Source organism: Cyclobacterium lianum (assembly GCF_900143075.1).
GTDB classification, from domain to species: Bacteria; Bacteroidota; Bacteroidia; order Cytophagales; family Cyclobacteriaceae; genus Cyclobacterium; species Cyclobacterium lianum.
Genome location: NZ_FRCY01000008.1, coordinates 146,824 through 204,494 on the forward strand (window position 1 = coordinate 146,824; position 57,671 = coordinate 204,494).

Genomic DNA, 57,671 nt, shown 5'->3' on the forward strand with positions numbered 1-57,671 from the left:
GTCACCGACGAATTGGGTGAGACCAGTACGGCCACAATAGACATTACTGTAGTAGCCAATGCGGCACCGGTAGCAGTGGCCGAAGCAGATGTGACTGAAGGTTTTGCGCCATTGACGGTGAACTTTACCGGGGACAACAGCAGCGATGCGGAAGGAGCAGTAAGCTACGAATGGGATTTTGGAACGGGTATTACTTCTACAGATGCGAACCCGAGCTATACCTTCTCAGCCTCAGGAAGCTATGAGGTGACCCTGACCGTCACCGACGAATTGGGTGAGACCAATACGGCCTCGATCAATATCACGGTGATTGATAATGCGCCACCAGTAGCTGTTGCTAATGCTAACGTTACCACTGGCAGTACACCGTTGACAGTCAACTTCTCAGGAGACGGTAGCAGTGATCCGGAAGGTACTATCAGTTACCTTTGGAACTTTGGCAATGGATTTACATCGACTCAGCCAAACCCAACCTTTACCTTTAACCAGGAAGGAACTTATATGGTAAGCCTCACAGTTACAGATGATTTGGGTCTGGAAGATACAGACGAGATACAGATTACGGTCGGTTCTGTAGTAGTGATTCCGGATGATCCTGAATTTGAACTGCGAGTGAACGCCGGAGGACCTGCGCTGAGCCATGAGGGCAAGGATTTTGTGGCCGATACATACTTTGTGGGTGGCAAGTCTTATACCAACAGTAGTGCCCAGGTGCCTGCACTTTACCAGACAGAGCGAAGTTCCTCACCGAAGGTGTTTGACTACGTCGTTCCGGTACCGAACGGTACCTATCAGGTGACGCTGCACTTTGCAGAGATCTACTGGGGTGCTAACGGCGGTGCGGCTCAGGCGGCAGGTAGCCGGGTATTTGATGTGGCCATAGAAGGCGACCTGGTGTTGAATAATTTGAACATCAACAGTGAAGTTGGGCCACAGACACCGCTATTGGAGACTTTCGAGGTGGAAGTTACCGATGGAGAGCTGAACATGAACTTCTCATCCCTTGCGTCTGTAGGGGGCTCGGATCAGCCTAAGTTGTCTGCATTTGAGATCATCAGGGAGAAGGTAAATTTGGCACCGGTGGCGGTTGCGTCTGCATCAGCCAGCTCTGGCACTGCTCCGCTGACAGTGAACTTCACGGGAGATACCAGCAGTGATGCCGAGGGTGCAGTAAGTTATCTGTGGAACTTTGGAACAGGAGATACGTCTACCTCGGCCAATCCGAGCTATACCTTTACCAGCGCGGGTAACTATACGGTAAGCCTGACGGTGACAGACGAAGGAGGTCTTTCCGACACGGCATTGCTTGAAATAGAAATTGAAGAGCCGGTGGTAGTGATTCCGGATGATCCTGAATTCGAATTGCGGGTGAATGCCGGAGGCCCTGCGCTGAGCCATGAGGGCAAGGATTTCGTGGCCGATACGTACTTCATCGGTGGACAGGCCTATTCCAACAGCAGCGCAGATGTGCCAGTACTATTCCAGACCGAACGCAGTGCTCCTTCAAAGGTATTCGATTATGCGATTCCATTGCCAAATGGCAGCTATCAGGTGATACTGCACTTTGCAGAAATCTACTGGGGAGCCAATGCAGGTGGTGCAGGAGGTACCGGAAAGCGTACATTTGATGTGAGCATAGAGAATGATTTGCTAATAAACGATCTGGACCTGAATGCTGAAGTGGGATCTCAGACCGTGCTCACTGAGAGCTTTACGGTGACGGTCGCTGATGGGGAGCTAAACATGAACTTCTCTTCTCTTGACGGGGTTAATCAACCCAAACTGTCAGCCTTTGAGATTGTGGGACAACAAACCGAACCTGATTTCAGCTTGTACCTGAATACGGGTAGTGCGCAGGATGTAAGTTTTGAAGGTAAAACCTTTATTGGAGATGTTAATCTGCCGGTTTATTATGACTCGGACCACACCTACGTCAATACAGCAGCAAGCGATGAACCTCTTTATCAGACTGAAAGAGGTCCGGACGACGGATTAAAACCATTGAGCATGTCAATTGAGGTGCCGAATGGCGTGTACACCGTAAGTACCTACCACAACGAATTGTTCTTTACAGGTGGGGCCGGAAACAGGGTGTTTGATATCCTGATCGAAGGAGAGTTGGTGAAAGATGACCTGGATCTATTCCTTGAGACTGGAAACCAACCACTCAAGCTCACTTTTGAAAACATCATCGTGAATGACGGACAGTTGAATATCGATTTTCCTGTCAGTGCGAACAGGCCGACCATTTCCGGATTAGCTATAGAAGGATTTAATGCCGCAGGATCCAGGGTAAAAGCAAGCGGAAAACCGATGCTGGTGGCCAGTCCGATGGAAGGAGAGGGGCCATTGATGGTGAGCTTCTCCGGAGATCTGCTGGGAACTGCCGATCCTGAATTAAGCTACTTCTGGGACTTCGGAGATGGCAATGCATCCAAGGTGAAAAACCCTGTGCATACCTATGAAACACCGGGAGAATATGATGTTAAAGTACGCGTCAGCAAATACGGTATTCCATTGCACACTGAAACCATCCCGATTTCAGTATGGGATGGACTGGCAAATAAAGAAACCGAAGAAGTAGATGAAAGCAACTTCGATATCAGGATGTATCCGAATCCTGCCGCAACCTATGTCAACCTGAGTATTGATCATGAAACGGAAAGAATCGCCGAAGTAAGGATCTTTGACCTCAGGGGCAGGCTGGTAAATATTTTCCAGCCTGCGGATGAGGCCAGCGGAAGGCATTTTGAAGTACCTGTAAAAAATCTGGCTGCCGGAGTATACTTCGTAAGTACCATCACGGAGACAGGAGCCAGAAACCTTCAGCGACTGATTGTAGTGCATTAGTGCTTAATTACTCAAGCTGGATTGAAAAGAGGGACGCCCAGGCGTTCCTCTTTCTTTTTCGGGTAATTGGGGGGTGCAAGGATCTGTATGCTTTGCCAGATGGTATTTTTCGTGGAGCATGCCTTTTTATCCGCTGCTTAGCTGATATTTATCGGTAGTGCCAATCAAAATAATGGCTTTATTTTTGATAGTCGTGTGAATACTCTATTTTTGGAATCTGAATTTAAAACGTGCTGGCTGGTACGCTTAAATAATATTTTTATTCTTTTAAGTTTTGTCGAGAAATCAAGAAATCTATAGTTTTTAAACCATTTAAAATGAAAATTCAAAAAATATGTTGTATCGGTGCAGGATACGTAGGAGGGCCTACCATGGCTGTGATTGCCAAGCAATGTCCGGACATTACTGTGACGGTCGTTGATATCAATGAAGCCCGCATCGCTGCCTGGAATGATGAAAATGTCGATAATATTCCGGTTTACGAACCCGGCCTGTCTGCGGTAGTAGCAGAAGCGAGGGGAAGGAATCTGTTTTTTTCTACCGATGTGGATAAGGCCATCGATGAAGCGGAAATGATTTTTATTTCAGTAAACACCCCTACCAAGACCTATGGGGAGGGGAAAGGTCAGGCAGCAGATTTGAAATGGATAGAACTCTGTGCGCGGCAGATTGCCCGGGTAGCTCAGGGTGATAAGATTGTGGTTGAAAAATCCACGCTACCGGTACGGACAGCCAGTACACTTAAGGATATACTTACCCATACCGGAAATGGCCTGAATTTCCAAATTTTATCTAATCCTGAGTTTTTGGCAGAAGGTACAGCTGTTGATGATTTGATGAATCCGGACCGCGTACTTATTGGGGGAGATCAGACTGAGGAGGGCAAAAACGCGATTGAGGCGCTGGTAAACGTTTATGCCAGGTGGGTACCGAAAGATCGCATACTGACAACCAATGTTTGGTCTTCTGAATTGTCAAAGTTAACTGCCAATGCTTATCTGGCACAGCGAGTATCCTCCATCAACTCCCTGTCCGAACTATGCGAGCATACAGAAGCAGATGTGAACGAAGTGGCCAGAGCCATCGGAACCGATTCCCGGATCGGACCGAAATTTTTGAAAGCTTCAGTAGGATTTGGCGGGTCTTGTTTTCAAAAGGATATATTAAATCTGGTCTATATTTCCCGTACTTACGGGCTGCACGAGGTGGCAGATTACTGGGAGCAGGTAATCATCATGAATGATCACCAGAAGCGAAGGTTTGCCAAGAAAATCATCCGTAACCTTTACAACACGGTAAGCGGAAAAAAAATCGCCTTTTTAGGCTGGGCATTCAAGAAAGATACCAATGATACCAGAGAATCTGCGGCCATCTACGTTGCAGATCACCTGTTAAATGAGCAATCTAAAATAGCTGTGTATGATCCCAAGGTAACGGAAAAGCAAATATTTTCTGACCTCGATTACCTGGGCAGCAGAAGTCCGGAGGAGAACAGAAAACAACTTCAGGCAGAAAAAGATCCTTATAAAGTTTGCAAGGGATCACACGCTGTTGCAGTGCTTACCGAGTGGGACGAATTCAAATCCTATGACTGGCAGAAAATATACGACAGTATGCTGAAACCAGCTCATATATTTGATGGAAGGAATTTGCTGGACAAGGAGGCGCTCAAAGCGATCGGCTTTCAGGTCCATGCGATAGGAAGTACAAACTAACAATCAGCAATAGCAAAAAAAAGGGTGATCATCCGATCACCCTTTTTGCATTACTTGTCTTTTACGTCGTCCTTGACTTCGTTCATGATTTTTTCGACCTCTTTGATATCTAGTTTTTCATCTTTTGCGAAGAACGAAGCGAGTTTGGCAAAAGAACCACTAAAATATCCTGAAAGCAGGTTCTTGATCGTGAAGCTCCTGTACTCATCTTTGGAGACTATCGGGTAATATTCGTGAGACTTGCCATACGCATTGTGCTTGACAAAACCCTTTCTTTCAAGGATCCGGATAATCGTCGATACAGTGTTGTAGGCCGGTTTTGGCGTCTTCATTTTTTCGAGGACATCTTTGACGAAACCTTTCTCAATGTCCCACAGGATCTGCATGATCTGTTCTTCTGCTCTTGTTAACTCTCTCATATTTTTAATTAAGTAGGTGATTTTTCATGAACTTAACCATTTAGTTTTTTAATTGCAAAACATTTATTGAAAAAAATATATTTTAAATGGAATTATTCAAAAAAAAGTATTTATAATTAAAATTGTCTCGGAGGCTGAGCATAAGTACTGCTACTGCTGAGGAATAATTTTAGTTTTATGAGATAGTTTTCATTTTGATAATTCCCGAAGCATGCAATAATTTAATGAGGGGGTAGGTAGGATCAAACTCAAACCATTTGACTGCAAAATTTACCCGCTTCGGCAGCCGGTGGTGGTTGTTCTGAAACAGTTCGCCCAGCATGAGAAAGTCCAGAAACAGGGAATTCTTTGATTGGTCATTGTTATCAAAGTTAGCATAGCCGTATTTATGGCCACTCCAGTTTACAATGGCTCCATGTACAGGTCCCATCATAAAATGGATCGGCAACAGAAAATACATCCACCAATGTGTACCTGCCAATTCGAAAACACTGATTGAAAGTACATATATCAACACATAAACCAATCCCCAGCCTATCCGTATCGCCATGGTATCGGCAAAGCGATCAAAACGATTCCAGTCCGGAACATCTTTTGAAAATCTTTCCTCCGGTTTTACCTTGAAAGTAAAATGCTCATTGTAGATTTTTTTCGTTTTCCACATCATGGTAAACAGGTTTTCGGTATGATGGGGACTATGGGGATCGTTAGGAGTATCGCTGTAGGCATGGTGCATGCGGTGAAGTATGGCATAGGCCCGGGGAGACAAGTATGAACTGCCTTGTGCGACCCAGGTAAAAACGTAGAAAAACTTTTCCCAAAATTTGTTCATGATAAACATTTGGTGCGCCGCATAGCGGTGTAAAAAAAAGCTTTGGCAGAACAAAGAGAAGTACCAATGGATCAGAAATAGAAATATTAGAATCACTAGTTATCGATTTTTATGATTATATCTGGCAAAAATAAATCCATTTTTATTCTTATAGGGTATATGATACTGTTTTTTTTACGAAAGGTGACAGGAGTCATTTTTTAATCATGGACGCTGCCCGCCAGTGGAACCTATTTTTTTATTTTTTAACATAAAGGTTTACATTTAAGTCCTCAATGAGTAAACCCAATAAATATACTGACCTTCAAAAAGGAGGGGATTTTAAACTGTCAGGTTCAGAGAGGCCTTTGGCGGAGGCAGAAAGCAGCCTTTGGTTGCAATTCAGGCAGGGCAGTGAGACCGCATTTATTAAAATTTACGAGAGGTATTTCGACCAGCTTTTTGATTATGGCCTCAGGTTTTCCGGACAGCCTCAACTCGTTGAAGATTGTATTCAGGATATTTTTATCCAGATAAGACTAAGGAGAGAGGGGCTGGGAGACACGGACAGCATTAAATTTTACCTGATGAAATGCCTGAAAAGAAAACTGATCAGGGAAGCGGGAAAAATCGGGAAGAATGTGGATTTCAAAGACAATGAATCCTTTTCCCTGGAGTATTCCCCTGAGCAGGTGTTGATCGACCAACAGATCCATGAAGAACAGGGAATAAAATTAAATCAGGCGCTGAAAAAATTATCGGGACGAAAAAAAGAAGCCCTTTACTATTTTTATTTTGAAGGGCTTTCCTATCAGCAAATCAGCGAACTAATGGGCTTATCCCAGGTAAAATCAGCCAGAAATTTGATTTATCAGGCCATTTCCACATTGAGATCATCGATTAACTAGGCTATTCTTTTGCTGGAAACAGTCCGGCGTTTCTTTCATCGTTTTCCTACCTTTTGCAGAAAAAAAGTAAATTTTTTTCAAAATATTGATGTCGTTTTCCTGTGCTTTGCCTTATACCCGTAGAAAGCATCTGCAAAATGAGTAAGCACGAGGAAACCATTCTTTCGTTATTAACCGATCCGGAATTTGTTCGTTGGGTCAGAAGCCCTGATCCTGCGCTGGATATTTATTGGGAAAACTGGATACTTGCGCATCCCGATAAGATCAAATGCCTGAGAGAGGCGAGAGAAATGATTGAAGGTCTGAAGGCGGGCCAGGGCGATTTCTCCGCAGCTCGAAAATACAGGGTTTTGCAGCAAATTCTTGCAAAGGAAACATCCCATACCATGTCTCTGAAAGGCAAAAGTGCTTCAGTACCCATGACTCCTTTCCTTTGGCTCATTATGGGACAATGGACCAAAGTGGCCGCCATACTACTGCTGACGCTGATGTCCACTTTTCTGTGGAGCAAAATGGTTTTTAATCCACCACCTTTAGTGCCCATTGAAGATGCCAGGGCGTCCGTAATCACCAAGAAAACGCAATTTGGCGAAAAGCTAAATTTCAAGCTTCCGGATGGTTCGTCGGTCTGGTTAAATTCGGGGAGTTCTTTGGTCTTTCCGGAAAAATTTGACTCCCTGGAAAGAAGGGTAAAGCTCCTGGGAGAGGGATTTTTTGAAATTCAGAAGGACAGCAGCAGGACATTTATAGTCGAGTCGGGCAATTTGCTTACCGAAGCTCTGGGGACTTCCTTTAACGTCCGGTACCTGGACCCGGAGCCTCCTACCGTTTCACTCGTTAGCGGAAAAGTCAGGATAAATCACAACAATCTCGAAAATAGATTTTTTCTGGAGCCGGGGCAACAACTTCACTTTCGGAAATCGAACCAAAGTTTTGAAGTAATTCCTTTCTCACTATCAGATATCCTCGGATGGAAGGACGGTTTGCTGCAATTCAAGGACGCCTCTTTCGATGAGGTAGTTGATCAACTGGAACGCTGGTACGGAGTGGAGATCAATGTTGCCGGGCGGCCGTCCGGCAAATGGAAACTTAGCGGTAAATATCAGGATCAGCACCTGGATCTGGTTCTGGACCGGATGGCGTTTATAGAAAATTTCGAATATTACATAAAAGGCAAAAACGTAAACCTAAAATTCTAAATATATGACAAAGTACCAATAGAAAAATGGGATAATATCCCTGAAAAGGTCCGGGATGGAACGTCATTGGGGAATGCACCATCGCCGAACCAGGCTTAATGAATGTTTCAATAAACCTTTTAAAATTATGAAATTTAAATTACAAAAGACAATTTATATGTTGTCCCGCTACTTCCTTTATGGATTTTCCCTGCAGCTGCTGGTATTGAACCTGGTATTGGCAGGAAGTGTCAATGCCCAATTGGAGACGATTGACAAGGTTAGGATCAATTTGAGTCAAAATGAGCTGTCTCTGCGCCAGTTTTTCAGACAGGTTGAAGCCAAAACACCTTTTACCTTTTCCTATGACAGAAGGGATCTGGATGAGCAGATGAGTGTGGTTTTGTCCTCCAGCTCTGCTACCGTGGAAGAAATGTTAAAAGAGGTTTCGGAGCAAAGCTCACTGGGTTTCCGGCAGGTCAACGATCAGATCGATGTCCGGAAAATCGACCGGACTGGAGATCTGGTGAAAGCTGCTGTTGAGATCACTGTAAGTGGAGTGGTTACAGACGAGCAGGGGCAGCCTTTACCAGGCGCCACCGTTTCGGTACAGGGAACTACTACTGGTACGGTGACAGACCTGGATGGGACGTATTCCCTGACTGTACCGGACGATGCGGTATTGGTTTTTTCCTATATCGGATACGATACACAGCGGGTCACTGTAGGTAACCAGACCACAATCAATATCAGCATGAGCATGGATGAGTCCTCGCTTGAAGAGGTTTTGGTAATCGGTTATGGCACGCAGAAGAGGAGTGACCTCACCGGTGCCGTATCGTCGGTTAAAGCAGAAGAGTTGACGGCTTATCCAGCCATAGATGCAGTACAAGCCCTACAAGGACGGGCTGCCGGTGTGCAGATCCAGGCCAATAACGGAGCACCCGGGGCCAGTCTGAAAGTCAGGATCAGAGGCGGTACTTCTATCAATGCCAGCAGTGATCCGATATTTGTGGTGGATGGCTTTATTGGTGCTGCCATGCCTCCTCCGGAGGATATCGCTTCCATTGAGGTGCTCAAGGATGCATCGGCTACCGCCATCTACGGTTCACGGGGTGCCAATGGTGTCATCATGGTGACTACCAAAAGGGGAAAAAGCGGGGCCGCCCGGATAGAGTTTAATTCCTCCTATTCCATGCAAAACGAAATCAACAGGCTGGATTTGCTGAATGCCGAGCAATTCAACGACTATATATCAGATGCCAGACCGAATATAGAACCTGCCGGAGGCGACACCGATTGGCAGGACCAGATCTTCAGAACGGGCGGGATTCAAAATTACCAGCTTTCTATAAGCGGAGGCACCGATAATGTCAATTACTATGTATCTGGTGCCTATTTTGACCAAAAAGGTGTAATCATCAATTCTGATTTTAACCGTTTCAGCATCACCAGTAACCTGGACGTTCAGGCTTCAGATAAACTTAAAATCGGCTTGAACCTGTTTGCGAGAAGAAGCAGCAGCGACGGTGTTCGTACTCAGGAGGGTTCGGGTGGACTTACTCCTGGAGTAGTGGCCTCGGCATTCAAGTTTGAACCCGACCAACCGATTTACAGGGAAGACGGGACATTTACCGTGGCACGGCTGAATGACCCCCATGACAACCCTTATGCAGTCGCTACCCAATTGGTCAATGAAAATGTAAATGACAGATTTCAGGGTAATTTTTTCGCGGAATATGATTTTACAGAGGACTTAAAATTCAGAACCACCCTGGGAGCAACCGCCAATGCAAGCCGTACCGGGTTGTACTCGCCAACCACGGTAACGGAAGGCAGGAATGTAGGAGGAGATGCACGGATAAATGCTTCCCGAAACACCCTGTTTCTGAATGAAAATTACCTGACGTATACCAAATCATTTGCCGGCAACCAAACACTTACGGCTATGGGAGGATATTCCTTTCAGTCTTCTGAAAATGAAAACTGGGGTGCCAGGGGTACCTCCTTTATCACAGACGCCTTTTCTTTCTGGAACCTGGGTTCGGCTGCAGTATGGCAAACCCCAAGTTCGGGACTGTCAGATTGGAGGATATCCTCTTTTTACGGTCGTTTGAATTATTCGCTTGGAGACAAGTACCTGCTGACCTTCAATGCCAGATATGATGGATCTTCTACATTTTCCAGAAACAACAAATGGGCCTTTTTCCCCTCAGGAGCCATTGCCTGGAATATGAAAAATGAGCCTTTTCTGGAAACGTCCGACCTGATCAGTTTCTGGAAATGGAGAGCCAGCTATGGTATTACCGGAAACCAGGCCATTGCACCCTATCAGACCCTGGCGAGATTTTCTCCGGTATTTTCAGTGATCGACGGCGCTCCGGTCAACGCGGTACGACCTACCACGGTGGCAAACGATAACCTTACCTGGGAGACCACGGCCCAATTCAATATCGGGGCGGATATTGGTTTCTGGGAGGACAGGGTAACATTATCTGCAGAATACTACCGCATGGTGACTTCTGACCTTCTCTTTGCTGTGCAGTTGCCGCAGTACTCAGATTATACAAACCAGCTGAGAAATATAGGTGAAGTAGAAAACAAAGGGGTAGAGTTGACCCTGGGTTCTAGAAACCTGGTAGGCGCATTCCAATGGGATATGGACATTAATTTCTCACGCAACAGAAATACCGTGCTCTCCCTTCCCGATGGAAATGATATCCAATATGGCTCCGGTCCGGGACACATGGTAGGCCTGGGTACGACCCAGTTGCTCAAGGAAGGATATCCTGTAGGCAGCTTCTTCGGATGGGTGTATGATGGCGTATATCAGGAAGGTGATGATTTTATTCCCGGTGGAGGATTTGAACAAACTGCCGGTGGAGAAAGATTCCGTGACCTGAATGAGGATGGCACCTTGAATAGCGACGACCGGGAAATCATCGGCAATCCACATCCGGATTTTTTCTGGGGATGGAACCATGACTTCCGGTACCGTAACTTTGACCTGAATATCTTCTTTCAGGGTTCCTTCGGCAACGATATCCTAAGCTATACCCTTATGGAGCTGGATCTGATGTCAGGAATCAACAATGCCACCACTGCCGCCCTGGACCGGTGGACTCCCACCAATACGCAAACGGATATTCCCAGAGCTTTCAACGGACGCACCAGACGGGTGTCTACCCGTTGGATTTACGACGGTACCTTTACCAGGTTGAAAAACCTTTCTTTAGGTTATAACTTCCCCCAGGCCATTGTAGACAGGCTGAACCTTTCCAGGTTGAGGTTGTATGTGAGTGCACAGAATGTGCTGACATTCACCCAATACGAGGGTTATGATCCGGAAGTAAACTACAGGTCCGGAGGAGCAACGGATGGCAACAGAAACCTGGGACTGGATTACGGAAGCTACCCCAATGCGAAAAATTACACATTGGGCATAAACGTAGGATTTTAATTTAGCCAACGAAACAGAAATAACCATGAAAACGAGAATATATAAATCTTTGGTTTTGGCCATGGCCTGCTGGTTTGCGGGATGTACTGATCTGGAAGAAAAGCCAGTAGGATTGCTGGCTCCTGAAAGCCTGTTTAACAGTGCCAGCGATGTAGAGACGGCCATTTTCGGTGCCTATGGATGGATAGCATCCGAGAGATTGTACGGACGTCAGTTTGTGACCGCGATCATGTTGCGCGGAGATATGGTGGACATTGGAGACCGCGGTACCCCTGCCGAGCGGCAGCAGGTAAACGACTTCAATATGGATGACAACAACGGCATGGTCCGCTCATTCTGGCCATACTGGTATCAGGTGATAGGTGCAGCCAATGCAGCCATATCAGGCGCAGAGAGCCTGGATCTTCAGGAAGAGGTAAACAACCGCCTGGTAGCTGAGGCCAGGTTTGTCAGGGCTTTCAGCTATTACCATCTGGTACGGGTGTTTGGAGACATACCATACATTGATTACTTTATCAACGATCCGGAGGCGGTCAAAGATATCTCCAAAACCAGCTCTTCTGAGGTTTATCAGGGCATATTGGCTGACCTGGAATTTGCCAAACAGTGGCTTCCTGATAACCAGCCCAATAATGTACGCTCCAGACCTACCAAAGGCACTGCAGCATCTTACCTGGCTTCCGTACACCTTACCCTCGCCGATTACCCCAAGGCCTATGAAGAGGCCAAATGGGTGATTGAGAATAAAGGCAGGTTTGGTTACGAGCTGGAGGCGGATTACCAGGATCTCTTTCGCGCCGAAATCGCGGATAATCTGAATGAACCGATATTTACGCTCGACTTCCTCGGTCAGCAGAATGGCGGTGGTGGTGCCAATGATGACATCATGCCGCCCATGACCGGAATCCGGGGAGCAGATCAACTGGGATGGAGCGTTTGTGTACCTTCGATGGCTGTCTACAACACCTGGGATGACCGCGATTACCGCAAGTCCGTAAGTTTTCAGCCTGAAGCGCTAATCAATGGAGTAATGGAACCGTATACAGAATTTGCCAATACGCAGCGGCCACATATCGCCAAATACAGGATGTTTCCCGGAAACAGCAACTCTGATGGCAGATACTCCGACCATAACTATGCGGCCATGCGCTATGCAGAGGTGTTGCTCATCGCAGCAGAGGCTGCAGCAGAAGTGAATGGAGGCCCCACTGCAGAGGCCATTGGCTATGTCAATGATATTCGCGAAAGGGCCCGAAATGCCGGCGGTATCCAGAATAGTTTCCCTGAAGACCTGCCTGACGGCTTGAGCAAAGAGGGCTTCATAGATGCGGTATTGGATGAGCGGAGATTGGAATTGTCTTTTGAATACAAAAGATGGTACGATATCAAGAGAAGACAATTGGGACAAGAGGTATTCAATGGTCCTGAAAGTCTGGAACCCCATCCAAATTTCGACCCCTCCAGAGATTATCTGATGCCTTTACCGAGAATAGAACTGGATGTCAATCCAAACCTGGCACCTCAAAATCCAGGCTATTGATAATGAAGGAATAAAGATCTGGAAAAACATAAGAAAAGGCGATGGTAAAGTACCATCGCCTTTTCTTATGTTTATACCGTCCACCAACCGGACCGAATTGCTGTGTCGCAAAAGCCTGCACTTACCTTGATTCAATTAAAACCGGCGAAGTTATTGTCCATTCAAACTTGTTTAAATGGGACCTGCATCCCACGCGAGAGGTTCATCGTCAATAAACCGGAAACTCCTGTTGAAGCCCGCGAAAATTATCTATCATCTGCCAGTTGTCTTCAGGTATTTTGAGCCTCGCAGTAGGTTCTGTTCCATATTGCACATAGGTGAGCGCACTGGCCAGTCTGAATTCCCGGATATCGCCCCAATTGACAGAAGGGTCATCTGCTGCAGGTACGTCCACCGGAAAACCATCGTAGTATTCGGCATTGCCCTCGGCATTTGCTATAGCAAACGTAATGGGTACCAGTTCTACATCATTTTGAGCAAGTACGCCATTGAATTGGGAAAGCGGAAACGAGCCTACCGGTTTGCCATAAGTCCTTTGACCAACAAGTATCACATCCAAATAAGGTTTCAGACAGTTAATTATCAATTCGCTGGCTGAGGCAGACCCCCTGGAGGTAATTACAACCAACCGCTCAAGAGCAATTTCGCCACTTTTTTCAAACCTGTATTCCTCATTAAGGTTAGATTTTTCCTCATTCAGCGCATTGGTGTACATCAGAGCGCCGTCTGCAGCGGCCGGCACCAGCCCATTCATGATTTGCTCGGCCACATCCACAGAACCACCTCCATTATACCTCAGGTCTAGAATAAGCTCATCGATTCCAGCAGTTTCAAAAAATTCGAGCGTTTCCTCCACCTCCAGGCTCCGGTTTGGACTCAGACCTGCGGTAGCTTTGAAACTATTATATACCCAGTAACCCGTTTTTTTATTACCGGTTTCTAACACATCTCTGAATAAAACTGAATTGGCCTGGTATTCTTCTTTGGTGTTGGTACGCGTCGTGGTGGTCCCATCGGGCAGCCGGAATCTGAAGGTATTGGAAACGCCGGGACGGTTTTCACCCAATTCAAAATTATAGCCGCCGGCTCTACGGTATTCTTCGATCGTTTTTCCATTGATTTCGATGATTTCCCAGCCCCTCTGCCATCCGTCCTTGCCTGCTGGAGAATCGTCATATACAAAAGAAATGTACAGCCTGTCATCATCTCCAAGCGCAAAACCGAAGCCATGGCCAGCATTTTGTCCGGTAAAGGCCCTATTGAAAGCATCTCTGGTGGTAAGGTATGACCAGCGATCCAACTGGAGGTACATCAGATCATATAGCAGGTCTTCGTTATTTCGGTATCGCCCTACATCCAGGGAAGCTGGCAGTCGGTCGTTCCAGTAATACCATTCCTGCATGCTCTCATAAATGGCCTCTTTCACCAGATCGGGGTTTTGTGGCAATTCGTCCAATTCTTCCCGGCACGAACTGAAGCAGAAAGACAGGCCACAAAAAATGACGAAAATTGATTTTTTAATCTCTACCAACATGTAATCTCTTCTTAAACTTTTGATTAATAACGCAATCCGGCCGCAATTTGATGCACAATCTGGAAATAATTGTCTGCGTGTACCGCATCAATCAGGATCGCAAGACCCAGTCGACAAATTAATTGTTATTTTTCACAAACCACTTGCCTTCAGTAATTGTTATCTGGTTGCAAAATATAAAGAGAATCAGGAGATGACAGAAAAAGCAAAGCACCAAAAGTCAGATAGGGATAAGATCATAGAAGGATATATCCATTATATCCTGGAAAATGGTAAAGAACCGGCATCCATATACAAATTTGCAAAAGACCTGAAAATGCAGGAAGCTGCATTCTATGATCACTTCAGCACTTTTGCTGCCATAAAGAAAACTGTTTGGGAAATGATTTTTGATCAGACAGTAAATAACCTGGAAGGACAGGAGGTCTATAAGACCTACAGTGCAAGGGAGAAGCTTCTGGGATTTTTTTTCACATGGATTGAAGAGCTGAAAAAGCGAAGGTCGTACTTGCTTGCGGTCTACGGAAAGGACATTTTGAAAGACCCGCATTTCCCCACTGAGCTAAAAGGGTTTAAATCAAATTTCAAACATTTTGCCAGGGAGATCATTTTGGAAGGGAAGGAAACGGAGGAGATTGCCGAAAGACCCTACATTGCGGATAGGTATGATGAGGCATTATGGCTTCAGGTGATGTTTGTTTTCAGGTTTTGGTTAAAGGACGATTCGCCTTCATTCGAAAAAACAGATGCCGCGATAGAGAAATCCGTAAATCTGGCTTTCGATCTGATGGGAAAATCCGCAGTAGACAGTTTCGTAGACTTCGCTAAATTTTTATTTCAATCCAGATAAGGCAATGACGCAAAAAATAAAAGAGCAGCAGAGCATCCCGGTATCTAAGGTACAGCGGGCAGCCAAATTTATCAGCACCGGAGCAAGAGTAGGTGGCAATTACATGAAACACTATGCAAAGAAGGCAGTCAATCCTTCCATGACCAGGGATGACCTGGACAGGAGCAATGCTTCGGACATTTACGATTCACTGAGTGAATTAAAGGGAAGTGCCCTTAAGGTGGCACAGATGATGGCCATGGACAAGAATCTGCTGCCGCGGGCTTATCAGGATAAATTTACGATGGCCCAATACAGCGCACCTCCTTTGTCGTATCCATTGGTGGTCAAGACTTTTCAGCAACATTTTGGCAAAGGTCCGGAAACGATCTTCGATACCTTCACCAGCTCTGCCGTCAATGCTGCATCCATTGGGCAGGTACACCGGGCTACGAAAGGAGGAAAGGTATACGCGGTTAAAATCCAATATCCGGGTGTAGCCTCTAGTGTTCGGTCTGATTTGAAGTTGGTGAAACCCTTCGCCCTCCGACTGTTAAATATGAATGAAAAAGAGCTGGATCACTACATGGAGGAGGTTGAGGAAAAGCTGCTCGAGGAGACGGATTATGAATTGGAGGTAAGACGGAGCAAGGAGATTTCCCAGGCATGTGGGCATATCACTGACCTGCAGTTTCCCAATTACTACGAAGAACTGAGTGGTCCAAGGGTGATCACGATGGACTGGATGGAGGGTTTGCATCTCAGAGAGTGGTTGACGACCGACCCGAACCAGGAGGCAAAAAACAGGGTTGGCCAGGCATTATGGGATTTTTATCATTATCAGGTACATGAACTGAAGCAGGTGCATGCCGATCCCCATCCGGGAAATTTTATTATCCAGAAAGACAATCAGTTGGCAGTAATTGATTTTGGCTGCGTTAAGGTAATACCTGAGAATTTTTATACCGGGTATTTTTCCTTGATCAAGAAGGACCTGCTTATCAATGAGGAAGAGCTCAATCAAATTTTTTACGGACTGGAATTTATCTCCGATAAAGACTCTCCGGAGGAAAAAGTTTATTTTAAGAATATTTTCAAGGAGATGATCTCGCTATTGGGCAAGCCTTTTCATGCAGACCGGTTTGATTTTTCCTCAGACAGCTATTTCCAACAGATTTTTGCACTGGGAGACAAAATTTCCAATGATAAGATGTTTAGAAAATCCAAGCAAGCCAGAGGTTCGAGGCATGGATTATACATCAACCGTACCTATTTTGGTTTGTATAACCTGTTGAACCAGTTACAGGCGACTGTAAACACGACAAAGCCGGATTGGCTCAAATGACCAGAGTCTAAGTCGATTGTTTTATCAGAAGGTCAGTAAACTTTCTTGCCAGTTTGAAAGGGAGCAGCGTATCCGTAGACTGATTGGTCGTTCCAGTCAAAAAGACTCCCAAATCCGGTACAAAAAAAGCAAAGGCCCCTGAAAGACCCGTATGACCGATGATTTCCGGGTAATCTCGCCAGGGCACGCTGATCCGGGGTTTCTCATATCGGGAAATGCCCAATCCGTAGGAAAGGGAGGCCTTTACCGGGATCCATTCCTGAATCAGCTGCAATTCTGACAAGGGAAAAAGGTTGCCATGGAAAAAGGCTTTTATAAAAGTCATGCTGTCCCGGCAAGTACTCACCATCCCCCCAACAGGCCCAAGTGAGCACATGGCCCGAGGTATTTCGAGTTCCAGTTCATGGTGATAAAATGTGGCTGGTGTACGGTCATGTATATCCTTATAGACATAGGTTTCATGCATTCCCAGCGGCTTGAAGTGAAAATTTATGAGTGTATCCTCCAGACTTTGGCAGGTGATTTCTTCAATTATTTTCCCTAAAAGTTGAAAATTGCTGTCTGCGTAGACTATTTTCTTCCTGGCTCCCGGAGCATATTGAGGGCCCAATCTTTTCACTGCCACAAGCCAATCACCCTGTGTCCAGGATTGGTCTTTTCCGGCCAAAAGTTCTTCGCCTAAGGATTTGTCCCCACTAAAAGAAAATTGAAAATAATCCGGGAGCCCCGACAGGTGGGAAAGTAAGTGTCGGACTGTAATTTTATAGGTATAATCCTGCCCCTTTATCTTGCTTAGTTCACGGTACGGTTCACCTGTAAGAAATCGGGTGATGGGAGCATCCAAATCCACCAATCCCCTTACCTTTAGTTTCAATAGCAAAGCCAGTATATGCAGTTTACCTACGCCGGTAATAAAGTAGGGCTGTTTCTCCGAAAGGTTACCGGTGGCTCCTGTCCAGGCGATGGGTTCCTGCTTTTCCCTGAAGACAGACAGGATGCTACCCGGCAATTTTTCCTGCCTGGTAAAGTCATTCAAACGGTTTTGCCAGGCGGTAAAAACCCTCTTGTTGTTTTGGCCAAAAGTATTCATTTGAAACTGTAATTAGGTACTAAAGTTACTAAAAAATACGATAGTAAATTTATCTACAAACACCTAAATCCCTACTAAAATAGAAGTGAAAAATACTGTTTTTATCCTCAATTTTCACTTAATTTGAATAGTCCCAGGATAGCCTTAACACTTGCCTCAAGTTTTTATTCAGATCAATTTATTCATGTTTATGACCAACCGCTTTAATTCCAGGGTTTTAATTGTCCTCAGTCTTATTTTTGCAATAAGCTGTAGTGGCAAGGAAGAAGAAAATTCAAAAGAACTACCAAACATCGCCATTGCCGGGCTGGCAATCGAATCCAGCACATTTTCGCCTGCAGTCACAGAGAAAGAGGCATTTCATGCCAGGCGGGGGGAAGAGGTGTTTTCTTATTACCCTTTCATGCACGGGGATTCGCTGAATAGGCAGCGAGCCAACTGGTTTCCTACATTGCGGGGCCATGCCATTCCCGGAGGAATTGTTTCCCGGGATGCATACGAGTCTTTGGTAGGGGAAACTTTAGACCGTCTTCGGGAAAATCTGCCTTATGACGGTCTGTTTTTTGACATCCACGGTGCAATGAGTGTTATCGGGCTTGACGATCCGGAGGGAGATTTTATCGAAAGGGTAAGGGAGGTAGTCGGAACGGAAACCATCATTTCCACCAGTATGGACCTGCATGGCAATGTGTCCCGCCGGCTGGCGGCCCATTCAGACCTGATCACCTGTTACCGGATGGCGCCTCATGAGGACGCCCTGGAATCTAAGAAACGTGCGGTAGATAATTTGCTTGAACGCCTTGAATCCGGAAAGGGCAAGCCTGCTTACAAGGCCTGGATCCCCGTGCCCATTTTGCTTCCCGGAGAAAAGACCAGTACCAGAGTGGATCCAGGAAAAAGTTTGTATGCAGAAGTGTATCCTGCGGCCGAACAGGAGGGCATCGTTGATGCGGCGATCTGGGTAGGCTATGCCTGGGCCGACGAACCCAGAAACCATGCCGTGGTAATGGTCACGGGTGATAATAAAGAGACGGTAACCCAAACAGCCGAGAAATTGGCGCAAAGCTTTTGGGCAAAGCGGAACGATTTTGAGTTCATTGCTCCAACCGCCAGCCTGAAAGAGAGTTTGGATATGGCCATCGCCAGTGATGAAAAGCCTTTTATGATCAGCGATATGGGAGACAACCCTACCGCCGGAGGAGCCGGGGATGTAACCTGGACCTTAAGGGAGATTCTTGAACGGCCGGAATTTAAAAGTGAAAATGGTCCTTCTCTGATCTATGCTTCCATACCCGGGCCCGAAATGGTGGAAGCAGCCATAACGGCAGGCGTGGGTGCGCAGGTGGAAGCTGCTGTAGGAGCGGAAGTGGACGACCGCTTTTCTCCGCCCCTGCTACTTTCCGGTAAGGTAGAGGCCATAACCCATGGTGACAGAAACGCAGAGACAGAAGTAGTGATCGCCACCGGCAGTGTAAAGGTCATTGTCACCAGGAAGCGTAAGCCCTACCACCGCGAAAGTGATTTTACCGATTTGGGTTTGAGCCCAAGGGACACAGATATTGTGGTCGTAAAAATCGGATATCTGGTGCCTGAGCTTTACGACATGCGGGCTGATTGGGTCATGGCACTTACTCCTGGAGGGGTAGACCAGGACCTGGAGCGTCTGGAGTTTTCCAGGATTAACCGCCCCATGTTTCCATTTGACAAGGACATGGATATGCCGGACCTTTCAGCCAGGCTGATTCCGCTATCTCACGAGTATTAGTGCAGAGAGACCGTCAGTGCCTTAGTACTGGAAGAATGACAAAAATAATAGAGTTGGGGGAGTTTGCCTCCTCTCGGCTTGGCTGACCGATAGCTGCAAGTATTCTTTGCATTTTCAGCCTGGGGCCGGTTATTGCCAGGCTGGGAAAAGGCCATGTTTATTAATGGAAATGTATCCTGGTCCGGCGGGACACATTGACATCAGACCGGTGCTTCTGGCTCCGTATTTACCCGATTTTGCAATAGCTTAAAGTATAGATACAATACAAAACAATGGATTGGCGGATAGTAAATGTTTTATTGTTCTTTGCTTCCCTGGTTGCCTATGGGCAGGAAAAGGTGGAGCGGGAATACCGCGTAAAGGTGCGGGAAGTACCTGCTGAAGCCAGGGAATGGCTGGATGATGCTTTTGAGGGTCACAAAAGGGTAAAATGGTTTATGGAGGAAACTTCAGGAAAGAAAAGCTTTGAAGCCAAGTTTCCCTGGAAAAAAGAGGATTACAGTGTGGAATTTGACCTTAGCGGAAAAATTGAAGATATAGAAATTCAAAAAAACTGGCAGGACCTTTCCGAAGCGATCAGAAACAACCTGGAAGTATATTTTGAAGCAAATTACAGCAAATGGAGGATAGAAAAGATACAGATGCAATTTACCGGTGAGCCGGATGACCTTGAGGACATGATCGACGAAGAAGAGCAGGAGCAGATAGTGATTAGGTTCGAAATAGAATACTATGCCGAGAAGGGAGAGGGCAAAGGGCTTTGGGAAGGCCTCTTTGACAAAGATGGTAATTTTATGAACAAAAGAGAGGTAATGATTCCACCTGTAGATAATTTGTTTTTTTAATGAAAAAAGTTGTTTGTATTCTTATTTTTATTCTGCCTGCCCTGGTTATGGGACAGGGACGAGTTACTAATTTTGGACTCTTTCCCGAATTTCAGATCGGATTCAGCGCTGCTGAAAATCTAAAGGTAACCGGGAAAATAGAAAGTCAGCATGGGATGCTGGATAAGACGGAAAGCAATGAGGCTGATTGGGGATATTATCATAACCAGACCGATTTTCAGGGATTTCTGGGCACATCACTGAATCCTTTTGTAGCAATAACGGCGGGCTATCAGTACCGGGTGGAGCCGGGAAGAGACAACAGCCACCGTTCCATACAGCAGGTTTCTTTCCTGCAGCGCGCAAGCCAGTACAAAGTAGGACATAGGGTTCGTACAGACCAAACGTTTGCACCTGGTGAACCCATTGAATATCGGTTAAGGTACAGGATATCATTTGAAATTCCCATAGAGGGACAGAGCCTTGACCCCGGCGAATTTTTCCTTGTATTCAGTGATGAACCTATTTACAGCCTCCAATCCGGAGAAAGCGGACTGGAAAACAGACTGGTGGCGGCTTTGGGCCACTATTCCAAAGGCAAACAAAAGTTCCAGGCAGGCATCGACTACCGTACAGACCGGTTTTTTGAGGATGATTTTCGACAGAGAACCTGGTTTAAATTTGGCTGGTACCTCAGTTTATAGCCGCCTGCAGCTGCTGCAAGTGGGGCTGCAAGCGCAGAGGGTACCGGGCTAAAATACATCAAGAATTCTATAGGTCCTGCCGTTCAGGGTGAAAGATTCCCCTTTCTTTTTCCCCTTCATTTCTTTGTAGATTGGCGCTTTTTGGGAAATGCCGAAAAGTTCTTTTCCCTCTACTTCAAACTTTTCTATACTTACACTCGGAAAAAATGTCATTTGATCTGTTTTGACCACTGCGCCAAGTGTGACCTCGTCAAAAAGATTGTCAGCGGTTTGCATCTGTTTTAAAAAATCCAGTTCTTCCACGACAAAATTTAGTTCATCTGCTATCCGATTGATGACAATCGCACTTTCATCCTCCTGTCCCTGCTGATCGTATTCGTATTTGTCGTCCTGCGACTGCTGCTCGCCCTCTCTCAATTCCCTGATACGGGTTCTAAAATCAGAAACAATGGCTTCCTGGTATTTGATGGCTTGCTCCATCACTTTCTTTTTAAAGGCTTTCTTATCCATTTTGTAAAGTTGTGGTGAAAAATAATAGATGATACAATCGAATCAATTGTACTTATAAACTTTAAAGTACGCACAATTAGTTCACTGTCCAAATAAATGGGAAAAGGATGAGCGTAAACATGCCATCTATCGAAATGGTGAAATTCAAAACAATTGTATATTTCCTTTCTCGGTCATTATGAGTACCGATCTGTCATTGAGCACCGGAGCCGCTGTCCTTCCAGTAGTTGTGAAAAGGTAAATACGATCAAATCGGCAACAATCAGGGTAAACCTGATTGTTAACGGGAGAAATATTTGTTTTTTTGGCAAAATTGTTACCTTTAAGCTTACGTAAAAACCAAAACGAGAGAAATTTATGAAAGGCTTAAAGAGTTTTAAAACCGCGGCATTGCTGATGGTGCTGATGGCGTTTTTCTTTTCTGCTACGGTGAGTTCCTGCGGAAACAAAAAGACGGACGACACCGGGCAATCCAGCGAACATCCGGAAGCAGCCGGTGATGAAGAACATCCCAGTGATGGAGGTGAACATCCTGAATAAAAGAGAGAAAACCAATAAAAAAAGAAGCATTTAGACGATGCTTCTTTTTTTATTGGTTAGTTTTTTCTGGTAAACGAAAAAGTAGTCTGTGCAACAGCAGACTGCCCCCCAACTTCAAGTAAGGGATAAGCCAGAAAATTCACAGGGCCGGAGGCAGGTCCCGGGTCCAGCACCAGGTCCCTTCCCCTGCTAAATTCGATACGATTTGCTGGATGCCGGCCAAAGTAATAGGTGGCAAGGGCGGTATATTTGTTGCCTTCACTGATGTCTACCGGCCACCATTTGCCTTCAGCAAAAAACTCCGCCCAGCAATGGTAACCATCTATGCCACCCTCGTCTCTATCCGACGGTATCGCGGCGCCTATCGAAAACCTTGCCGGGATACCCACCGACCTGGCAAGAGAGATAAAAAGAGAATGAAATTCTGTACAGTTCCCTGTCTTGGTATCACAGGCATAGACAGCATCACCTTTGCCATATTCTCCTGATTTGGCATAGCGCATGTTATCAATGATATAATCATAAATGGCCCTGGCCTGCATGAGTTGGCTGTCTTTGTTTTTATCACCAATCGCCTCAAGTGCTATTTCACGAAACCGGCGGTCCACCGGCATCAGCCTGTTGGACGCCAGGTACCGGTCGGCTATCTTCTCGCGGGCTTCATATGGTCCTTTTTCCTTTCTGGTGACATCATAGACCAGTTTGATCTTTTTTCCGCTGTGCGCCGGAGAGAGTTCCATGTACAAAATCCGGTTGTGGTTCGCTTCGTCTTCTATCATCCGATGGTCACCCGGTACATCCATGGATACCAACTCCACCTCCTGAAAGGCATCTGTCAGGGCCATGGGTATCCACATTTCAGCAGTTTTGTCTAAATCAGGGAGGGTAGCTTCGTAGTTAAAAACAAATTCGTCTTCGCCCTCGATCACTCCTAATAATTCATTGGTAGCTTCCTCAATAGGCAATTTGTACCAGGTTTTGTCTTCTTTCTGCTTCCAGCTATAAAAAGGCTTTCCATTCAGTTTATGCACGGAAGTGGCCGTTACATCCATAGCTCCGGGGTCCCCCTCCAAAAAGAAATCGACATCATACACATCACCATTCACATCGGCAAGATCCACGCAGGCAAAATGGCGCTGTGGACCAAGATTGGAAAGGTATTCGGTATGGACGCGTACAAGCTGCAGCCGCAGCAGTTTGTCCCCGTCTTTTACCAAAAAGTAGCCGTCGTTTTTCTCGGTTTTGGCGTCTATATAGGCTTTGATACCCTTTTCAATATCAGCAATGGCCACCTTTGGCACCGCTTCTACTTCGGCTTGTCCCTTACTGCTGTCCTGCTTTTCCCCAGAATGGCAGGAGGAAAACAGCAGCCATGAAGGAATCAGCAGGTAGCCGGCCAAAGCGGGGAATATGATCCTGTTCCGGATTAGTTGAGTAATGGTTTTCATGTAGGCAGGTGCAGGTACTTGACAACGTTTTCGCCAAAGATAAAATATATCTCCGGAGGAACAATAGATTCCGGGTGAATATCAGCAGGGTATGTATTGTTCTGTACGCCAATGGCAAGCTGGTAATTTACGAACCTGCAAAATCTCTATCGTCGACTTTCTAATTAAATTTATTTTATAAAAACCTTATTTGACTATATTGCACCTTTGTTTTTGATCACAATACCAAGTGAATTGACTTAAGACCGAACCCATTAATCCATACATTCATGAATTTCACCGCCTTAGACCTGATCATCTTTATCGGTTACTGTGTCCTAATCCTCATGATGGGATACCTGGTTTCCAGGGAAAAAAAGGGACACATCAAGGATTCCAACGATTATTTTCTGGCCAGTAAAGCATTGCCATGGTGGGCGGTAGGTGCATCATTGATTGCGTCCAATATATCCGCAGAACAATTTATTGGCATGTCAGGTTCAGGCTTTGCCCTGGGGCTGGCTATCTCCACCTATGAATGGATGGCTGCGGCCACCCTGATCATCGTGGCGATCTTTTTTCTTCCGGTATATCTGAAGGAAGGTATCAGCACCATGCCTCAGTTTTTATTGAGAAGGTATGATAGCAGGGTGAGGACCGTTATGGCGGTTTTCTGGCTTTTGGTTTATGTTTTCGTAAATCTTACTTCTGTGCTTTATCTGGGGGCATTGAGCCTGGAGACCATACTTGGTGTACCGCTTACCTACGGTATTGCGGGGCTGGCCCTTTTCGCCATGTTGTATTCCATTTATGGTGGCTTAAAAGCGGTCGCCTGGACTGACGTGGTACAGGTATTCTTCCTGGTGCTTGGAGGTCTGGCCACCACTTACCTTGCACTGTCTATAGTGGGTTCGGGAGACGTCATTGCCGGATTCACCTCCTTGCTGAATGAAGCTCCTTCGCATTTTAACATGATCATCCAGAAAGGAGAGATGATGATACCGGATGGGTCTGGCGGCGAACGGGATGCCTACCTCGATTTGCCAGGTATCAGTGTTTTGATCGGCGGGATGTGGGTGATCAACTTAAACTACTGGGGTTTCAACCAATACATTACCCAGCGGGCGCTGGCAGCCAAGTCACTGAATGAAGCTCAGAAGGGGATGGTTTTCGCAGGTTTCCTCAAGTTGGTCATGCCGCTGATTGTAGTGATTCCCGGCATCGCTGCTTTTGTGATCGTGAACCAGGGTATGGATGCCTCCTTTATCTCCTCCATGACGGATCCGGATACCGGTATCATCAAGTCAGACAGGGCTTATCCAACCCTGCTACAGCTATTACCCTCAGGGCTGAAAGGACTTGCTTTTGCGGCCCTTACTGCAGCCATAGTTTCCTCGCTCGCTTCCATGGCCAACAGCACCTCGACCATATTTACGCTCGATATCTACAAAAGTTTTTTTGATCAAAACGCGTCCGAAAACAAACAGGTACGGGTGGGCAGGATTACTGCGATCGTTGCGTTTTTTGTGGCGGCCATCGTGGCGCCCGCGTTGAGCGAATTGGACCAGGCATTTCAGTATATACAGGAATACACAGGATTTGTCTCCCCCGGTGTATTTGCCATCTTTGTGTTTGGCTTCTTCTGGAAAAAAACCACATCCAATGCAGCCCTCACAGCCGCTGCACTGACCATTCCCCTGTCTACGGCCTTTAAGTTCCTGACCCCCAATCTTCCATTTATTGACCGAATGGGGTTGGTTTTCCTGATTATTGCCGCCCTGATCATCGTCATCAGCCTGATAGATGGCAAAGGCAAAGACCATCCCAAAGGTATTGAAGTGACAAAAGATCTTTTTGTCACGAGTACCAAATTCAAAATCGGAGCGATCCTGATTTCTGGCATCATCGCAGCACTCTACATTGTTTTCTGGTAAACCAAAATTGTAAACTAGCATGAGAAGACTACTGATTGGATATGATGTGGGTAGTTCATCTGTAAAGGCCACGCTGCTGGATGCCGATTCCGGTAAGGTGGTCGCCACTGCAGGGTTACCCAAGGAAGAAATGCCCATCGATGCCCCCAGGCCTGACTGGGCCGAACAGGATCCGGAGACCTGGTGGCAGTACATCAAAGACACGAGCCGTGAAGTGCTCCAGGCAGGCCAGGTCAAATCCGGGGAGCTCAAAGCCATCGGTATTTCTTATCAAATGCATGGCCTGGTGATGGTAGATAAAAATAAGTCGGTCATCCGTCCGGCCATCATCTGGTGTGACAGCCGGGCAGTAGGGATTGGTAACCAGGCCTTTGAGGCGTTGGGCAGCGAATATTGCCTGAAGAATCTGCTCAATTCTCCGGGAAACTTTACCGCCTCCAAACTCAAATGGGTGAAGGATAATGAACCGGAAAAGTTTGAAAAAATCCACAAGATCATGCTTCCCGGAGATTTTATTGCCATGAAGCTTACCGGTGAGATTCTTACCTCAGAGACAGGACTCTCAGAGGGCGTTTTCTGGGATTTTCAAAAAAATGGACTGGCAGGTAAACTGCTCGATCATTATGGCATCGACGCTTCACTGCTGCCGGATGCGGTCTCTTCTTTTGGCAGTCAGGGCAGGCTTATGGAGGAAGTAGCCCGGGAACTGGGGCTGGACCCGGGGATACCGGTCACGTACCGGGCTGGCGACCAGCCTAATAATGCGTTTTCACTAAATGTCTTGGAGGAGGGGGAGCTGGCGACTACTGCCGGTACTTCAGGAACTGTCTATGGAGTGAGTACCCTGCCGGTGTATGATCCCAAATCCAGGGTCAATACTTTTGTGCATGTAAACCACCGTGCCGAAGATCCAAGATATGGTGTTTTGCTCTGCGTAAATGGCACGGGCATACTCAATAGCTGGCTCAAGAGAGTGCTGGGATCAGCATCTTTGGATTATGAACAAATGAACCATCTTGCAGCAGAAGTGCCCATAGGCGCTGAAGGACTGAGCTTCATTCCATTCGGGAACGGTGCGGAACGGATTATGGAAAACAAGCAGGTAGGTGCCCATCTTTCCGGCCTGAACCTTTTGAAACATGACAGGAGACATGTACTGCGTGCCGGGCAGGAAGGGATCGTGTCTGCGCTGAGTTTTGGGTTTGAAATCATGAAGCAAATGGGACTAAATCTGAGAACCGTAAAAGCAGGCAAAGCCAATATGTTTCTCAGCCCCTTATTTCGTGAAGCTTTTGTCAATATGAATGATGTAGCCCTGGAATTGTATGATACTGATGGGGCACAGGGAGCAGCAAGAGGTGCTGGTATGGGCGCAGGCATTTATGCCGGTGCCAGCGAGGCTTTCCAGGGTCTGGAGCGGATTCAGGTGCTGGAACCTGATGCGCAAAAGCAGGAAGCTTACCGCTCAGTATTCAAGCAATGGGAGCATCGGCTTCAACAAGTAAAATAAAAGAAACAACAGATCAATATAAATACCTAAATAACAACAAACATGTCAAAATCATATTTCCCGAGGATTGATAAAATCAAATTTGAGGGTAGGGATTCCAAAAATCCGCTGGCCTTCAGGTTTTATGATGAAAACCGAATGATCGGAGGAAAAAGCATGAAAGATCATTTTCGTTTTGCGATTGCCTATTGGCATAGCTTCTGTGGAGGCGGTAATGATCCCTTCGGACCGGGTACGCTGGTAAGGGAATGGGATATAAATCCGGATCCCATTCAGCGGGCAAAAGACAAAATGGATGCAGCCTTTGAGTGTATTGGAAAAATCGGTGCCCCTTTTTACTGTTTCCATGATGTGGACCTGATCGATGAAGGAGAAGATATCGCTACCTACGAGCGGCACATGCAGGCCATCGTGGATTATGCCAAACAGAAGCAGGCGGAAACAGGCATCAAATTGCTCTGGGGCACCGCAAATGTGTTTAGCCATCCCCGGTATATGAATGGTGCAGCTACCAACCCGGATTTCAATGTGGTCAGCAGGGCAGCCACACAGGTCAAAAATGCCATTGATGCCACCATCGCCCTTGGCGGTGAAAATTACGTTTTCTGGGGCGGACGAGAGGGATACATGTCGCTCTTGAATACGGACATGAAAAGGGAAACAGAACATTTGGCCCGATTTCTCAGCATGGCAAGGGATTATGGAAGGAAACAGGGATTCCAGGGCACCTTTCTGATCGAGCCCAAGCCTATGGAGCCCACCAAGCACCAGTACGATTATGATGCGGCTACCGTTATTGGATTTTTGCGGCACTATGGTCTGGACAAGGATTTTAAACTCAATCTTGAAGTCAACCACGCGACCCTCGCAGGCCATACCTTCCAGCACGAATTGCAGGTGGCGCAGGATGCAGGACTTTTGGGAAGCATAGATGCAAACCGTGGTGACTACCAGAACGGTTGGGATACCGATCAGTTTGCCATCAATTTGCAGGAATTGACCGAAGCCATGTTGGTGCTGCTTCAGGGGCAGGGATTTACTACGGGAGGCGTAAATTTCGATGCCAAGCTTAGACGAAATTCCACAGACCTGGAAGACCTGTTTCATGCTCATGTGGGTAGCATGGATGCCTTTGCCAGAAGCCTGATCATTGCCAACGACATCATGGAAAAATCGGATTACCAGCTCCTGAGAAAAAGAAGGTACAGCTCCTTTGATTCAGGCAAAGGGAAGGATTTTGAAACCGGTAAGTTGACCATGGAGGCCCTGAGGGATCATGCCATTGAGACCGGTGAGCCTGAAATGACCAGCGGAAAGCAAGAAATGTACGAAAACATCCTTAACCAATACATTTAAATAAAGAAGAGGCTTTGATATTCAAAGCCTCTTCTTTTCTTTTTTATTTTTTTTCCTTTTCCGAAAGAATGTTTACTTCCTGAATAAGCGCCTGACTGAGGCCGGGTACGAGGTTGAGGTCCTGGTCCCAGAATTCTATTTTTGCCAACACCCCGCTAACCACTTCTTCGGTAGGTTTGATTTTCCAAAGTTGATCGAAAAAATGCAGCACGTCTTCCTTGTCTTTTAATGGAATTTTTTCCCCATTGTAATGGCCGCGATAAAAAACTATCATTGCCGCAAAGGCCTGGCAAAGATGCCGGGGCAGTTCGTTTTCCTTTCTGTAATAATCCAACAATGAGGGCAGTACCCTTACTTTCCATTTCGACACCGAGTTAAGCGCGATGTCACTCAATTTATGGTTGATAAAGGGATTTCTGAACCTGTCCAATACGGCCGCTGCAAACGGATGAAGCAGGTCTTCCGGTAAATCCAGGGAGGGAATGATTTCATTGAAGATGGTCTCCTTAATATAGGCGCTCGTTTCGGTATCAGACATCGCCTCCCGCACCAGACGAATGCCTTTCAGGTAAGCTACCGGAACCAGGCTGGTATGCGCCCCGTTTAAAATACGTACTTTTCGGGTTCGGTATGGGGTAAGGTCAGATACAAAACGTACGTTAAGGCCAAATTTGTCCGCCGGAAACTTTTCTGCAAGTCCCTCAGCTTCTTCAATGGCCCAGAAATGAAAGGGTTCCGCCATCACCATCTGTTCGTCCCTGAATCCAAGTGTTTCTTGTATTTGGTCTGCTTTTTCAAGCGGAAATCCAGGTACAATTCTGTCTACAAGTGTATTGCAGAAGGTATTGTGTTTTACCAACCAATCTTCAAATGTTCCGGGGAGCTTCCACAGGTCAGCGTACCGGATCACATTTTCCCTAAGCTTATCGCCATTGTTCTCTATCAGCTCACATGGCAGGATAAATAAGCCTTTTTCCGGGTCAGCATCAAAGTGTCGGAACCGCTGAAAGAGCAATGCCGTCAATTTGCCCGGGAAAGAGTCTGGAGTAAGGGTCCAGTCTCTGTCTTTTTCGTCAAAATAGATGCCCGCTTCCGTGGTATTGGAGAAGATTAAGGTCAATTCCGGACTGTTTGCCAATTCCAGAAATGCGTTGTATTCTATATAAGGATTGATGGCACCTCGCACGCAATCAATTAGATGATTCTCTTCTACGGTGTCTCCTTCATGAAAGCCGCGGACAATCAAATGGTAAAGGCCTTCCTGTGCGTTGATCCCCCTGGCTGGTTTGCGGCTGTGCACCTGCACCATTTGTATATCTCCGTCAAAATCAGCCTGTTCGTTGAGAATCTGCACCATCCAATCGGCAAATCCTCTTAAAAAATTACCGGTACCAAATTGAACTATCTTCAATGGTCTGGTAGGGGTCTGTGTAATCGTTTGTCTGTTTAATGGTTTCATATTTTCGATTGTACGAATTAGGGTTTAAAATTTACGGTCAAAATCTCTGGGACGAGGCCCTGATAATCAGGTTTGCATCCACGACTTTTTTTACGGTGGGCTTGTTTTTCTGATCGGTGTTGATCATTTCAAAAAACAAGGTTGCGGCACTTTTTCCTATAGAGACGGCTTTCTGGTCTACTGTACTCAGCGTTGGTTCCGTAAATGCAGTAAACGGCTCATTGCTAAACCCGACAAGGCCGACCTCCTGTGGAATTTTTACATTGATGCGTTTTAATTCCTGTAAGGCGCCTACTATTGCATAGTCGCTGGCAGAGAAAATTGCATCAAATCCCTGATTTTTATCCAACAGCTGTCTGGTGCTTTTTTGTCCTCCATCCAGTTGCATATTGCTTTCTACTACTAAAGTAGGATCAAAATTTATACCATTGTCCAGGAGGGCTTGTTTGTACCCCCGGAGCCTTTCCTGATAAATTCTGATCTTCATGTGGCTGGTAAAATGCGCAATATGCCGGTAACCCTGTTCTAACAGGTGGTGGGTAGCCTGATAGGCAGAGAGATAATCGTTTATGGTCACCTGATTAACATTTAGTTCGTCGGTGGTCCTGTCAAAAAATACCAGTGGAATGCCTTTCTGCAAAACGGCGTTAAAATGCTCGAAGGAGTGGGTATTCTTACCCAGCGAGACCATGATTCCATCTACTCTTGCATCCAGCAATGCTTCAATGGTGGCCACTTCTTTCTCGTATTCATCGTAGGATTGGCTGATCATTACCTTATAATCGAGGGCATTGGCCTGCTCCTCTATTCCGCGTACGATAGAAGAGAAAAAATTTCTGTTGATGGTTGGGACGATGATCCCAATCAATTTGCTTTTTCCGTGGCGAAGGGCAGCCGCGATCCGGTTAGGCTTATAGTTGATGGCCTTTGCTGCATCCAGGACCATCTTTTTGGTGGTTTCACTTATTCTCGGATGGTTGTTTAGTGCCCTGGACACGGTGGAAGCGGTAACTCCGATCTCCATAGCGATATCATGAATGGTGATTTTTTCTTTCTTTCTCATCAACTTGTACGGAACGCAGAATATTGGCCGGAATGGCTTTTTGTCCATTCAAAATGAATGATAAGGAAATATTTTAGCAAATGCAATCGATTGCGCTAATATATGTTTTATTCTTTTGCTTTATTCTTTATCTTTAATTTCCCATTTTCCCCAGGGAAAACAGGTGGTATGGATTTAATGTTGCTCTGTCCGGATTTTCGGTATTAAATCTTGAAATTTTAAAAAACTAACTTATTATCATTTAATTTATAAAGATAAACGTATGAAAATCAATAGTAAATTTTGGTCACCCCTTGCTGCATCAATTTTACTTTTAGCTGTATCATGTTCCAACGAAAAAGAAATGGAGGAAGAAGACGTGAAAACAACCTTTACCGGTGAAAAGAATGAAATCAAACTTTTAACATTAGATCCGGGTCATTTTCATGCCCACCTGGTAAAAAAATCCATGTACGAACAGGTAGATCCGAAAGTACATGTGTATGCCCCTGATGGTCCGGAGCTACAGGCCTATTTGCAGGCCATAGAAAATTACAATACCCGCCCGGAAGATCCTACCAGTTGGGAGCTTGAAGTGTATAAGGGCGAGGATTTCCTGCAACGCATGCTTGAGGAAAAAAGAGGTAATGTGATGGTCACAGCAGGGAACAACAGGGAGAAGACTGCCAATATCAAAGCTACTGTCGAGGCAGGGCTTCACGTGCTGGCAGATAAGCCTATGGCAATAGACGTAGCCGGTTTTGAGATGCTCAAGGAAGCTTTTGACCTGGCCAAAAAGAACGATGTGCTGCTATTTGATATCATGACCGAACGGTTTGAAATATCTACTATACTCCAAAGAGAGTTTTCCCGGATCCCTGAGGTTTTTGGTGAGTTGGTGCAAGGCAGCCTGGAGGATCCGGCGATCACCAAGGAAAGCGTGCACCATTTCTACAAGCAGGTATCAGGTAGCCCCCTCATCCGGCCGGCCTGGTTTTATGATGTCACCCAACAAGGCAATGGTATTGTGGATGTGACCACCCATCTGGTAGATTTGGTTCAGTGGGAGAGCTTTCCTGAACAGATTATCGATTACGAAAATGACATTGAATTGATCAATGCCAGACGTTGGACCACCGACCTCACGCTGGAACAATTTACACGTTCTACTGGATTGGCTTCCTATCCGGATTATCTGGGAGGGGTGGTAGATGACGGAATCCTGAAGGTTTACGGCAATGGTGAAATCAACTACACCATCAATGATGTTCACGCCAAAGTATCCGTAATATGGAATTATGTGGCTCCCGAAGGCTCGGCCGATACCCATTACTCCATCATGCGTGGCAGCAAATCCAATTTGGTCATCCGGCAGGATGAAGCAGAAAATTACATTACTGAGCTCTATATCGAGCCTGTAGCGGGTGTAGATCTGGCTGATTTTGAAGAGACCTTGCAGGAGCAGGTAGAAAAATTATCGGTACGGTACAATGGACTGGGGCTGGTTAAGGTATCTGGCGAGAACGCATGGCGCATAGAAATTCCCCAAGCCTATCGTACCAGCCACGAAGATCATTTCAGAGAAGTTACCGAGCGATATATTGAGTACCTCACCGCTGGAAAATTACCGGATTGGGAAGTTCCCAATATGCTCGCCAAATATTACGTGACTACCAAAGCGCTGGAAATGGCCCAATAGGCCAGACTCTTCCTTTTCCGGATATTTAGATATGAAACTACAAAGAAGATCTTTTATCAAGCAGGCAGGAATGGCCGGAATGGGATTGGCGGCTGGCATCCCTATTCCAGCTGCCCATGCAGGCGGTGCAATAGTCGACATGAATAGCAAGGCAGCAGGCGATCAAAGTATTATCGGCCCATATGGACCCTGGATCGATGGATTGAACAAACAGACATTACCAAAATTTTCCTTTAGGAACCCTTCCTTTACCAATTTAGAGCAATGGAAGGCTCTGGCAATGGAACTGACCCGGGACCGTATGGGAATACCGGATACCGGTCCTCTGCCTGTGGTCGAAAAATCCGGTACGCAGAACCATGATGGCTTGCAAATTGAATCACTGTCCTGGCAGCTTCCCTATGGCAGGCCTACACAGGCACTGGTGTTGAAGCCCGCCGGGGAGACCGGAAAATTGCCCGCCATACTTGCCTTCCACGATCATGGCGGTAATAAATATTTTGGTCGGAGGAAAATCACCAAAACCGGAGATGACCAACACCCTCTGATGGAGGAACATCAGCAACATTATTATGAAGGGATGGCCTGGGCCAATGAAATCGCCAAAAGAGGGTATGTGGTCATGGTTTCAGATGCTTTTACCTTCGCCAGCAGGAGGGTTATGATAAAAGATGTGCCGGAAAATCAGCGTGGAGGGCTTACGGATTCAGCACCTGAAAAACCCGAAAATATTGCGGCATACAATGATTGGGCGGCGAAGCATGAACATGTGATGGCCAAATCGCTTTTTTGCGGAGGAACAACATGGCCCGGAGTATTTTACGCCGAAGACAAGGTTGCCCTTGATCTGCTCTCGTCCAGGCCGGATGTAGATCCGTCCAGGATAGGCTGTGGTGGCCTTTCGGGTGGGGGATTGCGCACGGTGATGATGGCAGGACTGGATCACAGGATCAAATGTGCGGTCTGCGTGGGTTTTATGAGTACCTGGACAGACTTTCTGTTGAACAAAGCCTACACCCATACCTGGATGACATACGTTCCCCGCCTTCCTGAAGATCTGGATTTTCCGGAAATATTGGGGCTTCGGGTACCATTACCTACCCTGGTGTTGAATGATGAGGATGACCAGTTGTACACACTGCCGGAAATGAAGAAAGCTGACCATATACTTGCAGAAATTTATAAAAAAGCAGGCTTTAGCGACAATTACCGGGCTTCGTATTATCCGGGGCCTCACAAGTTTGATGTTGCCATGCAGCAGGAAGCTTTTTCCTGGTGGGACAAATGGTTAAAAGCGTAACAAAAAAATGACAAAAATATGAATACATACCGCCGCCAGTTCAGGTACTTTGTCTGTTATATTCTTTTTTTGCCGGTGTTTTATGCGCAAGCCCAGCGTTCTGCTGATGAGGACATGCTATGTGTAGGCGCACACTGGACAGAGGATGAGGGTGCAGGTTTTTTGCAAATGATGCAGGGAGAATACCAAAGCGAAAGGGCCTGGGACAAAAGAGCCAAAGCCATTCGCCAACAGATACTGAAAGGTACAGGTCTGGAAAAAATGCCCGATAAGGGCCCCCTGAATCCTGTCCTGGGTGAAATCAGGGAATACGATGGCTATAGTGTCCGGAATGTAGCTTTTGAAAGTTTGCCAGGAGTATTTGTCACGGGAAGCTTGTATCTGCCTTCGGATAAATCTGGAAAAATTCCCGGTATTCTCAGTCCCCACGGTCACTGGGACAAGGAAGGAGAGGTAGGTCGGTATCGCCCTGATGCGCAAAAGAGATTTGCGTCGATGGCCAGGATGGGGGCTATGGTGTGGGCCTATGATGCCGTGGGCTATGGCCAGCAGAAAGATTTGGGCTGGGAGCACCGGGAAGATGGTGAAATACTGAAATTGCAACTCTGGAACAGTATCAGGGGCGTGGATTTTATCTTGTCAATGGGTGCGGATCCCGAAAGGATGGCTGTGACCGGAGCTTCGGGAGGAGGTACTCAATCTTTTCTGCTAGCTGCAGTAGATGAACGTATCGATGTCGCCGCTCCGGTGGTGATGGTATCGGCTCACTTTTTTGGGGGCTGTGTTTGTGAAAGTGGAATGCCCATCCATAAAAGCAACAATTTTCAAACCAACAACGTGGAAATTGCCGGCCTTTTCGCACCAAAACCCATGTTGCTGGTGTCGGTAGGCGGCGATTGGACCAAAAATACTCCCCAGGTAGAATTTCCACATTTGCAGTATATTTATGGATTGAAGGGAGATAAGGAAATGGTCGAAAACATTCATATTCCGGAGGACAATCATGGATACGACGACAAAAAGCGGCAGGCGGTATATCCGTTTCTGGCAAAGCAACTGGGGTTGGACCTTTCCAAAGCCATGCATCCCGATGGCAGTTTGAATGAGGATAAGGTTGTATTGGAAGATCAGGAAGTTTTGTATCCCTTCGATGACAATCATCCTTTTCCCGAATCCGGAATCACTTCCGTATTCGACATCAAATGGTAGGAGTGATAATTGCAGCGAGCGTCAATAGTGGAAATTGGGGACAGCGTTTAATCGACAGGTATATCCGGCACTTCTAGTTTCAGAAAACAATGTCAGCGATGCTTGCTCAAATTTCAGGTAGCAATTAGAGAATAGGTTCTTTTTCCTTTTATTCAAAATCTGGAAAACCATGTTGAGAAAAATTTTATTGACTGCTATGGTATCGGTCCTCTATCTGCTTGCAGCCTATGGGCAGGAGGATTTGAAAGTAATACAGCCCCATTGGGTAAGCTTCACAGATGGTTCCAATGCTTTGTACAAGCACCAGACCATGCAGGCCTTTGAATTGCTCAGTGCGAGGAAAAAAGCGCTGCAACAGCTTGATTCCAAAGCATCATGGCAGGAATGGCAGGCGCAGATCAGGAAGAAATTGTGGGATGCTGTGGGGCCATTTCCTGAAAAAACGCCACTCGATGCTGAAATTACCCGAAAAGTGCAAAAGGACGGTTTTCGCATGGAACACCTGGTCTATCAATCCCAACCGGGATTTTATGTCAGTGCCACCCTTTTTGTACCGGATGGCTTGTCAGAAAAAGCGCCAGCAATCATTTACTGCTCAGGACATGCGCTGGAATCCTACAGGAGTCATACCTATCAGCATGTTATTTTGAATCTGGTAAAGAAAGGTTTCATTGTTTTCGCATTTGATCCGGTAGGGCAGGGGGAGCGACTGGAATACTTTGACCCGGCAGATAACAAGCCTACGATCGGCGGTCCGACCAAGCAGCATTCCTATCCGGGGGCTCAGGCCTTTATTGCGGGTACATCCCAGGCCAGATACATGATTTGGGATGGCATACGGGCTGTAGATTATCTCACCACCCGCCGGGAAGTTGACGCAAGCCGGATAGGTATCACCGGCAGGTCTGGGGGAGGTACCCAATCTGCCTATATAGCGGCATTTGATGAGCGCATTTATGCTTCCGCTCCGGAAAATTACATCACCAATTTTAAGCGTCTGCTTTTAACGCACGGTCCTCAGGATGCAGAACAGAATTTTTACAGGGGGATCGCTTCCGGTCTGGACCAGCCTGACCTGCTGCTGGTAAGGGCTCCGAAACCAAGCCTGATGATCACTACTACGAGAGACATTTTTAACATTGAAGGAGCCAGGGAGGCTGCCGCTGAGGTACGCCGCATTTATGACGTATTTGACCATTCAGAGCGATTTGGCATGGTCGAGGACGATGCAGGGCATGCCTCAACCTTAAAAAACCGGGAAGCCATGTATGCATTTTTTCAGGAGAATCTGAATTACCCGGGAATTGCACGGGACGAACCCATTGACACACTTAGCCGGGAAGATTTACAGGTGACAAGTACCGGACAGATTCTGAGCAGCTACCCTGCCAAAACCATATTCGAGCTGAATCAGGAGCATATACCTGCCCAATCTCCGGGATCCCTGGCTGAACGCGTAGCGAAGTCCAGAATGCTATCCGGGTACCGGGATCCTGTCGGCGAAGCGACTACCATGATGACCGGCCGCTTTCAAAGAGAGGGGTATACGGTGGAAAAGCATTTAATGCGCGGAGAGGGAGACTATTGGATTCCCTTTCTGCTGATGAAACCCGATGCCCAGACTTCCAGCGCTGTCCTTTTTCTGGACCCCGGGGGGAAAAGTACGGATGCAGCTGCAGGTGCAGATATGGAGGCGCTTGTGAAAGAAGGACACATGGTACTGGCCCCGGACCTGCTGAATACCGGGGAGATGGGCAATGGAGGATTTACCGGCGATTCAAACTTTCAGGGCGAATCCTATAATTTGTGGTTTGGCAGCATATTGATAGGCCGTAGTATTGTAGGTCTTCATGCAGGGGATGTCAATCGGCTGGTCCGGGTATTGCAGGAAAAGCAGGGTGTATCGCAGGTACGAGGTCTCGCAAAAGGTCAGATGGCCTCGGTATTATTGCATGCAGCCAATTATAACCCCGACATACGCTCGATCGCGCTTATAAATCCGATGAATTCTTTCCGATCCCTGGTTACGAGTCAGAAATATGATCCGTCCCAGATAGCGTACACCGTGGCTGGAGCCCTGCCCCACTATGATCTGCCAGACCTGCTGGAAAATCTGGCCGATAGAAATCCGCTGATTCTGGAAGAGCGAAGCATGGATCAGAGGACTTTTCCGGAATGGTCAGAAAGCCTTAAGGACAGTCAGGTGAGAAGTATACCGCAGTCCGATATTGGCGCAAGAGCGGCACATTTACGTAACTGGCTAAACCCCTGAAGCAAAAAAAGCTACCCTGTGGAGGTAGCTTTTTTGTTTTTCTTTCGTGTTGAATCAATTCCTGTTGATGGCATTAAGCATGTCAAAGGCCATTTCCAGTCTTTTTCCGAAGTTCTCCTCTCCTTTTCTCAACCAGACTCTGGGATCGTAGAATTTTTTATTCGGATTGTCAGAGCCTTCCGGATTTCCAAGCTGGGTTTGGAGATAGCCCTCTTTGTCTTTGTAATATTTTAAAACACCCTCCCAGAAAGCCCATTGGAGATCGGTGTCAATGTTCATTTTTACAGATCCGTAACTGTTGGCTTCCCTGATCTCCTCGACAGTAGATCCAGATCCACCGTGAAAAACAAAATTGACAGGTTTGCCTACTGTACCAAACTTTTTGTTGATATAATCTTGCGAATTTTTAAGGATCTCCGGCTTGAGGGACACGTTGCCTGGTTTGTACACACCGTGTACATTTCCAAATGCCGCAGCCACTGTGAATAGGTCATCGACTTTCTTCAACTCCTCATAAGCATAAGCCACTTCCTCTGGTTGGGTGTATAGTTTGGAGCTGTCCACGTCGGTGTTGTCGACTCCATCTTCTTCTCCTCCGGTGACACCAAGTTCGATCTCAATGGCCATATTCAGTTTGGCAAATTCCCTGAAATATTTTACAGAAATTTCAATATTCTCTTCCAATGTCTCTTCCGAAAGATCCAGCATGTGGGAGCTGAATAGCGGCTTCTTAAAAGCAGCATGATAGGCTTTCCCTTCTTCCAGCAGTCCATCTATCCAGGGGAGTAATTTTTTTGCGGCATGGTCGGTGTGCAGAATTACAGGAACCCCATATACCTCCGCCATTTTTTGTACATGCATGGCACCTGAAACGCCACCAGCTATGGAAGCCTGCTGCTTGTCGTTCGGAAGCCCCTTTCCGGCAAAAAACTGAGCTCCGCCATTGGAAAACTGAATCATCACAGGGGAATTCACTTTTTTAGCGGTCTCCAGTACTGCGTTGACAGTATTGCTATTGATGCAATTTACCGCAGGCATCGCAAATTCGCTTTCCTTGGCATATGCGATAAGGTCTTTCAGTTCTTCACCGTATTTTACTCCAGGTTTGAATTTCATATTGAATGATTTACGTTTATATTGAATATTGATTCCTGTCCAATTGATTTGAATGGAAAATTTACGTCAAAGATAGGAATACCCTAGAACAAATGCCTTATTTTTTGGGCGAAAAATACCATTTGGCCGAATATTGCGGCTTTTGCAGCCGTATATCAAGGCTGAGAAACTATAAAATTTCCTTTATATCTTTGTTTATGGAAAAAATTACTATCACAGGAGTTCCGGAACATTTCAATTTTCCCTGGCAATTGCTTGTAGAAGCACAGCCTTTTTTGGAAAGCGATGTACAATTGGTTTGGGAAGATGAATCGAGAGGATCTGGTGCCATGAACAAGGCATTGCGGGAAGGCAATACCGATTTGGCCATCGTACTTACAGAGAGTTTTGTAAAGGACAAAATCGAAGGAAACCCAGGACGGATGATAGGTTTTCATGTGAATTCACCCTTGATTTGGGGGATTCATGTTCCTGCAAGGACTGATCTGTCAGCGGTGGAAGACCTGAAAAATGTCCCTTTTCTTGTAAGCAGAATGGGCTCAGGCTCTCATCTGATGACTTATCTGCTGGCGCAGCGAAAGTCCTGGAACACCTCCGATATCGATTTTGAGATTATTGGTAACCTTGATGGTGCCATCCAATCCTTTAGAAAAAACAGTGCCAAAGCATTTTTGTGGGAAAAATACACCACACAGCCTCTGGTAGACAAGGGTTTATTCAAACGGATAGGGGAGATACCCACGCCCTGGCCCTGTTTTGTCATTGTAGCATCAGAGAAAATGCTTCGGGATAATGCAGTGCTGGCCTTTCAGATCATGGACGCGCTGTACCAGATTAACCGACGGCTTATGAATGATAGATCAGCCGCAGTCAATCAAATTGCAGCTCGGTACCAACTTGACCCCAAGGGGGTTGAGGAGTGGATTGCCCAAACCACCTGGACCACGGAGGAGGAACCGGCTGCACCCCATTTGTTAAAAACAATGGAAATATTGGCAAGTTTGAAGCTTATAGACAAAAAACCGGGTGCAGAAACCTTTATTGCTCCGCGCAGCCGGTAAATATATACGGGACCAGCTATCGGGTCCCGTATTTTCACTAAAAGGAAATTCGGCAATGGTGCCGAATACAACCTTGCAAATTAATCGATCTGCACTCCGCCCGGAATACTTTACATCGGCTTTACAATCGTTCTATTTTACAGTTGCAGTTTCCCCGAAACCTGAGTCCCGACTGCATACCTAACACAAAGTTTGCTGCATCAAAAGTCTGAATAATCAGTGGGACGAAGTAGGCGCGTGACATTTTTAGAGACTGTATTCTGGTATTCTTCCAGGTCTTTCATCGCTACCCAGTCAGGATCTACCCTGAACGCATCCCAGTGCGCATTTCTTTCTTCCATGTTTTCAAAGGTAGTCAGGTACATGAGGTTTGGCATGGTGGCTCCGGCGAGTGTTTCGGCGTAAAAAACCGGATTGAATGCCAACTTGTCGAATATGTCTGTTTCACCGCTGTTAAACATTTTTACTTTCTGGCGATACAACCTTTCTGTGGCGGCTTCATAGCTTCTGAGTTCATAAACACGCTCAGATTTCGGCGCGCTTAACTCCGGGGCCTTCATCCTGGGACTTCCTTTGAAAGCCTGCAGCAAGCGGGTTTCTATCCTTTCGAATGGGGGGTTGTTATGCGAGGCATAGATGTAATCTTTACCGGCGTCCTGGAAGCGCTGGTCTTTGTCCAGCTTGCTTTGAAACTGAAAGTAATCTTTGGAGTTTTTAAAAGGCAGAAAGACAAAAATTCGCTTGCCGGCTTCCTGTTCCGAGGGAAGCGGTTTGAATACACCCACCTGGCTCACTCCTGCCCGGTGGGCAGCAGGAATAAAGGCCGATTCCAGATATTTATCCACCATTTGCTCCTGAGTGCTATTGGCGATGTGATAAATTTTAAGCTCGTAAAGATCTCTTTTGCCGTCCTGTGCCACCGAAAAGAAGCTCAGGGAAAAAGTGAAAAGTAACATCAAAGATGAAACGATAAGTTTATTTTGGTTCATGTTGTTATTGATTTGAATGCTGTAATCAAGAATACTATTTTGATCAAAAGTAATTAAAATCGAATTACTTTAAAAAAATATTATACCAATGGAAAATATATGCTTATTTTTGAATTTTATATTTTAGCAATGTATGAGCTTGTTTTTGAATCAATTATTATAGGAAATGAAAAGAATTTTAGTAACCGGTGGAGCAGGTTTTTTAGGTAGCCACCTTTGTGACAAACTTCTTGCCGAAGGAAACGAGGTCCTTTGTGCAGACAATCTTTTTACGGGCAGAAGGCGGAATATCCACCATTTGCTGGACAACAAAAATTTTGAGTTTTTAAGACATGACGTTACGTTGCCTCTGTATGTAGAAGTGGATGAGATCTACAATCTGGCCTGTCCTGCCAGCCCTGTCCATTATCAGTTTGACCCGGTTCAGACCACCAAAACCAGTGTATTGGGCGCAATCAATATGTTGGGATTGGCCAAACGGCTGAAAGTACGGATTTTACAAGCCAGTACCAGCGAGGTGTATGGAGATCCGGAAATACATCCCCAGCCCGAATCCTACAAGGGGAGTGTAAGTGTGACCGGCCCCAGAGCCTGCTACGACGAGGGTAAGCGTTGTGCCGAAACCTTGTTTTTTGATTACCATCGGCAACAGAAACTGAGCATCAAAGTCATGCGCATCTTCAATACCTATGGTCCCAGAATGCACCCCTCTGATGGCCGGGTAGTAAGTAATTTCATAGTCCAGGCCTTGAAAGGTGAAGACATCACTATTTTCGGCGATGGCAAGCAGACCAGAAGTTTTGGTTATGTGAGTGATTTGATTTCGGGCATGCACAAATTGATGAATAGCCGGGAGGGTTTCATCGGTCCGGTCAATATTGGTAATCCGGTAGAATTTACCATGTTAGAACTGGCAGAAAACGTCCTGGAGCTCACAGGATCCAAGAGCAACTTGAAATTTCTTCCACTTCCGCAAGACGACCCCATGCAACGCAAGCCCAATATCGACCTGGCAAGAAAGGAACTGGGCTGGGAACCCAGGGTGCAGTTAAAGGAAGGCCTCATAGAGACCATCAGCTACTTCGATCAGGTTCTGAAAGAAGGCGGATATTGACCTTCACATGACATCACAGGTGGAGGCGCTGCTTTCGATACAGAAGGCAGTGCTTTTTTGTTTTTTGTGTTATCAGCTGATGTTTTTTTCAAACCTAATATTTAGACGTTTAGATATTAAATTTTGTATTATATTAAATTTCAATATTTTAAATTCGCGAAGTGGCATATTATTTTATTTTTATGAAAATTTAATTGATAAAACCTTTTTTTATTTGCCTGAGGTTGTTTACCTTGTATCATTATTATTTGTCACCTGATTAAATACTTGTAGCCATGAAAAGCAGGTATAAGTTATTCGCCATAGATGATGAGCCTTCCGTGCTGCTGATAATTCAACATTACTTCAAAGAGAAATTTGATGTCAACGTGTACAACAAGCCTGCTGATGCCATTGCGTCCATGCACGAAGGCAACCTTCCGGATATGATCATTTGTGATTTGAATATGCCCGAAATCAGCGGAACCGAATTTGTGGAATTTATTCGGTCAAGTGGTTTTTTTGCAGAGATTCCTCTGATTGTTCTTTCGGCTACAGAATCATCCGAGAAGAAGATCAATATTTTGAATCTTGGAGCAGATGATTTCTTGGTCAAACCTTTCAACCCCAAAGAGCTGGAAGCCAGGATCAATTCTATATTGAGGAGAATTGGCAAACCAGCATTGGAAACGATCGATGACTGACAATTTCCGTAAAATTGCGTTGATTTCAAAAAACCAACAGCTAATTGAATCGATTTCTGAAGCGTTGAAAGGCGCCTGCGATGTCCTTCCTTTTTCAAATGGAATCATTTTTTACAATCACCTTGCCAAATCATCGGGGGATTTTTGCCTGGTGTTGAGCGACGCCTCATTGCAGGGAGTACACGGACTTCCTCTGAAGGAAACCATGGATAAATTGGGTTACGGTCATCTGCCTTTTTTTCTATTGGTAGACAGGCTCAGCCGGGAGGATATCCTAAAAGCCATAAAGGCGGGCATTGCAGACTTGTTTATCAAGCCTGTAAATAGGAAAAAGCTCAGGACAAGGATTGCGTTTCAAATCAAACATCCCATCAGCAGATTAAAGAACAGGAAAATCACCAAGATACAATCCTACAAGATCCCCTTCCTGAAGCGATTATTGGACCTTGTGGTTTCCGGCCTGATATTATTACTGTTGAGCCCTCTTTTTTTGATTGTTGCCCTGCTGATCAGGATTGAGTCCAGGGGACCTGTGTTTTATTATTCTTACAGGGTCGGTACGGGATACAATATTTTCAAATTCTACAAATTCCGGTCTATGGATCCGGATGCAGATGCCAGGTTGCAGCAACTCAAGCACCTGAACCAATACAATCAGCCTGGATCTACTCATACCAGGGTGGAAGGGGAGAAAAGTGACCCCGCCTTGAACAGCCATTCCGTAAAGGAGCTTTGTGAGTTTTGCGAGCAGGCCGGGGGTGGATGCCTGCAGCCACTCTACGATGACAACCAGATGGTTTGTGAGAAAATTTTGCTGGCCAAAAAGAACAGCAATCAGGATTCGGCTTTCATCAAAATAAAAGACGATCCGCGCGTGACCAGGATTGGGAAATTTATCAGAAATACGAGCATCGATGAGCTGCCCCAATTGTGGAATGTGCTGAAAGGTGATATGTCATTGGTGGGTAACCGCCCGCTGCCATTGTATGAGGCTGAGAAAATTACCACAGACAAATATGCGCTGCGATTTTTAGGCCCGGCAGGGATCACGGGGCTCTGGCAGGTAGAAAAAAGGGGCAGAGGAGAAATGTCTGAGGAGGAAAGATTGAGCCTGGACAATGACTACGTTAAAAATTTCTCATTCTGGTTTGATCTTAAGATACTGTTACGAACTGTTCCTGCGCTTTTTCAAAGCGAGAATGTCTGAGCCAGCAATTCCCAGAAATGTTTTTCCCTTTCCTCCCAGGTATTTGTGGAGGCCTCAAGATACCTTTTTTCCGACTTTTCTGCCGTATCGTTGTCAAGTTCCTGTCTGATGGCCAGGGCAAAAGAGGAAGCATCTTTTTGCAGTCGGATCAAAGGGAAAAAGGACCTGATGTCCGCTGAAAACGGGGTAGCGACTACAGGTTTACCCGATGCCAGGTACTCATTGATTTTCAACGGATAGATACTTTTGGTGACATCATTGCATAGAAACGGCAAAATGAGCAGGTCAAAATGACTCAGAAATCCCGGTAATTGTTCTATCTTCCTAGGTCCGGTAAAATAGAGATTTGGTATCTTGTCCAGGTCTATCCGGGTATGGCCGGCATGATTTCGCGGCCCTACGAGCACAAGGCTGATGTCCGGGTTGGCTGCGCAAATACCAGCGATCAGGTCATAATCCAGCCTGTGACAGATATTGCCGGTGTAGCCGATCATCGGACGTGGAATATCTTTGAGTTCTTCGGGTAACGGTAATTCCTTCTTGTAGGCTACCTTAAACAAGTCGAAATCTGCAGCGTTGGGAAAATAGGCGACCTCTTTTCCGGATAGCTCCTGCAAGTCTGTTTGCAATTGCCGTGAAGTGGCCAGGTTGAGGTCGGCATTCCTGATGGCCTGGATTTCATTTGCAGCCCCGTGTTTTCTCAAGTAAGGTTCAAGCGCCCGAATATTGTCTCTGGACTGGTAGACAGATACTGTCGGTTTGAAATTTGGCGGGACATGATTCATATACAGCGGATTAAAGGAATTGAAGAAAATAAATTCTTTTTCATTGATTCTTTTCAGCCCCTCAATGATGCTATTGGCCAGCCTTCGGTCATTCCACTTTGCCAGAAACCGATAGACCCGTCCCCTGGGCAACCAATTGACCGGAAGCGTCAGCGGGGGAGTCAATGCGTACAAATGTCTGCCAAAGTCCGGTAAGGGATTCAGGCTGGACCTGCCCCATAGTAAGGCAGCCTTTCTCTTCCTGACAGCTGCAGTGCTGCGTTCGCGGAAAAAATCAATCAGCGTAAAAGGATAGTCTACGTACAACACAGGACGCTTTTGGGAAAAAGTTTTGGCTAGCGACCAGGAAGCTGAAGAAAAATCTCCATCCCAGCGGGACATGCTTGTCATGACTATCGGCAATTGCTTTAATTGGGAAATTGAAAAATGATTCATTCAGCTTTTTTCTCTAAAATATAAATGGATTCCGACCGGGAAATCTTAAATTTAGGTTAAAAATAACCATTAATTTTTGATGCTTTGGTTCTGTTTGAAATAATTACCTGGATTTGTTGTTTTTACCTGTTGTTTCCCCTTATCAGTGCCAGCCTGGCTGTATTCCGATCTGAGAAGCTGGAAAAAGATCCGGCTCATTGCGCTGATTTCGCCTGCGTCATCACCCTTTACAAAGAAGCAGACATTGCCTGGCCTCTTGTCCGGTCTTTGCTACAACAGGACTATCCGAAATTCCACATTTACCTGGTAGTAGACGGAATAGAGGAAGTCCGCACTCCGGCAGTTTCGGATAAACGGCTTACGGTCCTGAAGCCAGAGGAGTTTCTGCACAGCAAGGTGGCTTCGCTGGATCTGGCGCTCCGCAGCATGCAGGAACACCACAGCCATGTGGTGGTGTTCGATCCGGACAACCTGGTACCCGCCCATTTTCTAAGAGAGATAAACCGCTACCATGCTATCGGCTATGTGGCTGTTCAGGGGAAAAGGATTGCGAAAAATATAAAAGGAACCTATGCAGCTTTGGATGCCCTCGGAGAATACTACTATGATTTTGCCGTCAGAAGCGTTCCTTTTATGCTGGGGTCTTCCTCTACTATTGCCGGTTCAGGCATGTCCCTTGAAAAAACGATATACCGGCAAAACATCGCCGGAGAAATGCAGGTATTGCAAGACCGGGGGCTGGTGGTAGCAGAGGACAAGTCCCTGCAACTGGAGCTGGTAAGTAGTGGCCATCGCATTGCCTATTCAGCGGCAGCCATAGTTTTTGACGAAAAGGTCACGGCGGCCCATCAGGTAGGCAGGCAAAGGGGGAGGTGGCTCAACAGTTATTTTGGCCAGCTTCCTGCCTCATTGGGTCTCTTTCTCAGGGGCCTTTTCCGGTTGGATTGGAATAAGGTTTATTTTGCCCTGATGGTGTCCATGCCACCCATGATCATGCTGACGGCTGCCGCCATGCTGTTGGCGATAGCCTCTTTGTGGATCAAGTGGCCTTATTTTTTTCTGATTACAGGATGTGTATGCTTGTTTGGATTAGGGTTTTTGAGTATTCTGACTTTTAACAAGACACCCGGCAGGGTGTTCAAATCGATTCCCAAAATTCCTTTGTTCGTGTGGGGGCAGCTTTCTGGTATATTGCATATCCGAAAAGCCAGCAAGGATTTTATGGCCACTACGCACAGTGAAGTGATGGAGATTGGCCCCTTATGGGAAAAGCGAAAAAGGGAATTTCAGTACCTGGAGCATCGCTGGAAGTGATTGTTACCGGCTTTGGCTGCTGAACCTGTCAATTGCTCCCCTATAATTTTTTACAGCCTGAGACAGGCAGCTAAACACGTTAATGGGAATGTATCTCGAAAGCAGGTAAAATTTGATGCCTGCGGTGATGAAGAGTGCAATCACCAAACCAAACGCGGCACCTTCAAGTCCGTACCAATTGATAAAAAGCCAGCTAAATCCGGCACCAGTCACAAAGGTGGCAAATACCATTATCATATTAAAGAATGGCTTTCCAATGGCATCCAAAAATACACCCGATTGCCGGTCAAAGGGCTTAATCAGGGCCAGCAAAGCGAGAATTCTTAAGAATGGTACTGCATTCAGATAGTCCTCTCCGGCAATAAACAGGATGATGTAATGCGCAAATACCAGACAAAAGAGCCAGAATGGAATGGTGAGTGCCAGCATCATTCCGACCGTCTTTTCATATAGCCGGCCGATCTCGCCGTTATGGTTTGCGTCATGGGCTTCTGCAGCTTTAGGGTAGCTGATAGACGCGATGGAATTTACCGGAATTTCAACCATGTTCATCATCCTGCCGGCTGAATTGGCCAGGGCTACCTGTACGGGCGTAAGCAGCGCTCCAAGTAGAAATTTATCCAGACTGTTGGTGAGCATGGAAACGAGATTAGTGCCAAACACGAATTTACCAAAATGAAATAACCTGCCCAGCCAGTAGGTGGTAGCCCGCCACCTGATGTGAAAATACTTGCGTACCTGATAAAACGAAACCAGGGTAGCCAGGAAAAAAGCTCCGTTTTGATACCAGGCCAGCTCGGCAAGACTGAGGTTAAGGTGCCCGGCATAGCCGATACAGATCACCAGGAAAAATGGAAGACTTTTGCTGATCCCGGCAAAAAAATACGCGCTGAAATCAAACCTTGCCTGCATCAGGACCAGGTTGTGGGTATGGAATATCAGAACGGGGAGGATCCAGGAATAAATTTTCAGAATTCTGGCCAGGTCCGGAGCATGGAGTAAATTTGTCAGTGGACCGGCAGACATCCAGATAAGCAAAAACAGGAGCATGCTCAGTCCGGTATTCAGCCAGATCGCTGCAGTCTGAATTTTGGCCTGCACTGCGGGTTTTTTTCCAAGATATATTTTGATCAGCCCGTTTTGTATCAGTCCATTCCGGGCCATATCGATAATGGAAATGATGGTGATCAGCAAAACCCATACTCCAAAATCCTCAGGTGCCAGGATCCGGACCAGCAGCATAAATCCGATGAAACCGAGAAGAAAATCCACGCCCCGGTGCATCATCGTAAAAAAACCGCTTTTGAGCCAGTACTTCTTATCCGTCATTTTGCAGCTATTTGATGATAGCTTTTCAATGTTTCTGCAGCGCCCTTCCGGTAATCAAACAGTGGAGGTCGCTCATAGCCTCTGGCAGTAAGCGTTTTTCTCAACTCCTCGCTGGCGAGCAGGTTTTCTATTCCTTTACTGAGATCCTCGGGGTCAAAAGGGTCGATCAGCAAAGCCGCATTGCCGGCTACTTCGGGCATGGAAGAGGTGTTGGAGCTGATTACGGGGCAGCCGCAGGCCATAGCCTCCAACACAGGCAGACCAAAGCTTTCCCGCAAAGAGGGGTAGAGGAATAGCAAGGCCTCACTATAAATGGCAGGCAGATCTGTATTTGGAATGTAACCCGTCAAATGAATTTTCCTGATCAACTCAGGTGAACCTATGGCTGCCAACATGGATCTCAACACCTCTATGCCAATATCCGGCATGACCAAATCGGGAAAGTCAACTTGCCGTTTATCCAGCAAAGCAAGGCTTTTCAACACGCCTTTGAGATTTTTTTTGGGGTCTGTATTGCCCAGGAACAATATAAAGCGATCAGGAAGATGGTATTTTTTCCGGATGTTTTTTATCGTTTCTTTATTCTCTCTTTTAAAATGGCCGGCCACCCCGTTGTAAATGACTTTGACCTGTTCATCCGGTAGTCCAAACTGCCTCCTAATCCGCTCTTTTTCGTATTGGGAAACGGTATATAAACGGGAGGCTTTTTTGACCACTGCGGGTACAATCCATCTGCGGTAGAGGTTTCCCAAACGTTGGTACCAGGTCCCCTCCCGGAAATTCAGTTTTTCAAGGTAGATGATATCGTGCAGGGTGATGAGCAATTTGGTACTGCAGAAAAGCGGAGCTGTATTGCTGGTGCAATGCAAGAGATCTAGCTTATAGTCGTGTACGACCTTTGCCAGATGGTATTGTTCCCAGATAGGATAAGGGGAGGCAGGTAGTGGTACAATGGTGAAATTGGGGCTTGGGTCGATTGGGGTGCTGTCCTCTATTTCATTTACAAAAATAAAATATTCATTATCGCCATCCATTTCCTGCAGATTTTTGATCAGGGCAATCGCCACCATGTCCATTCCATGGCGGTTTTTTCTGAATATCCTTTGTGCTTCTATTCCGATTCTCATGACAATTGCTTCAGTGATGGGTTTCCCTTGATATTTTTCATAAACAGGCCGTCCCGAAAGCCTGCAAAATACCTTTGAAAATGAGACCAGTCTGCCTGAAGGGCAAATACCAAAAGGTTTTTGGGCAAGACGATTAAAAGGTAGTAGGCAGCGGTAAATAAAAATAGTGGCCAGCCCACATTTCTGCGCAGAAACAACCAACGGTTGCGGCTCATGTAGTAGGTTTTAAGAAGGGATTTTTTACCCACGCTCATGGATTCTTTGTGCAAAATGTAGCTTGCCGGTTCGTACCATATTTCGTAGCCCCCCTTTTTTATGCATTCACAATAATCCATCTCCTCATAATAGAGAAAATAGAGTTCGGCCATCATGCCGATATCAAAGACCACTTTTCTGGGGATAAACATGGCCGCTCCGTGTGCCAGCTGCGTGATTTCTGCTTGCTGGTATTGTCCCATATCCTTTTCCTGATAGCCTTTGCCTTTTCCTCGCCCGGTAATGGGGTTGATGGCTGAAAATCCGGCATACTGAATCGTATCCGGGGCATCATGGTACAGGATTTTTGGACATACCAGGCCTGCTTTTTCCGCCTTAAGGGATCTTTCAAGCAATACGTCTAGAATGTCCGGTGCCACCTCCGTATCGTTGTTGATCAGAAAAAAATAGTCTCCGGCAGCCTTTTCCATACCCCGGTTATTTCCCCCTGCAAATCCTTCGTTCCGGGGATTTCGTATCAATATGGTATCCGGAAACTGTCGTAAAATTTCTTCCGGATCTTCGGTAGAAGCATTGTCTACGACGATGATTTCTAGATGGGGATAGTTTACTTTCCGGAACGATGCCAGAAAATCAAGCGTATGGAGCAGGCCGTTATAATTTATGGTGATGACAGAAATTAGAGGTTTATCCATATGTTAAAAATTCATTTTTACTTGCTACAAATATTGTCCCGATCTCATCGGAAGAATCCTCGACGGGTAAAATCACCATTACCCAGAGTGTTTCGTGGTGATTTTTTTCGTATCGATTTCACCTTTTGGTGAATGGTTTTCCCTGTCCAGGTCTTCTGCCAGATAAAAGTAAGCCCAAGACATGTACAGGATCAATCCGGTGGGCATTTGCCCGAGAAGTGGATTCCCCACGGAAGCTGCAGCGATACCTACATACCCGGCAAACAATGCCAGTAGTTTTTGCCTGAGCCGGGGGTTGTTCACTTTCCATATTTTAAACAAAGCCATCAATGCAATGAAGGCCAATATGGCCACGTGTAAACCAAGACCGACGATGCCCATTTCGGCCCAGATTTTGATAAACCAACTGTCGTTGGGTGTTTCGGCCAGAAAGGTACCCGGGCTGAATCTTTGCCCCCAGAATCCAGATGTACCAATACCTCCCCCGAAAGGCCTGGTTTTCAGGTATTCCGAAAATTTTGCTTTGTTGGCAAGCCGAACGTTTAGTGATGCATCATTGGGGTCCAGCGCAGATCTCATTCTCCTGATCTGGTAATAGTCATTGCCTATGCTGGTGAATTTCAAAAAGATGAAAATCAAGGTTAGGGAAGCAAGGCCCAGGGTCATCAACTTAAAGTTTTTTGAAGCGAAAAGATATGCCAGCGAACCTGCTACAGGCACCATCAAAGCACCCCGCGTACCGCTCATGATCATCAGGTAGAAAAACAGCAGGGCACACAGCGCCAGTACGATTCGTTTTTTTGTTGAAAAAGGGCCCAGTGCCAACACCAGGGCAATCATGCCCGAATGGGCGATACCGGCACCAAACTGACCTGCATCTGAAAAGAAACTAAACACCCTGAGGTTGCCAAACAGCACATGGGTAGAGCGGGATCCGGCATCCAGCCAACGATTCTCAGCTCCATCCAGACCAATATAATATTGCCTCAATCCCCAAAAAGAAGCCAGGACCGAAAATAGCAGGATAATTTTGATCATAAAATCCAGGTCTCGTTTCTTATTGGCGTAAAGCAATGTGAGGGGTACGGTGAGCATCATGTACAGGGCGGTGCCCCGAACGGCATACACCCAGGCCTCAATGCTTCTGGCCTCAGGATTAAAAAGCTCAGCGATATTGTAGGACATCCATAGCAGCGTTACTGCGAAGAGGCTGTTTTTCAGATATTTGAAATCTGTTTTAACCTTCCGGTGAAAGACTGCGCTAAATAGCACCGCTGCGAGAGCAAAATCAACAGATAGTCCCAGGGGCAAACTTGGAATGTACCTGCTGGCACCTATGGAAACAAAGGCAAAGACCAATGCGGTGGCAAGGGCATTTCTTGGATGCTGCATCATAAAGAAAAACAGCAGCGCCGCTAGTGGCAGTATTATCAGGATACCAATCCCAAAAGTCCCAAAGTATACCACCACCAGACTGATCAGAAGGGCCAGTATTAGCCCCGAAAGGGGCAAAGCGATATGAGGACGAGAATACTCCATCAATTGAAATGGTTCAGGAAAGCAGCTTTTTTATTTTGGAGCGTATCAAAGATCTCTTTTTAGGAATTTCTCCTATGATGTCTTCCAGTTCATCACTTTTCATCTTATTGAGCCAGATCAGGTGAGGGATCTCAACCATTTCCTTTAAGTTGTTGAGCAAATGCAGGTCTGCCTGGGTCCATTTGCGTTCGGCATCCAACACCATCACCAGGGCGTTTGCCTGATTGATCAGACTGTAGTTCAGCGAAGCCTCAGCGATATTGGGCAATTCCCATAGGATAAATTCTTTTTCATTCTCAGAAATCTTATTTTCCCAGTACTTTTCGTTATTTATTTGTAGGCTCGCCGTCTCCGGATAGGAAAGGGTTGCACAAGGCATAGCGGCGGTGTCAGCAGTCAAACCCCAGTACACGGCCTCCCGGTTTTGCTCATTGAGGTCTTGTACCAATTTTTTGATCAAAAATGTCTTCCCTTCCCCGGGTTGTAAACTGTAAAAGAGAATCAGCTTTTTTCCTGATTTGGGAAGATGTTTGCTCAGGTAGTTGTGCCACTGTACGATTTCTTTCTGGCTTAGTTTTTCCTTGTCTACCGACCTCTCCATCAACCTCTCATCGAGCCAGGCACCTGCTACTTTCAATCCGGTGAGTTTTTCGGCTCTGGGGCCTGATTTGATCGTATTGTCCAGAAAAAAAGTCAGCAGAACCAGGGAGAGCATCACTGTACCTGTAGCCAGTCCGCCGCCCAGGGTCAATAGCGCCCTTTTAGATGGTAGGGGCGTTTTTGGGAAATACGGGGCATCAATCAGCCTTTGTGAGGAGGACATTTCCAGGTCGTATTTTTTCAAATAGGCCATATTCAGCCCATGCAGGATCGAGAGATATTGGTCCTCATTGACACTGACTTCCCGTTCCAGTTTTTTCAGTTCTGCACCCAGGGGAGCAAATTCCTCAATCTTTTCCGATAGGTAGGTTTTTCTGTTTTGCATGACGTCCAGCGCCTGCTTCTGCTCTTCATACAGAACTTTTAACCGCAACCATTCCTCGAGTATGGTCTCTCTTTGCAGTCCGTTCAGCGTATTGCTGTTTTTAAACAGTTCGACAGATGCCTCATCGATCTGATTCTTCAGGCTGCGGATTTCAGCCTCCAGCAGCCCGATTCTGGGGGATTCATCGCTTCGCATGGTCAGCCGCTGTATTTCCATATTTTTGGCGACAATATGATCCTGCAGTGTGCCGATTCGCTGAATAATAACCTGCCGTTTGTCAAAATTTTCAAACATGCTTTCTATTTCGTCCAGGTTGGACGCTGTGCCAGAGATCAAACGCTTCGATCGTTCTTCATCCTGTTCGTGTTCCAGTTTGGCAATGTCCAGGTATTTGCCCTGCTCGTAATAATTCAGGATCCGGTTTTGCGTCATGAATGCTTTAAGCGATTCCTCCGCCGCCCGCAATTTGTCCTGCGCGATGAGCAATTGATTTTGAAAATAGGTGATGGAGTTGATGTTTTCGAGTTCCTTCATTGCTGAATACCTGCTCATAAATTCATCGGTAATCAACCTGAGCGTGTGGTAGCAGATGCCGGGATCGTTGGTTCTGTAAGCGATTTCCATCATGTCGCTGGATGCTTTGCGGCCTACATACAGGCGCTCAATAATCTTGCTGATGGCATAGTGGTCGTGTTCCCTTAGCAGGTATTCAATCGGAGAGTTTTCATACCTTGAATAATGATTTTTTATCCTGGCCAGGGTGGCAGCTTCATCACCGGGAACGGCCAATTCGCTCCACAACTCACTTGAAAAATGAGTTTTAAGCGCTGCAAAGGCTTTATTGCCAATCACTTCACTATCGGGCTGAGAGAGCGCCAGATGCCCCGCCAACAGCCGCAGAGACGCTTCTTCTACAGTCTCTCTTGACTTGACCAGTAGCGTAAGGTTATCAAAGAGGTTGTTTGAAGTATAAAAATCCATTCTCACCACACCCCCATCAGTGGCGCCCTGATTGGAGGTAGGGTTGGTAAAAACGATGGTTTTGCTTTCGTATTCCCTTGGCATATTGCTGGTAAATCCATAAACAGCCACCGCAGCAATGACAGGTGGCAGCAGGATCCAGAGTTTGTTTTTCCAAAGTAATAGGATGAATTGTTTAATTGTCATTTCTCAGGATGATATTGGCTAAGGGCATTCCGATAAGGATTTCGAGTTTTTTGGCAGCGACAAAAAAATCACTCCTTGCATTTTCATATTCTGAACGCGCAATGGTATGGATCTCCGCATTTCTCATATAGCTGGCAGCGTCCAGGTTTCCCATGTTAAATTCCATTTCCATCTGTTGCAGGTTTGTTCTGGCTTTTTCCTGCATCTCGTACCTGATCTGCATCAGACGGTGGGCCAGTAGTAAGCTGTTGTATTCTTCTACCACTTGCTCGCTCACTACCAGTTCCATTTCACGGGTTTTAAAAAAGGTAGCCTCCAATTCATGCTGTTGTAGCTGAATTCGATTGCCTCTGTTAAAAATTTCAGAAAAAGGTATGCTCAGATTTGCTCCGGCCCGGTAGCCGTTGGCGATATTCGATAAATCTCCACCACCCTGCGGTCCGGTAGTCAAAATGGCCTGGTTGCCATACCCGTAATCGATGTATATCCGAAACAAGTCAGTCCAGGATTTTTTAGCCAGTTTCACCCTTTCCTCCGCTGAGCCGACAAGCGCCTCGTTGAGCTTGATGGTGGGGTGATTGGCCAAAGCCATACTGATGATGCTGTCTAAACTGAAAAGCTGAGATTCCAACGGTCTATCCAATGCGAGCTTGTCCAGTGGATCGCTTGTTTCCTGCGCAATGCCTTTTGTTCCGGTTGAGAAAATCACTGCAACTAAAATGACTATCAGCTTCGGATAAGATCTTGTTTTAAGCGGCACAAATTTCATTTATTTATATATCAATGACAAAAATAGGTTTACGTAAAATAATTTACTGTTTTAGCTCTATTTTTAAAATAAAAGTAACAAAATTTTTAATTTATCCTTTTTTTTTGAATTTAAATTTACAGCGTATATATTCATTAATTATTTAAATGTTTGATGATAAGGCACAATATTGCAGGAAAACTGAGCGAAAAAAGTCGGCTCCTCTATGGCAGGAAAGCAAGTGGTGTGATCGAGAAAATCAATCTGTATGTGGACCTGGTAAAGGATATCCTTCAAGGATCGTGGAGGTTGCTGAATGCCAGATTTTACCTCCGCAATTGTGCGCAGGTTGGTAAGTGGGTGACGGTCAGAGGCAGGCTGCGAGTGGAAGGCGCCGGAAAAATTGCGGTTGGAGACCACTGCAAGATATGGTCGCATATGGGCACTACCCAGTTGTTTGCAGACAGAGGGGCATCGCTCGAAATCGGGGAAGGGACCTTCATCAATACTGCCTGTATTGTTTCGGCAAGTGAACGCATATCCATAGGTAAAAATTGCCAGATAGCCAATCAGGTGATCATCATGGATGGAGACTTCCATGGCGTAGACGACCGGTCGGCCAAGGGGAAATCTGCCGCAATCATTATTGAAGAAGATGCCTGGCTGGCTACCAGATCGATGGTGCTGAAAGGTGTAAGAATTGGCAAGGGTGCAGTAGTGGCGGCAGGGGCAGTGGTTACCAGGGATGTAGCACCATATACAATGGTGGGAGGAGTTCCGGCAAAAACAATTCGAAAATTACAAGAAAACCAAACCGTTTTGACGGATTAAATTGCTTAATTGGAGCGTCAAAAAGTGAAATTAAACCTGAAAATTAAATGATCCGTTGCGTAATTATAGACGATGATGCTGCCAGCATCGAGGTGTTATCGCATTATATTTCCAAAACCAAATCCCTGGATCTGAAAGCTAAATTTACAGATGCCATAGAAGGGCTGAATTTCCTAAAGGAAAACAGGGGCAGTATTGATTTGATATTACTGGATATCGAAATGCCTGAAATGAACGGTTTTGAAATTCTCAAACACAGCCAATACGACGGAGCATTGATCGTAATTTCCGCAAATCATGAAAACGCCATATCTGCATTTGAGACCAATGCCTGTTTCTATTTGCAGAAGCCATTTGCCTATGCCCAATTTCTGAAAGGGGTAGAGAAATGCAAAGAGACAGAGATCAGAATTGATCCCAATGCCTATTCCAAAGACTTTATTTTCGTAAAAGACGACAGGCTATACAAAAAAATTCTTTTTGGAGAAATCAGTTATTGCGAGGGAAAAGGAGACTACATCAGTTTGAAATGCAAATCTCAGACCTACACCATCAAATCCACCATCTCTAATTTTTTAGACAAGCTGTCCGGCAACCCGGAATTTGTACAGGTGCACCGCTCCTATGTCATAAACCTACATTATCTGACTGATTTTGACAGTGATACAGCGGTAGTGGATGGGAAAATTATCCCGATAGGTGCCAAATATAAGGAACAGCTAAAAAATAGCGTCAATTTTCTTTAGCCTACTAAAACCTGCACATGCTACCGGACATTTAACTTTTCAGAAAATTTTTGATCAAACCCTTTACGGTATCCATTTCTTTGGTAAAATCCTCCATCATATCGCTGACACCGTTGGCCTTGAAGGAATTCAATTCTTCAAAAGTCAGCGCCATTTCATACAATTCACTGAGTCCTGCGGTAAGGGCTGATCCTTTTAGTTTGTGGCCTTCGCTGTTAAAGCCGGGAAGGTTTTGCTCTTCGAAATGTTTGGTCAATTGTTTTTCAGACTGATCCAGCTCGTTTAATGTCAATTGCAGTATGTCTTTGATGACCTTGGGCTCGTCACCAATGTATTCGATGACTTTGTCTATGTCAAAGTGTTTTTTTGAAAGGCTACCGATCGACGCATTATTGCCATTTTCTGCACTTGGGGGCACAGGAACCTCACCTTTGTTAGATCCGTGATTTGGTTTGATCCATTTTTCAAAAATCTGAACAATATTTTTCTCCACGATAGGTTTGGCCACAAAGTCTACCATTCCGGATTCCATACACTTTTCTCTTTCACCTTTGACGTTTCCAGCAGTGATAGCGACGATGGGAATATCCTTGGTCTCCGGTGAGGATTTGATTTTTCGGGTGGCTTCATGTCCGCTCATTACCGGCATCTGTATATCCATAAGGATTATGTCTGGCCGAAATGCCTGCGCCATTTCACATGCGGTCTGCCCATCAGTAGCTTCTAGTATTTTGGTATTCGGGGAAACTTTAAGCACGATGGTTTTGGCCAAAAACATGTTGATGGCATTGTCTTCAGCGATCAGCACGATCAGGTCGGATGCAAGAGCTACTGCGTCGTTGTCAGCACTGTTGTCTGTGTTGGCGGGCAATTGCCTGGGGTTGAGTTGAGCCAGGCCATTGTAGAGGGCATTTATTTTGATGGGCTTGGAAATTTTGATTTCTATAGACAGTTCCTTACAGGTTCTATAGATAAAGTCGTCATCGGCCGAACTGTGTAGCAGCATGATGGGACAACTGGCCTTATGCGGGGGGAAATTCTCCCTGATTTTTTTTACGGTCTCCAGACCATCCATATAAGGCATGTTCAGATCCATCAATATCACATCATAGGGCTCCTGATGTTCGATCTTTTGCAGGGCGTCGAATCCATTCACAGCTTCCTCCATACGGATATTTTTCAGAGAGAACATTTCCTTCAGAATAAGCCGGTTGTTTTCGTTATCGTCTACCACCAGAACCCTTTGGATAAAGCTGATGTCGGTTTTTTTTATGTTGTCCCCATGTTCTGTTTGCAAATTGATGTCAAAAAAGAATTTACTGCCCTCATCCAATTTGCTTTCCAGTTTTAGTTCAGAGCCCATCATGAACAAAAGTTTATTGGATATGGTCAGTCCCAGGCCTGTTCCACCATATTTTTTTGTAGTAGACCCGTCTTCCTGGGAAAATGCGTCAAAAATCTTTTGCTGGTTTTCCTCGGAAATTCCTATTCCTGTATCCTGAACTTCAAAACGTACAATTCGCTCTTTTTCGTTCAGCATAGCGATGGTCTGTATTCGCAAAGCGATTTCGCCTTCGTTGGTGAACTTTACGGCATTGCCCAGGAGGTTAATCAAAATCTGCTTAAGCCGGATGTCATCAATAAAGATAAATCTGGGAAAATCCTTTTCCAGATGGAGCAACATTTCCACTCCTTTGTTTTGTGCCTGGTAGGAGACCACATCAGTTGCCTGCCCTGCCAATTCAAAAATATCGGTTTTATTGATGTCTAACTCCAGTTTGCCGGCTTCGATCTTAGAAAAATCTAAAATGTCATTGATGATATTCAGCAGGGTGTTGGCCGATTGATTGACAATACCAATGTACTGGTTTTGCACCTCAGTAAGTCCGGTTTTTAGTAAAAGATCGGTAAAACCGATGATGCCGTTTAGCGGTGTCCTGATTTCATGGCTCATGTTAGCCAAAAACTCAGATTTCGCCAGGCTTGCTTTCTCGGCCAGCTCTTTGGATTCAATCAGATTTTTTTCGAGAATATTTCTGTCAATTGCGTTGGAGATGCTGTTTGCAAAGCTTTTAAGCAATGAAATTTCTGCCTGAGACCATTCCCTTTCCAATTTACAATCGTCATAGCCTATAAAGCCCCAGAACCCTGTGTTCGTAAAAATGGGTATGGCCAGTATGGATTTGATGTTCTGGTTGGCCAGAAATTCCCGTGTGGAGGAGTCTTCCGGCATTTCTGATAGTATGGCAAAGAAAATTTCATTGTTTTCCATCGGCTCCACAAACTCGCCGAAGAAATTGATGGGAACATTCTGAAGGTCTGGATTATTGATCTGAGGTTGAACTTCATCGGCG

Annotated in this window: 44 protein-coding genes (1 of these 44 running past the window's edge); 26 read left to right on the plus strand and 18 right to left on the minus strand. The window is 45.9% G+C overall.

Translation table 11 applies throughout. The features are described 5' to 3' along the window. Both BUB19_RS14300 and BUB19_RS14305 read left to right on the plus strand, forming a co-directional pair. A partial coding sequence (locus BUB19_RS14300) for a malectin domain-containing carbohydrate-binding protein (protein WP_178371498.1) occupies positions 1 to 2,850 on the plus strand: 2,850 nt, incomplete at its 5' end. A 317-nt stretch (positions 2,851 to 3,167) separates the two neighbouring features. Beyond that, a complete protein-coding gene (locus tag BUB19_RS14305; RefSeq protein ID WP_073095248.1) occupies positions 3,168 to 4,565 on the plus strand; it encodes a UDP-glucose 6-dehydrogenase in 1,398 nt (465 codons plus the stop codon). A gap of 50 nt (positions 4,566 to 4,615) precedes the next feature. On the opposite strand, the gene BUB19_RS14310 is transcribed toward BUB19_RS14305, so the two are convergent. Both BUB19_RS14310 and BUB19_RS14315 read right to left on the minus strand, forming a co-directional pair. Further along, positions 4,616 to 4,984, minus strand: coding sequence for a BlaI/MecI/CopY family transcriptional regulator (locus BUB19_RS14310; protein ID WP_073095249.1), 369 nt, complete (start codon positions 4,982 to 4,984; stop codon positions 4,616 to 4,618). A gap of 175 nt (positions 4,985 to 5,159) precedes the next feature. Beyond that, on the minus strand, positions 5,160 to 5,912 hold the full coding sequence (locus BUB19_RS14315; RefSeq protein ID WP_073095250.1) for an acyl-CoA desaturase: 753 nt from the start codon (positions 5,910 to 5,912) through the stop codon (positions 5,160 to 5,162). A gap of 179 nt (positions 5,913 to 6,091) precedes the next feature. Here BUB19_RS14315 and BUB19_RS14320 point away from each other — a divergent pair, with 179 nt between their 5' ends. The 4 genes from BUB19_RS14320 (at position 6,092) to BUB19_RS14335 (ending at position 12,881) form a co-directional block, all read left to right on the plus strand. Beyond that, the gene (locus tag BUB19_RS14320; protein WP_084097326.1) at positions 6,092 to 6,703 is read left to right on the plus strand and encodes an RNA polymerase sigma factor; all 612 of its coding nucleotides are present in this window, start codon (positions 6,092 to 6,094) and stop codon (positions 6,701 to 6,703) included. Positions 6,704 to 6,840: 137 nt separating this feature from the next. Then, positions 6,841 to 7,902 carry a FecR family protein gene (locus BUB19_RS14325; protein ID WP_073095251.1) on the plus strand — a complete coding sequence of 354 codons (1,062 nt, stop codon included), beginning with the start codon at positions 6,841 to 6,843 and terminating at the stop codon, positions 7,900 to 7,902. A 127-nt stretch (positions 7,903 to 8,029) separates the two neighbouring features. Further along, a complete protein-coding gene (locus tag BUB19_RS14330; RefSeq protein ID WP_073095252.1) occupies positions 8,030 to 11,341 on the plus strand; it encodes a SusC/RagA family TonB-linked outer membrane protein in 3,312 nt (1,103 codons plus the stop codon). A 25-nt stretch (positions 11,342 to 11,366) separates the two neighbouring features. Then, the gene (locus tag BUB19_RS14335; protein ID WP_073095253.1) at positions 11,367 to 12,881 is read left to right on the plus strand and encodes a RagB/SusD family nutrient uptake outer membrane protein; all 1,515 of its coding nucleotides are present in this window, start codon (positions 11,367 to 11,369) and stop codon (positions 12,879 to 12,881) included. A 208-nt stretch (positions 12,882 to 13,089) separates the two neighbouring features. Here BUB19_RS14335 and BUB19_RS14340 read toward each other — a convergent pair whose 3' ends face one another. After that, positions 13,090 to 14,415, minus strand: coding sequence for a S41 family peptidase (locus BUB19_RS14340; protein ID WP_073095254.1), 1,326 nt, complete (start codon positions 14,413 to 14,415; stop codon positions 13,090 to 13,092). 193 nt (positions 14,416 to 14,608) lie between these two features. Between BUB19_RS14340 and BUB19_RS14345 the strand changes: the two genes are divergently transcribed. Then, complete coding sequence (locus BUB19_RS14345) at positions 14,609 to 15,265, plus strand: TetR/AcrR family transcriptional regulator (RefSeq protein WP_073095255.1); 657 nt, start codon at positions 14,609 to 14,611, stop codon at positions 15,263 to 15,265. A 4-nt stretch (positions 15,266 to 15,269) separates the two neighbouring features. Further along, positions 15,270 to 16,589 carry an ABC1 kinase family protein gene (locus BUB19_RS14350; RefSeq protein ID WP_073095256.1) on the plus strand — a complete coding sequence of 440 codons (1,320 nt, stop codon included), beginning with the start codon at positions 15,270 to 15,272 and terminating at the stop codon, positions 16,587 to 16,589. Positions 16,590 to 16,596: 7 nt separating this feature from the next. On the opposite strand, the gene BUB19_RS14355 is transcribed toward BUB19_RS14350, so the two are convergent. Next, a complete protein-coding gene (locus BUB19_RS14355) occupies positions 16,597 to 17,679 on the minus strand; it encodes a serine hydrolase domain-containing protein (RefSeq protein ID WP_084097328.1) in 1,083 nt (360 codons plus the stop codon). Positions 17,680 to 17,869: 190 nt separating this feature from the next. On the opposite strand from BUB19_RS14355, the gene BUB19_RS14360 reads away from it, so the two are divergent. The 3 genes from BUB19_RS14360 to BUB19_RS14370 all read left to right on the plus strand — a co-directional run bounded on the left by BUB19_RS14360 (position 17,870) and on the right by BUB19_RS14370 (position 20,972). Beyond that, positions 17,870 to 19,444, plus strand: coding sequence for a M81 family metallopeptidase (locus tag BUB19_RS14360; protein ID WP_073095317.1), 1,575 nt, complete (start codon positions 17,870 to 17,872; stop codon positions 19,442 to 19,444). Between the two features lie 272 nt (positions 19,445 to 19,716). Beyond that, positions 19,717 to 20,289, plus strand: a complete 573-nt coding sequence (locus tag BUB19_RS14365; RefSeq protein ID WP_073095257.1) for a hypothetical protein — start codon at positions 19,717 to 19,719, stop codon at positions 20,287 to 20,289. Then, a complete protein-coding gene (locus tag BUB19_RS14370; protein WP_073095258.1) occupies positions 20,289 to 20,972 on the plus strand; it encodes a DUF2490 domain-containing protein in 684 nt (227 codons plus the stop codon). The genes BUB19_RS14365 and BUB19_RS14370 overlap by 1 nt, the downstream gene beginning before the upstream one ends. 48 nt (positions 20,973 to 21,020) lie before the next feature. Here the strand turns inward: BUB19_RS14370 and BUB19_RS14375 are convergent, their stop codons facing one another. Further along, entirely contained in the window at positions 21,021 to 21,482 is a 462-nt protein-coding gene (locus BUB19_RS14375) for a hypothetical protein (protein ID WP_073095259.1), read from the minus strand. Between the two features lie 357 nt (positions 21,483 to 21,839). On the opposite strand from BUB19_RS14375, the gene BUB19_RS14380 reads away from it, so the two are divergent. Further along, positions 21,840 to 22,022, plus strand: coding sequence for a hypothetical protein (locus BUB19_RS14380; RefSeq protein WP_073095260.1), 183 nt, complete (start codon positions 21,840 to 21,842; stop codon positions 22,020 to 22,022). A 56-nt stretch (positions 22,023 to 22,078) separates the two neighbouring features. On the opposite strand, the gene BUB19_RS14385 is transcribed toward BUB19_RS14380, so the two are convergent. After that, positions 22,079 to 23,470 (minus strand): transglutaminase-like domain-containing protein, encoded by a 1,392-nt coding sequence (locus tag BUB19_RS14385; RefSeq protein WP_073095261.1) that lies wholly within the window; start codon positions 23,468 to 23,470, stop codon positions 22,079 to 22,081. 269 nt (positions 23,471 to 23,739) lie between these two features. Between BUB19_RS14385 and BUB19_RS14390 the strand changes: the two genes are divergently transcribed. From BUB19_RS14390 to xylA, 3 genes are read left to right on the plus strand one after another with little or no spacing between them, the layout of a single operon-like run. After that, the gene (locus BUB19_RS14390; protein ID WP_073095262.1) at positions 23,740 to 25,383 is read left to right on the plus strand and encodes a sodium/sugar symporter; all 1,644 of its coding nucleotides are present in this window, start codon (positions 23,740 to 23,742) and stop codon (positions 25,381 to 25,383) included. Positions 25,384 to 25,402: 19 nt separating this feature from the next. Beyond that, positions 25,403 to 26,893, plus strand: a complete 1,491-nt coding sequence (locus BUB19_RS14395) for a xylulokinase (protein ID WP_073095263.1) — start codon at positions 25,403 to 25,405, stop codon at positions 26,891 to 26,893. Between the two features lie 42 nt (positions 26,894 to 26,935). Further along, complete coding sequence (gene xylA / locus BUB19_RS14400; protein ID WP_073095264.1) at positions 26,936 to 28,249, plus strand: xylose isomerase; 1,314 nt, start codon at positions 26,936 to 26,938, stop codon at positions 28,247 to 28,249. A gap of 43 nt (positions 28,250 to 28,292) precedes the next feature. Here xylA and BUB19_RS14405 read toward each other — a convergent pair whose 3' ends face one another. Beyond that, positions 28,293 to 29,708 carry a tagaturonate reductase gene (locus BUB19_RS14405; protein WP_073095265.1) on the minus strand — a complete coding sequence of 472 codons (1,416 nt, stop codon included), beginning with the start codon at positions 29,706 to 29,708 and terminating at the stop codon, positions 28,293 to 28,295. Between the two features lie 37 nt (positions 29,709 to 29,745). Beyond that, positions 29,746 to 30,771: a LacI family DNA-binding transcriptional regulator gene (locus BUB19_RS14410; RefSeq protein WP_073095318.1), complete on the minus strand. Its 1,026-nt coding sequence runs from the start codon at positions 30,769 to 30,771 to the stop codon at positions 29,746 to 29,748. A 343-nt stretch (positions 30,772 to 31,114) separates the two neighbouring features. Between BUB19_RS14410 and BUB19_RS14415 the strand changes: the two genes are divergently transcribed. The 4 genes from BUB19_RS14415 (at position 31,115) to BUB19_RS14430 (ending at position 37,230) form a co-directional block, all read left to right on the plus strand. Next, positions 31,115 to 32,449, plus strand: coding sequence for a putative oxidoreductase C-terminal domain-containing protein (locus BUB19_RS14415; RefSeq protein WP_245802856.1), 1,335 nt, complete (start codon positions 31,115 to 31,117; stop codon positions 32,447 to 32,449). A gap of 31 nt (positions 32,450 to 32,480) precedes the next feature. After that, complete coding sequence (locus tag BUB19_RS14420) at positions 32,481 to 33,749, plus strand: prolyl oligopeptidase family serine peptidase (protein ID WP_143156047.1); 1,269 nt, start codon at positions 32,481 to 32,483, stop codon at positions 33,747 to 33,749. An 18-nt stretch (positions 33,750 to 33,767) separates the two neighbouring features. Beyond that, positions 33,768 to 34,958 (plus strand): alpha/beta hydrolase family protein, encoded by a 1,191-nt coding sequence (locus BUB19_RS14425; protein WP_084097330.1) that lies wholly within the window; start codon positions 33,768 to 33,770, stop codon positions 34,956 to 34,958. 169 nt (positions 34,959 to 35,127) lie between these two features. Further along, positions 35,128 to 37,230: an alpha/beta hydrolase family protein gene (locus BUB19_RS14430; protein WP_084097332.1), complete on the plus strand. Its 2,103-nt coding sequence runs from the start codon at positions 35,128 to 35,130 to the stop codon at positions 37,228 to 37,230. A gap of 54 nt (positions 37,231 to 37,284) precedes the next feature. On the opposite strand, the gene fbaA is transcribed toward BUB19_RS14430, so the two are convergent. Next, complete coding sequence (gene fbaA, locus BUB19_RS14435) at positions 37,285 to 38,346, minus strand: class II fructose-bisphosphate aldolase (RefSeq protein WP_073095267.1); 1,062 nt, start codon at positions 38,344 to 38,346, stop codon at positions 37,285 to 37,287. Positions 38,347 to 38,543: 197 nt separating this feature from the next. Between fbaA and BUB19_RS14440 the strand changes: the two genes are divergently transcribed. Next, positions 38,544 to 39,407: a type 2 periplasmic-binding domain-containing protein gene (locus BUB19_RS14440; protein ID WP_073095322.1), complete on the plus strand. Its 864-nt coding sequence runs from the start codon at positions 38,544 to 38,546 to the stop codon at positions 39,405 to 39,407. Between the two features lie 200 nt (positions 39,408 to 39,607). Here BUB19_RS14440 and BUB19_RS14445 read toward each other — a convergent pair whose 3' ends face one another. Continuing rightward, positions 39,608 to 40,396, minus strand: a complete 789-nt coding sequence (locus BUB19_RS14445) for an NIPSNAP family protein (protein WP_073095268.1) — start codon at positions 40,394 to 40,396, stop codon at positions 39,608 to 39,610. A 166-nt stretch (positions 40,397 to 40,562) separates the two neighbouring features. Between BUB19_RS14445 and BUB19_RS14450 the strand changes: the two genes are divergently transcribed. From BUB19_RS14450 to BUB19_RS14465, 3 genes are all read left to right on the plus strand, one after another. Beyond that, positions 40,563 to 41,510 carry a UDP-glucuronic acid decarboxylase family protein gene (locus tag BUB19_RS14450; RefSeq protein ID WP_073095269.1) on the plus strand — a complete coding sequence of 316 codons (948 nt, stop codon included), beginning with the start codon at positions 40,563 to 40,565 and terminating at the stop codon, positions 41,508 to 41,510. Between the two features lie 275 nt (positions 41,511 to 41,785). Next, entirely contained in the window at positions 41,786 to 42,193 is a 408-nt protein-coding gene (locus tag BUB19_RS14460; RefSeq protein ID WP_073095271.1) for a response regulator transcription factor, read from the plus strand. After that, entirely contained in the window at positions 42,186 to 43,400 is a 1,215-nt protein-coding gene (locus tag BUB19_RS14465; RefSeq protein WP_073095272.1) for a sugar transferase, read from the plus strand. The genes BUB19_RS14460 and BUB19_RS14465 overlap by 8 nt, the downstream gene beginning before the upstream one ends. On the opposite strand, the gene BUB19_RS14470 is transcribed toward BUB19_RS14465, so the two are convergent. Further along, positions 43,382 to 44,620: a glycosyltransferase gene (locus BUB19_RS14470; protein ID WP_073095273.1), complete on the minus strand. Its 1,239-nt coding sequence runs from the start codon at positions 44,618 to 44,620 to the stop codon at positions 43,382 to 43,384. The genes BUB19_RS14465 and BUB19_RS14470 overlap by 19 nt on opposite strands. 84 nt (positions 44,621 to 44,704) lie before the next feature. Here BUB19_RS14470 and BUB19_RS14475 point away from each other — a divergent pair, with 84 nt between their 5' ends. Further along, positions 44,705 to 45,934 (plus strand): glycosyltransferase, encoded by a 1,230-nt coding sequence (locus BUB19_RS14475; protein WP_073095274.1) that lies wholly within the window; start codon positions 44,705 to 44,707, stop codon positions 45,932 to 45,934. A gap of 3 nt (positions 45,935 to 45,937) precedes the next feature. Here BUB19_RS14475 and BUB19_RS14480 read toward each other — a convergent pair whose 3' ends face one another. From BUB19_RS14480 to BUB19_RS14505, 6 genes are all read right to left on the minus strand, one after another. After that, positions 45,938 to 47,263: an oligosaccharide flippase family protein gene (locus BUB19_RS14480; protein WP_073095275.1), complete on the minus strand. Its 1,326-nt coding sequence runs from the start codon at positions 47,261 to 47,263 to the stop codon at positions 45,938 to 45,940. Continuing rightward, positions 47,260 to 48,390 carry a glycosyltransferase family 4 protein gene (locus BUB19_RS14485; protein WP_073095276.1) on the minus strand — a complete coding sequence of 377 codons (1,131 nt, stop codon included), beginning with the start codon at positions 48,388 to 48,390 and terminating at the stop codon, positions 47,260 to 47,262. The genes BUB19_RS14480 and BUB19_RS14485 overlap by 4 nt, the downstream gene beginning before the upstream one ends. Further along, positions 48,387 to 49,301, minus strand: a complete 915-nt coding sequence (locus BUB19_RS14490) for a glycosyltransferase family 2 protein (RefSeq protein ID WP_073095277.1) — start codon at positions 49,299 to 49,301, stop codon at positions 48,387 to 48,389. Before BUB19_RS14490 ends, BUB19_RS14485 begins: the two co-directional genes overlap by 4 nt. A gap of 78 nt (positions 49,302 to 49,379) precedes the next feature. After that, entirely contained in the window at positions 49,380 to 50,840 is a 1,461-nt protein-coding gene (locus BUB19_RS14495; RefSeq protein WP_073095278.1) for an O-antigen ligase family protein, read from the minus strand. A 13-nt stretch (positions 50,841 to 50,853) separates the two neighbouring features. Then, the gene (locus BUB19_RS14500; RefSeq protein ID WP_073095279.1) at positions 50,854 to 52,992 is read right to left on the minus strand and encodes a GumC family protein; all 2,139 of its coding nucleotides are present in this window, start codon (positions 52,990 to 52,992) and stop codon (positions 50,854 to 50,856) included. Beyond that, a complete protein-coding gene (locus BUB19_RS14505) occupies positions 52,982 to 53,761 on the minus strand; it encodes a TolC family protein (protein ID WP_073095280.1) in 780 nt (259 codons plus the stop codon). Before BUB19_RS14505 ends, BUB19_RS14500 begins: the two co-directional genes overlap by 11 nt. A gap of 153 nt (positions 53,762 to 53,914) precedes the next feature. Between BUB19_RS14505 and BUB19_RS14510 the strand changes: the two genes are divergently transcribed. Together BUB19_RS14510 and BUB19_RS14515 are read left to right on the plus strand one after the other, a co-directional pair. Continuing rightward, complete coding sequence (locus BUB19_RS14510; protein WP_084097334.1) at positions 53,915 to 54,571, plus strand: acyltransferase; 657 nt, start codon at positions 53,915 to 53,917, stop codon at positions 54,569 to 54,571. 47 nt (positions 54,572 to 54,618) lie between these two features. Continuing rightward, the gene (locus BUB19_RS14515; RefSeq protein WP_073095281.1) at positions 54,619 to 55,317 is read left to right on the plus strand and encodes a LytR/AlgR family response regulator transcription factor; all 699 of its coding nucleotides are present in this window, start codon (positions 54,619 to 54,621) and stop codon (positions 55,315 to 55,317) included. Positions 55,318 to 55,348: 31 nt separating this feature from the next. Here the strand turns inward: BUB19_RS14515 and BUB19_RS14520 are convergent, their stop codons facing one another. After that, on the minus strand, positions 55,349 to 57,671 hold the 3' portion of the coding sequence (locus BUB19_RS14520; protein WP_073095282.1) for a response regulator. 1,775 nt of this gene lie beyond the right edge of the window; the window shows 2,323 of its 4,098 coding nt (coding positions 1,776-4,098); its start codon lies beyond the right edge, outside the window; it ends in the stop codon at positions 55,349 to 55,351.

Excerpts from the sequence above, each read along its gene's own strand:
- BUB19_RS14470 (WP_073095273.1), bottom strand. The coding sequence starts at position 44,620 with ATGAATCATTTTTCAATTTCCCAATTAAAGCAATTGCCGATAGTCATG.
- BUB19_RS14335 (WP_073095253.1), top strand. The coding sequence starts at position 11,367 with ATGAAAACGAGAATATATAAATCTTTGGTTTTGGCCATGGCCTGCTGG.
- BUB19_RS14430 (WP_084097332.1), top strand. The coding sequence starts at position 35,128 with ATGTTGAGAAAAATTTTATTGACTGCTATGGTATCGGTCCTCTATCTG.
- BUB19_RS14465 (WP_073095272.1), top strand. The coding sequence starts at position 42,186 with ATGACTGACAATTTCCGTAAAATTGCGTTGATTTCAAAAAACCAACAG.
- BUB19_RS14500 (WP_073095279.1), bottom strand. The coding sequence starts at position 52,992 with ATGACAATTAAACAATTCATCCTATTACTTTGGAAAAACAAACTCTGG.
- BUB19_RS14320 (WP_084097326.1), top strand. The coding sequence starts at position 6,092 with ATGAGTAAACCCAATAAATATACTGACCTTCAAAAAGGAGGGGATTTT.
- fbaA (WP_073095267.1), bottom strand. The coding sequence starts at position 38,346 with ATGAAATTCAAACCTGGAGTAAAATACGGTGAAGAACTGAAAGACCTT.
- BUB19_RS14355 (WP_084097328.1), bottom strand. The coding sequence starts at position 17,679 with ATGAATACTTTTGGCCAAAACAACAAGAGGGTTTTTACCGCCTGGCAA.
- BUB19_RS14375 (WP_073095259.1), bottom strand. The coding sequence starts at position 21,482 with ATGGATAAGAAAGCCTTTAAAAAGAAAGTGATGGAGCAAGCCATCAAA.
- BUB19_RS14365 (WP_073095257.1), top strand. The coding sequence starts at position 19,717 with ATGGATTGGCGGATAGTAAATGTTTTATTGTTCTTTGCTTCCCTGGTT.
- BUB19_RS14410 (WP_073095318.1), bottom strand. The coding sequence starts at position 30,771 with ATGAGAAAGAAAGAAAAAATCACCATTCATGATATCGCTATGGAGATC.
- BUB19_RS14485 (WP_073095276.1), bottom strand. The coding sequence starts at position 48,390 with ATGAGAATCGGAATAGAAGCACAAAGGATATTCAGAAAAAACCGCCAT.
- BUB19_RS14405 (WP_073095265.1), bottom strand. The coding sequence starts at position 29,708 with ATGAAACCATTAAACAGACAAACGATTACACAGACCCCTACCAGACCA.
- BUB19_RS14460 (WP_073095271.1), top strand. The coding sequence starts at position 41,786 with ATGAAAAGCAGGTATAAGTTATTCGCCATAGATGATGAGCCTTCCGTG.
- BUB19_RS14480 (WP_073095275.1), bottom strand. The coding sequence starts at position 47,263 with ATGACGGATAAGAAGTACTGGCTCAAAAGCGGTTTTTTTACGATGATG.
- xylA (WP_073095264.1), top strand. The coding sequence starts at position 26,936 with ATGTCAAAATCATATTTCCCGAGGATTGATAAAATCAAATTTGAGGGT.
- BUB19_RS14450 (WP_073095269.1), top strand. The coding sequence starts at position 40,563 with ATGAAAAGAATTTTAGTAACCGGTGGAGCAGGTTTTTTAGGTAGCCAC.
- BUB19_RS14395 (WP_073095263.1), top strand. The coding sequence starts at position 25,403 with ATGAGAAGACTACTGATTGGATATGATGTGGGTAGTTCATCTGTAAAG.
- BUB19_RS14385 (WP_073095261.1), bottom strand. The coding sequence starts at position 23,470 with ATGAAAACCATTACTCAACTAATCCGGAACAGGATCATATTCCCCGCT.
- BUB19_RS14390 (WP_073095262.1), top strand. The coding sequence starts at position 23,740 with ATGAATTTCACCGCCTTAGACCTGATCATCTTTATCGGTTACTGTGTC.
- BUB19_RS14340 (WP_073095254.1), bottom strand. The coding sequence starts at position 14,415 with ATGTTGGTAGAGATTAAAAAATCAATTTTCGTCATTTTTTGTGGCCTG.
- BUB19_RS14350 (WP_073095256.1), top strand. The coding sequence starts at position 15,270 with ATGACGCAAAAAATAAAAGAGCAGCAGAGCATCCCGGTATCTAAGGTA.
- BUB19_RS14325 (WP_073095251.1), top strand. The coding sequence starts at position 6,841 with ATGAGTAAGCACGAGGAAACCATTCTTTCGTTATTAACCGATCCGGAA.
- BUB19_RS14420 (WP_143156047.1), top strand. The coding sequence starts at position 32,481 with ATGAAACTACAAAGAAGATCTTTTATCAAGCAGGCAGGAATGGCCGGA.
- BUB19_RS14310 (WP_073095249.1), bottom strand. The coding sequence starts at position 4,984 with ATGAGAGAGTTAACAAGAGCAGAAGAACAGATCATGCAGATCCTGTGG.
- BUB19_RS14445 (WP_073095268.1), bottom strand. The coding sequence starts at position 40,396 with ATGAACCAAAATAAACTTATCGTTTCATCTTTGATGTTACTTTTCACT.
- BUB19_RS14305 (WP_073095248.1), top strand. The coding sequence starts at position 3,168 with ATGAAAATTCAAAAAATATGTTGTATCGGTGCAGGATACGTAGGAGGG.
- BUB19_RS14415 (WP_245802856.1), top strand. The coding sequence starts at position 31,115 with ATGGAGGAAGAAGACGTGAAAACAACCTTTACCGGTGAAAAGAATGAA.
- BUB19_RS14495 (WP_073095278.1), bottom strand. The coding sequence starts at position 50,840 with ATGGAGTATTCTCGTCCTCATATCGCTTTGCCCCTTTCGGGGCTAATA.
- BUB19_RS14370 (WP_073095258.1), top strand. The coding sequence starts at position 20,289 with ATGAAAAAAGTTGTTTGTATTCTTATTTTTATTCTGCCTGCCCTGGTT.
- BUB19_RS14490 (WP_073095277.1), bottom strand. The coding sequence starts at position 49,301 with ATGGATAAACCTCTAATTTCTGTCATCACCATAAATTATAACGGCCTG.
- BUB19_RS14425 (WP_084097330.1), top strand. The coding sequence starts at position 33,768 with ATGAATACATACCGCCGCCAGTTCAGGTACTTTGTCTGTTATATTCTT.
- BUB19_RS14360 (WP_073095317.1), top strand. The coding sequence starts at position 17,870 with ATGACCAACCGCTTTAATTCCAGGGTTTTAATTGTCCTCAGTCTTATT.
- BUB19_RS14510 (WP_084097334.1), top strand. The coding sequence starts at position 53,915 with ATGATAAGGCACAATATTGCAGGAAAACTGAGCGAAAAAAGTCGGCTC.
- BUB19_RS14330 (WP_073095252.1), top strand. The coding sequence starts at position 8,030 with ATGAAATTTAAATTACAAAAGACAATTTATATGTTGTCCCGCTACTTC.
- BUB19_RS14505 (WP_073095280.1), bottom strand. The coding sequence starts at position 53,761 with ATGAAATTTGTGCCGCTTAAAACAAGATCTTATCCGAAGCTGATAGTC.
- BUB19_RS14345 (WP_073095255.1), top strand. The coding sequence starts at position 14,609 with ATGACAGAAAAAGCAAAGCACCAAAAGTCAGATAGGGATAAGATCATA.
- BUB19_RS14380 (WP_073095260.1), top strand. The coding sequence starts at position 21,840 with ATGAAAGGCTTAAAGAGTTTTAAAACCGCGGCATTGCTGATGGTGCTG.
- BUB19_RS14515 (WP_073095281.1), top strand. The coding sequence starts at position 54,619 with ATGATCCGTTGCGTAATTATAGACGATGATGCTGCCAGCATCGAGGTG.
- BUB19_RS14440 (WP_073095322.1), top strand. The coding sequence starts at position 38,544 with ATGGAAAAAATTACTATCACAGGAGTTCCGGAACATTTCAATTTTCCC.